The following is a 57,671-nucleotide window of genomic DNA, read 5'->3' as shown; positions in this document are numbered from 1 at the left end:
TAGCTTGTGATCAAATACACTTATTTATTGGGCTTGTCTTGACTCAATATCATGGCAAGTTATGTTTGTGACGAATTCGTTAATTAAGGATAGACCATGGATGCCGATCAACTCATTAACGCCATCACCCCCGAAGCTTACAAGCGATTAATGCACGCTGTTGAAACGGGTAAGTGGCCTGAAGGTACACCACTTTCACAAACACAGCGAGATTCATGCATGCAAGCTGTGATGTTGTATCAATCTAAGCATAATGTAGAAGCGGACCATATGACAGTTGCCGCTGGTGGAGAAATCAGTTTTAAGTCAAAAAATGAGCTTAAAAAGCGCTTTCAAAACGGACAAGACGATATTGTTCGAGTCAATCCAAACCACGAATGAGTCTATTTGACTTGTACAGAATACAAAAATCCCCAATTCATTGAGTTGGGGATTTTGTTAATGATGGGAAAATATATTGTGGGTGTTTAAAGCTATAAGCTCATTTCACCACGTAATACTTCCTGCATTTTCTGCTTCACTTCTTCATAAGAAAGATTCTGGCTCAGTAAATAGTGAAGCTTGGCTAAAGCGGCTTCGGGTGTCATGTCGTAGCCGCTGATCACGCCTGCTTCTGCAAGTGCACAGCCAGTTGCGTAACCGCCCATGTTGACTTTACCTGCTAAGCATTGAGTTAAGTTCATGACGATCACGCCACGTTCTGAGGCTTCTTTTAAATGCGCTAATAGTTGCGCATTTTGAGGTGCATTTCCCACACCAAAAGTCAGCAAAATCATCGCGTTGACTGGCTGTAATAAGGTATTGCGGATCACTTCGTGAGAGATGCCAGGGTACATGGTAATCACACCGATCGGTTGTGGTGTAATGTTATGAACTCGGAAGGCTCCTTGCGGCTGTTCGCCAACTTTAACGTTACTGCTGATTTGAATATTGATCCCAGCTTCTAACAGCGGAGGAAGGTTCGGCGAGGTAAACGCATTAAAACCATCGGCGTGTGATTTGACACTGCGGTTACCCCGCATCAACTGATTATTGAAGAATAACGTCACTTCATTGATGGGGTAATTAGCGGCGATGTGCAACGCATTAAGTAAATTCGCTTGTCCGTCAGAGCGCAATTCAGCCAACGGAATTTGTGAGCCTGTCACAATGACGGGTTTGCCCAAGTTTTCCAACATGAAAGAGAGTGCCGACGCCGTGTAAGCCATGGTATCCGTACCATGTAAAATCACAAAACCATCGTATTTATCATAATTATCTCGAATATCGTTGGCGATTTGTTGCCAATCTTCAGGTGTCATGTCCGAGGAGTCAATCAGAGGGTCATATTCATGAATGGTGAACTCAGGCATTTCAGGGCGCTGAAATTCAGGCATACTTGCGAGTTGTTTTTCCATGAAGCCCGCAATAGGGACATAACCATGGTCGGATTTTAGCATGCCGATAGTACCGCCAGTGTAGGCGATGTAGATATGTTTTCTTGCCATAGCTAGAAATCACTCGTGTAGGGGAACAGAGCGGGGGATTATAGCGTATTCACTTAATATAAAAAGGGGCGCTCAACACAAAGCGCCCCAATGGTTTTTAGTCATTACAGATTGATATTGCTACTGAACTTGGCAGTTTAGGCAGAACGCATATTGCCCTTTCGGATCATTAAAATGGTTGAGTAAGCTGGCATCTTGCACCCATTGTTTTGCTACAGGTTGCAGCGACGCTGGCACTAGTGTTGATACATCAAAACCGAAGCGAACTTGCACTTGATTCATGATGTCTTGCAAGAATTGCTCAGCGGGTGAAAGGGGTTCTTCTACCCAATAAATATTGTAGGTCTCTAATTTTGCCAGTTGTGCTGCGAGCTTAATGGCATCATCAAAGTCACCCATTTGGTCGACTAAACCATGATCCATGGCATCCTGTCCTGTCCATACGCGGCCTTGCGCGACCTGATCGACTTGTTCCAGTGAAAGGCCACGGTTCTCTCCCACCAAACTAATGAAACGCTGGTAACCATGGTTAATGCCCAGTTGCAGTGCGTCGGCCACGCCTTTTGTTAGCCCTGTGGTGACACCGACACCAGAAAAAGGTGAGGTTCCTACGCCATCGGTATAAACCCCTAATTTATTGAGTCCTTTTTCGAATGTGGTGATAACACTAAAAATACCAATTGAACCGGTTAACGTGGTTGGCTGCGCGACAATTTTATCCGCACTCATTGAAATCCAATAACCGCCAGACGCTGCAAGGCTCGACATTGAGACGACAACCGGTTTGCCTGCGTCTTTTAACGCTTGAATTTCATTACGAATAACTTCGGAGGCAAAGGCGCTGCCTCCTGGGCTGTCCACACGCAATACGACGGCTTTGACTTTATCATCGTTACGCGCTTGGCGAAGTAATGCGGCGGTGGTATCACCACCGACTGTGCCTCGTGGGTGATCTCCATCCATGATGGTACCACTAGCCACGATTACGGCTACATCGTCCATTTCAGCGTTAAATGGTGGCTTAATGGTGGCTTGATATTCGTAGTAACCTACAGCGTTGTAGCTATCTTCTCCATTGCTGCCAAATGTTTCGGCGAGCGATAGGCGCATTTGTTGGCGAGTGGCCAATTCATCTACTAACCCTAATTTTAATGATAAAGCAGCGAGATCACCCTCGGTCGCTTTTAATTGGGTCAGAAATTCATCCATTGATGGGTTTAACGTTTTCCCGTCAATCTTACGGTTGGTCGCTACGTCATCGACGTACGCTCCCCACAACTGCGTTAACCAGCGAGAGGCGGACTCTTTTGCCGCGTCGGACATATCGTCACGAATAAATGGCTCAATGGCTGATTTATAAGTACCGACACGAAAAACGTGCGTGTTGACATCCAGCTTTTCCAGCAACGTTTTGTAGTACATTGAATAGGCACTGTAGCCTTTCAGCATCACTGCGCCATCCGGTGCCAAATAGACTTTATCGGCGTAGCTTGCCAAATAATATTGGCTTTGATTATAGAAATCTCCCACCGCGTAGATGGGTTTGCCCGTGGCTTTAAATTCGTTCAACGCTTTAGCAATGTAACGTAGCTTAGTGAGGTTGGTTTCAGGCATTTCTCCGAGAGCGAGCACAATGCCTGTGATTTTCGCATCGTCTTTCGCATGGCGAATGGTCTCTACTACATCAAATAATACATTTTCTTTGGGTAAGTCTTTGCCAAAAAATGAACCAGTCATTGAATCCATCGGATTGATGTAAGAACTCTGTTCAACAATCGGTCCCGATAAGTTCATTACTAATGCGGACTCTTTTTCTATGGTAGGCAGGGGAGAATCGGCATGCACATACAAGAAATAAATCAGTGCAATACTGAGCAAAAAGAACAGGTTGGTTAAGGCTAAACGAATAAAGGTAATGATTTTCCAAAAACCTTTAAATATCAAACCGATAAATCGAAATAGTGATTTCATTGTTTCTCCACTGCGGCTATTCGCAAGCGTGTTTAAATGAATCAAGGGATTAACCTTGAGATATTAATGGCTTACATCCTACGTGATCTAGTATACCCAAACAACCGCAAGATTGATCGGTGTTACAAAAATGTAAACACTTGTTTGATTTTTTTTGTGGGCAATAATATTCTGGTCAGACCATAACGCATAATTATAAAAGTGAAGTCGCCATGTACCCACATCTGTTAGAGCCTTTGGATTTAGGATTTACTCAGTTACGCAACCGTGTATTGATGGGATCAATGCACACGGGATTAGAAGAGCACAAGGAAGGGCTCCATAAGCTGGCCGCTTTTTATGAAGAGCGTGCAAAAGGTGGGGTTGGGCTGATTGTGACGGGCGGGTTTTCGCCTAATTTGCGCGGTCGACTGCACCCTTTCAGTGCTGAATTTAGCAAGGCAAAACATGCGCGCGCACACCAAGTTGTGACTGAGGCAGTGCATCGCCAAGGTGGAAAGATCGCCTTGCAATTGCTGCACGCCGGCCGATACGCAATGCACCCTTTTGCCCAAAGTGCTTCGGCGATTAAAGCACCTATTGCGCGTTTTGCGCCGAGTGAAATGAGTGCCCGTCAGATAAAAAAAACCATTGATGCCTTTGCCAGTAGTGCTGAATTAGCTCACCTTGCAGGATACGATGGTGTGGAAGTGATGGGCTCGGAAGGGTATTTGATCAACCAATTTATCTGTAAACGTACCAACATGCGTTACGACGATTGGGGCGGTAGTTACGCAAATCGTATCCGTTTACCCATTGAGATAGTGAAAGCGATTCGCGCAGTGGTTGGTAAAGAGTTCATCATCATTTTCCGTCTTTCAATGCTGGATTTAGTCGAAGAGGGCAGCACTTTTGAAGAGGTTTTAATGCTCGCTAAGGCACTTGAACAAGCTGGCGTGACCATTATCAATACAGGCATCGGTTGGCATGAAGCGCGCGTTCCAACGATAGCGACTCAAGTACCACGTGCTGCTTTTACTTGGGTAACGGAAAAAATCCGCCCACATCTTTCTGTGCCCGTCGTGACCTGTAATCGCATCAACACTCCAGAAGAAGCAGAAAAAATATTAGCAACGGGTCAAGCGGATATGGTGTCGATGGCGCGTCCGTTTCTTGCCGATCCAGAATTTGTTGCCAAAGCCGAGCAAGGAAAAGCCGCGCTGATCAATACGTGTATCGGCTGTAACCAAGCCTGTTTAGATAACGTATTTAAAGGTAAACGGGCCAGTTGCCTCGTCAACCCGCGGGCCTGCTATGAAACGGAAATGGTTATTCGCCCTGCGGCTCAGCCGAAAAAAATGGCGGTGATTGGCGCAGGTCCGGCGGGGCTTGCTTGCGCGACTACCTTGGCTGAGCGTGGGCATCATGTTGATCTGTTTGAAAAAAATGATCGCATTGGTGGCCAGTTCCGTTTGGCGATGCAAATTCCCGGCAAAGAAGAGTTTCGAGAAACCATTCGCTACTTTGCAAATCGTATTGATCAAACCGGTGTGCATCTGCATTTAGATACTGACGTCAATTTTGAGATGCTCGAACCGTACGATGAAGTAGTGATGGCGTCGGGTGTCGAGCCGAGAAAAGTAAAAATTGATGGTATTGATAACCTAGAAAAGGTGGTGGATTACCAAACGCTGATCCGTGAAAAAACACCCGTTGGCGAAAAAGTCGCGATTGTTGGTGCTGGCGGAATTGGTGTCGACGTCGCCACTATGTTGACTGAGCCGACAGAGCATACGCTTGATGATTGGCTGCATGATTGGGGCATCGATAAAGAGATTGCTTATCCCGGAGGTTTGTACCCATTTCCCGATTGTATGAGTGAGAAAACGGTATGGCTATTGCAGCGTCGCAAAGGACGAGTAGGTAAAGGCCCCGGTAAGACCACAGGTTGGATCCATAAACGCACCTTAGAAAAGCGTGGAGTGAATCTACTGGGTGGTGTCGGTTATGAAAAAATTGCCGCTGACGGTTTACATATCACGCTTGACGGTAATCCTTTGCTGTTAGACGCCGACAAAATTGTGATTTGTGCCGGGCAAGAATCGGTACGTCCTTTTGAAGATAAATGGGCATCATTGGGTGAGAAGATGCATGTGATTGGTGGTGCCGATTATGCTGGTGAGCTTGATGCTGTGCGTGCGATTCGTCAGGGGGTAGAGCTGGCGATCAAGTTATAATCTGTGGTCCAAGCTAGGTGGTGGTGTTATCACTTGCAGTGATCAGCCAGCAATCGTAAAACAACAAAAGGCGCAAATCGCGCCTTTTGTCTTTGCTACGTTCGTGAAGAACAGTCTTGGCTTTGCTATAAAATGACCGTTTTGTTGCCATAAACAAAAACGTGATCGTTGATAACTTTGTTCAAGGCTTTACTCAGCACATTTTTCTCAACATCCCGTCCAGCTTGCGCCATGTTTTGCGCGCTGAATGTGTGATCAACCGGGATTACATCTTGCTTAATAATCGGGCCTTCATCTAAATCATTAGTGACAAAGTGCGCCGTCGCACCAATGATTTTCACACCGCGCTCGTACGCTTGCTGGTAAGGTTTTGCACCAATGAATGCCGGTAAAAAGCTGTGATGAATATTAATAATTTTGTGATGGTACTTATCGACAAAACCAGGAGTGAGTACCCGCATGTATTTGGCGAGGACCAAATAGTCGGCGTGATATTGGTCCAGCACTTCTAACAATTTCTGCTCGTGTTCCTCGCGGTTTAGCCCTTCATGAGAAACATGGTGATACGGGATATCAAACTTTTCGGTCAGATTTTGCAGCGTATCGTAATTGCCAATCACTGCAGCAATATCGACATCCAAGCTGCCATCATAATTCTTAATCAAAATATCGCCCAAGCAATGTGCTTCTTTAGTCACCAAAATAACGATGCGTTTGCGCGAAGAATCAATCAGTTTACGCTTTGCGTGTGCAGGCAAGGCTTGGTCAAGGTCGGCTAGAAGGGTGGTGTCGTTAAAGTAGCCTTCCAATTCAGTACGCATAAAAAAGTGACCACTAATGTTATCAACATACTCATTGTTATGAATAATATTGAGTTGATGTTTATAACAAATGTTCGTGATTTTAGAGATAAGTCCGGGCGCATCACTACAATGAGTGAGCAGTGTTTTTCTTTCCATTATTAATTACTTCCGTGCATGATTTTTTTCGTTCTAAAAACTAATTCGTGAGCGTGTGAACGGTGAGGCGCCCCGCAATATAAGGGCTATAATTAATCTATTATTAAGTTGGTTTCAATATATAAACGGGTTCACCGTTAGGCTTTTACTAATTTTCTTCCTCACAGAGTGTCTTAAGGCGGTATTTATGGATAGAGAACTCCTCGCACGAAAGCTGTATATGGAAAGAGTGAGTGCATTGATGGGAGACCATCAAATTGACGAAATCATTTTGGAAGACATGTGGGAGAACCGAGCGTCACCTGCCGAGGCGGCAAAAGCAATGACCCAAACGGAGAATGGGTACGAAGGACCAGCTTGGTTATCTCGTTACCTCAATCGCAAATAGAACACACCTAACTGGCGCGGGTTGCACTTGGATTCGCGCCAGCTCATCAAACCTGACATAATGCCCCGCAACGAACACTTACCTCCACTTTTTGATGATTGCAAAAACCTTCTCTTCACAAGGCGCATTAGGCAAGGCCATTGCCGGTTTTCAAGCTCGACAAGCGCAAATTGACATGGCTGAAGCGGTCGCTAAGGCGATTGCCCAACAATCGCAATTAGTGGTTGAAGCAGGGACTGGTACAGGCAAAACCTTTGCGTATCTGGTGCCTGCGCTGCTCAGTGGTAAAAAAGTCATTATCAGTACGGGTTCTAAAAACCTACAAGAGCAGCTTTTTCATCGTGATTTACCCTTGATGATTGATGCGCTCGGTTTCTATGGCAATGTTGCGCTATTAAAAGGCCGAGCAAACTATCTGTGCCTTGATAGGCTAAGCCGCCAAATGGTGGAAAGCCACACCAACCAATCTGATCCACAGCTGCTGACTCAATTAGTGAAAGTGCGTCGTTGGTCATCGGAAACCAAAAGTGGTGATTTAGGCGAATGTGAAGAGTTGCCTGAAGACAGTGCAGTCATTCCAACCATCACCTCAACCAACGACAATTGCCTTGGCAAAGAGTGCCCAAGTTACGTCGACTGTTTTGTCTCTAAAGCGCGCAAAAAGGCGATGGATGCCGACGTTGTCGTGGTCAACCATCACCTTTTTCTAGCCGATCTGGCGATCAAAGAAACCGGGTTTGGTGAGTTGATCCCCGAAGCCGAGGTCTTTATCTTCGACGAAGCGCATCAGTTACCGGATATCGCCAGCCAATATTTTGGTCAATCGGTCTCCAGTCGCCAAGTCCAAGAGCTGGCGAAAGATATTGAAATCGGCTATCGCACTGAAGCAAAAGATATGCGCCAATTGCAGAAAGTGGGCGATAAACTGGTGCAATCAGCGATGGATTTACGCATTGTGTTGGGTGAACCCAGTTTTCGAGGCAACTGGCGTGAGGCGTTAGCTTCACCATCGATTTCGCGAGAATTAGCGCGTTTGCGAGACAGCTTAGATTTTGCTATCGATGTGTTAAAACTCGCGTTAGGTCGCAGCCAGTTATTGGATACCGCATTTGAGCGCGCCAACTTAATCAAAGGACGAATTGATCGAGTGTGTGATGTCTCTATTACTGGTTATTCCTATTGGTATGACACCACGCCGCGTCATTTTAGTTTACACATCACCCCACTTTCGGTGGCCGATAAATTTCACGAACAGGTGCAACAAAAGCAGGGCGCATGGATTTTCACCTCCGCTACTTTGGCCGTAAACGACGATTTTAGCCATTTCACTCAGCGCTTAGGATTAAAGCCCCAAGCTCAGTTTTCATTACCAAGCCCGTTTGACTATCAGCAGCAGGCGCGGCTGTGTGTGCCACGCTATTTACCTGAACCCAATAGTCCAGGCCTTGCCGATAAATTGGTGCGTATTTTGTCGCCAGTGATTGAGCAAAACCAAGGCCGCTGCTTCTTTTTGTGTACTTCCCACAGCATGATGCGCGAGTTAGGTGAACGTTTTCGAGAAGTGTTAACCGTGCCAGTGCTGATGCAAGGGGAGACGAGTAAACAAAAAACGTTGGCCGAATTTATGGAATTAGGTAATGCCTTATTGGTCGCGACAGGGGCATTTTGGGAAGGGATAGATGTTAGAGGTGACGCATTAAGCTGTGTTATTATCGACAAACTTCCATTTACCGCACCGGATGATCCGTTGTTGAAAGCGCGAATTGAAGATTGCCGAATGCGCGGTGGAGATCCATTTGCGCAAGTACAACTACCCGATGCCGTCATCACCTTGAAACAAGGGGTCGGGCGTTTGATCCGCGATAAACATGACAAAGGTGTACTGATCATTTGTGATAACCGTTTAGTCACCCGTGACTACGGTGGGCTATTTCTTGCCAGTTTACCGCCCATTCCACGTACGCGGGATTTGGACAAAGTAAAAGATTTCTTAAGTCAAATTTCAGTCACGACACCCGTAACTATTAACAACAATTAGAGACAGTAATGAGCGCAAAGATCCTTGCCTTAGACACAGCAACAGAGAACTGTTCTGTTGCTTTAATGATGAACGGCAAACTGTACGTTCGCAGTGAAGTTGCCCCTCGCGATCACACCAAGAAAATTCTACCCATGGTGGATTCCGTCCTCAAAGAAGCGGGCATCACCTTGCAGGAACTAGACGCGCTAGCCTTTGGCCGTGGTCCGGGCAGTTTTACCGGAGTACGGATTGGCATTGGAATTGCACAAGGTTTAGCATTCGGTGCTGATTTACCTATGATAGGTATTTCGACCCTGGCAGCGATGGCGCAAGGCAGCTATCGTTTACAGGGTTACCAGCAGGTGGCGTGTGCAATTGACGCCAGAATGAGTGAGATTTACTGGGGTCGTTATACACGTCAAGAAGATGGCTCTTGGCAAGAGATAGATGCAGAGTGCGTCATTGCTCCTAATACTCTTGCTGAGCAAATCAAAGCTGACAGCATCACTTGGGGCTGCGCTGGAACGGGTTGGGCGGCTTATAAAGAAGAGTTAGATACGTTGCCTATCTCGTGTCAAATGGGGGAAGTATTGTACCCAGATGCACAGGATATGGTGTTTCTTGCTCAGTATGAGTTTGCTAAAGGAAACACGCTAACAGTCGAAGAGTCGAGCCCTGTTTACCTGCGTGATAACGTGGCTTGGAAGAAGTTACCGGGCCGAGAATAATCAGTGAAAGGCAAGGCGTTGCATTCGTCTTGCTCTAATTGAATAGGAACAGTATGGTTTCAATTAACGGTTTACCTCCTGCGATAGTGCCCGGTAGCAATAGGGCTAATCGCGCAAATAAGAACAATGGGGTAAAGAAAAGCGATGCCAAAACCGGAGTAGGCCAACCTACTAAGGTGGCGAATGCTGTTTCTCATTCAATTCGTCATGTCGATCCATCAGAGATTCATCGGGCTAATCTGGAATACGATCTTCCTGAAGGCCGATCAAGAAAGGCGATGGAAGAGTACATGGACGTGATGAACCAAGCAAAAAAAGAGGAACTTGCTCAACTGCTTGGAGTCGATATCTACATCTAATCCAACAAGGTCATTATGATGCGATCTTTTTCCACTTCTAAAACGCTACTATTGTTATCGTCCACATTGCTGCTTGGTGCATGCTCAAGCTTACCGGATGATCTTCGTGCCAGTAGTGAGGCCGTGATCACCGATTACGCCACTTGGGTCAATACGCCAACCAATGAGCAAGATGAAGTCCGGCTGGGCGGCGTCATCGCCAGTGTGACTAATTTGGCGGATAAAACACGGATTGAAATAGTCAATTTGCCGATTAGCTCATCAGGCCGACCTGATATCGACCGCGAACCGCAAGGGCGTTTTGTTGGCTATGTTGACGGGTTTGTTGACCCAGTGGCTTATGCGAAAGATCGTTTGGTGACGCTAGTGGGAACCAGCCTTGCTCCAGAAAAAGCCAAAGTGGGTGAGTTTGAATACACTTTCCCAACCATGGCCGTAAAAGGACTACATTTGTGGCGAGTTGAAGAAAGAGTGGTAGTGAATGATCTCGGTACTTATATGTACCCTTGCCACAGCTTATATTGTCGTCAAATGTACATTGGTGCTCGTGAAGGGCGCGTGGTACAAGAAGTGAAATAGCGATGCAACAAAAACAGTACTCTCTTGCGCAAGGAATGATTGCGACTCAAGAGTTGGGAAACGCACAAACGGCCGACTTATCGGTCGTTTTTTTGCATGGTTGGTTAGATAATTCATCCAGTTTTCTTACCGTTATCAAAGCATTAAGTCACCTTAATCCACAGTTACACCTTTGCGCAATCGATTTACCGGGACATGGCTTTTCAAGCCATAAAGCCGACGGTCATTTTTACCCATTTCATGACTATATTGATGATATTTACTCATTTTTGCTCAACTTATCGCCAAACAGGTTAGTGATCGTAGGGCATTCCCTTGGTGCTTTAATCGCAAGTTGCTATAGTGCCGCCTTTCCTGAGCAAGTCGCAGGATTAGTTCAAATTGAAGGGGTTGTTCCATTGGCTGAATCGCCACTCAAAAGCGTTGCCAGGCTGCGTAATGGGGTGCTCAGCCGCCAGCGGATCCGGCGTAAGCCTCGTCGTAGGTTACCGAACTTAGAATACGCTGTTGCTCGCCGAGCCGAAGTCAACCAGTTAGAAGCAGCCTTGATCCAACCCATCGTTATTCGAGGGGTTGAGCGGCGCAATGACGAGTGGTATTGGCGTCATGACCCACAGTTAAACAGCGATTCCTTGTATCGCATGTCGTATGAGCATGCTCAGCACATAATGGCGCACATCCAATGCCCACAACGTGTGATTCTCGGTACACACGGTTTTTCTGAGTTACGAGCCGCTCGTGGCTATTTCGCCGATGATCGGCAAGAGATGTTCACTATTTCTGGTGGTCATCATTGCCATCTTGAGCAACCTTCGCAAGTCGCCGAACTAATTTTTGGCTTAGTTAACAAAATTTAAACAAGTGTTTGAGTGTTTCGTGCTCAAGCGCTTTGGCTGTGCTGTAATAGCGCACATAAAAATATCGCCGTAGAGCAGCCGCCAATAACGAGGAGTATTACCGTGGAGAAACCTTGGCTTTCACGCTATCCAACTGACGTACCTGAATTCATCAACCCTGATCAGTACCTCTCTTTGGTCGAAATGTTTGAGCAATCGGTTCATAAATATGCCGATCAACCAGCCTTTATGAATATGGGTTCGGTCATGACTTTTCGTAAACTGGAAGAGCGCAGCCGAGCATTTGCCGCCTATTTGCAAAATGAGCTAAAGCTGAAAAAAGGTGATCGTGTCGCCTTAATGATGCCTAACCTATTGCAGTATCCGGTCGCGTTATTTGGCGTATTACGAGCCGGGTTGATTGCGGTGAATGTTAACCCGTTGTACACCCCGCGAGAGCTTGAACATCAACTGAATGACGCCGATGCAAAGGCGATCGTCATCGTCTCGAATTTTGCCAATACCTTAGAGCAAATTGTTGAAAATACCTCGGTAAAACATGTGGTATTGACCAGCCTTGGACAGATGTTACCTAGAGCAAAAGGGACGTTGGTTGATTTCGTTGTGAAATATGTGAAAGGGATGGTGCCAAAATATGACTTACCAGGTGCCATTTCCATGCGTAAGGCGTTGCACAAAGGTCGCCGTTTACAGTATGTGAAGCCTTTTATGTCTGGCGACGACATTGCATTTTTGCAATATACCGGTGGTACAACCGGTGTGGCAAAAGGGGCAATTCTGACCCACCGCAACATGATTGCGAATGTGCTCCAAGCAAAAGGGGCATATGGCCCAGTATTGGCCGAAGGCCGCGAACTGGTTGTGACGGCATTACCGCTTTATCACGTATTTGCACTGACCGTAAACTGTTTACTGTTCGTCGAAATGGGTGGGCGTAACCTATTGATTACTAATCCACGCGATATTCCAGGCTTTGTCAAAGAGTTGCAAAAGTACCCATTTACTGCCATTACGGGGGTGAATACGCTGTTTAATGCGTTGGTCAACAACGAAGATTTCCATGAACTTGATTTCAAAAATCTTAAGCTTTCTGTTGGTGGTGGCATGGCGGTACAGCGCGCGGTGGCCGATCAGTGGAAAAAAGTGACGGGTATCCACCTGCTTGAAGGTTACGGTTTGACTGAATGTGCACCACTGGTGACAGGTAATCCTTATGATTTAAGTGATTATTCGGGAGCAATTGGTTTACCCGTACCTTCAACCGAAGTGCGTATCGTTGATGATGAAGGCAAAGTGTTGGCTTATGATCAAGTCGGTGAGTTGCAAGTGCGTGGCCCACAAGTGATGCAAGGTTATTGGCAAAGACCGGAAGCGACGAAAGAAGTGGTTGATGCCGATGGTTGGCTCTCTACAGGCGATATCGTCAAGTTTGATGAGCAAGGAATGGTCTATATTGTCGATCGCAAAAAAGACATGATTTTAGTCTCTGGATTCAACGTCTATCCTAATGAGATTGAAGATGTGGTTGCACTGCATGGCAAAGTATTAGAAGTGGCCGCTATCGGCCAGCCTCATGAAGTGTCTGGTGAAATCGTCAAGATTTATGTGGTTAAGCGTGATCCGAGCTTAACCAAAGATGAAATTATTGCCCATTGCCGTAAACATTTGACTGGCTATAAAGTGCCTAAGTTGATTGAGTTTAGGGAAGATTTACCAAAGAGTAATGTGGGTAAAATTTTACGCCGCGTACTTCGTGAAGAAAATGATGCGGCAATTGAACAAACAAAACGTGCCTAAGCATCAAGTCAGTATGAAAAAATAGTGCTAGAATGCCGACTCAAACCGTCGGCATTTTTATGTCCCCTCTAGTAGGGTTGCCCAAAGTGAGCCATTAGTGAACTACCAAATAATTACCCAGCCTAACGACCTACAACATGTATGCCTTGCCGCGCGAGATGCCGATGTGGTGATGCTCGATACCGAGTTTGTCCGAGTGCGTACCTTTTACCCACAGCTCGGATTGATCCAGCTTTATGATGGTGAAAACCTCTCTTTAATCGACCCACTTGCCTTTGATGACATGGCCCCTTTTGTCGAGCTACTGCAAGACACCTCCGTGCTCAAAGTGCTGCATGCGTGTGGTGAAGATCTCGAAGTGTTTCATAATGCATTTGGCTGTACACCGTTTCCAATGGTCGATACACAAGTAATGGCAGCCTTTCTCGGCCATGGACTGTCTACCGGATTTGCCGCATTGGTTAATGAATTCTTAGGGATTGAAATTGATAAAAGTGAATCGCGTACTGATTGGTTAGCAAGGCCTTTATCGCAAAAGCAGTTGGATTACGCTGCCGCCGATGTGTTTTATTTGCTGCCGATTTACGAGAAATTACTTGATAAAGTGACGCAGGCGGGCTGGTGGCAAGCGGCGCAGCAAGAATCTGAACTATTGAGCGTCAAACGCATTAAACAGACTAATCCCGATTTGGCCTATTTAGATATCAAAGGGGCATGGCAACTAACACCGCAAGAATTAGCGATTCTCAAACCCTTAGCTACTTGGCGCTACGAAGAGGCGGTACGCCGTGATTTGGCACTCAATTTTGTGGTCAAAGAGACAGATTTGCTGACTATCGCTCGTTTGGGATTGACGAGTGCAAGCCGTATGATTGATGAAGGGGCCGATCCGAGATCGATTCAACGTCACAGTGCTAAAATCATTGCATTGGTGAAAGCGGGTCAGCAGACTCCGGCTGATCAATACCCACCTAAAATCGACCCTTTGATGGACTATCCCGGCTATAAACAGTTGTTTAAACGGTTGAAAGATGAAGTCAAATCAGTGTCTCAAACCACGGGTTTAGCGACTGAATTTTTAGCCTCTAAAAAACAGCTCAACCAGCTATTGAGTTGGGTGTGGAAGAAAGAGAGAGATCCCGCGCAATTGCCGGATGTGATGCAGAACTGGCGCTTACCTATTCTCGGTGAACGGCTCAACAAATTGGTTTAGTAAAGAGAAAGAGCCTGCAATTTTGCAGGCTCTTTTATCATAAGAATTACTTTTCTTCGTCTGGCAGTTTCACGTTCAATTCCAGCACAGAGATATCATCATCTTTGTGCTCAAAAGAGACTTCAACCATCGAAGGGTCAACCGCGACGTATTTGGCGATCACCTTGAGAATGTCTTCTTTCAATTGAGGCAAATAGGTCGGTGCGGGGTCATTTTCACTACGACGTTCGGCGACGATAATTTGCAAACGCTCTTTGGCAAGGCTTGCTGAGGTCGTTTTCTTTTGTGGTCGGAAAAACTCAAGTAGAGACATAATATTAACCCCCGAAAAGTCGTTTAAAGATGCCCTTTTTCTGCTCCGTTAGAAAACGAAACTCGACTTCTTGCCCTAATAAGCGCTCGACAGCGTCAGCATAAGCTTGACCTGCGTCTGATTGATCGTCAAAAATAACCGGAACACCTTTGTTGGAGGCATTAAGCACCGCTTGGCTTTCTGGGATCACGCCAAGTAAAGAGATATGTAAAATCTCTTCAACATCTTCCACGCTCAACATTTCACCTTGTGTCACGCGAGTAGGGTTATAACGAGTCAATAAAAGGTGCTGTTTAACAGGCTCTAACCCTTGCTCTGAGCGCATCGATTTGGAATCCAAAATCCCTAAAATGCGGTCCGAGTCGCGCACGGAAGAGACTTCAGGGTTCGTCGTTACAATCGCTTCATCAGCAAAGTACAAAGCCATCAACGCGCCTTGTTCAATACCTGCTGGTGAGTCGCAAATGACGAAATCAAAGCCCATCGTATCGAGTTCATCCAAAACGCGCTTTACGCCCTCTTTGGTGAGCGCATCTTTATCACGGGTTTGTGAGGCAGGCAGAATAAACAAGTTTTCGGTGCGTTTATCTTTGATCATCGCTTGGTTAAGTGTCGCCTCACCGTTGATGACGTTGACAAAGTCGTACACCACGCGGCGCTCACAACCCATGATTAAGTCAAGGTTACGCAGACCGATATCAAAATCGATGACCGCTGTCTTTTTACCTTTTAAAGCCAAGCCAGAAGCAATTGCTGCGCTTGAGGTTGTTTTACCAACGCCGCCTTTTCCTGACGTTACAACAATAATGCGTGCCATTATGTTTTCCTTGTTAATTTTAAATCGTGAGCGTTTCAAAATGCAGTGAATCATCAACCATGCTGAGCATCACTTTCTTCTGCCAAAACTCACTTTCAATTTGATCGCTAAGCCAATAATTTCCAGCAATGGAGACCAGCTCTGCTTGTAAATCGTGACAAATAATTTTTGCTTCCGTTTGGCCGCTGGCACCGGCAATGGCCCTTCCGCGCAGTGAACCATGAATGTGAATTGAACCATCGGCGATCACTTCGGCCCCCGCGCTGACGTGATTGAGGATCACTAAATCGCTATCTTTGGCATACACTTGCTGGCCAGAGCGAATGGGCGTGCGAATCACCTTGGTTGGCGCTATTTGAGCGGGTGCTTGAGAAGGCGACTTGCTTGCCGCCATCACGGCAAAGCCGGCTTCTGAGGCTAAGTTTTGGCTGCGTTTATCACGGCAACCTGTCACACCGACCGGGATCATTCCTGCTTCAGTGATGCCTTGTTTAAGTATCGCAAAATCAATATCGCCAATCACTTTAGCAATATTGATCACCACAGGTGCAGAGGCAAAAAAAGCAGGAGCTTGGGCGACTTTTTCCTTGAGAAACTCAACGGTATTGGCAACTTCACTGTCGCAAAGGTGTAACACTGACAAAGTAAAACTGCTACCTTTTAGGTCAGGAGTATTCGACATCTTATATTGACCTCAATAACTAATGGCTTCACTAGAAAGGGCGTTGCCTGAAACTAGGGTTGTCATGTTATATTCCCTGACTTAGCTCAGCAAGTTATCTTGCGGTCAAATGTTTGTTTTAATCTCAAATTTGGTAAAAGTTTAACGTTTCTAACTTAATTGGCTCGAAAAGCCAGTTTATTACAATAAAAGGTTTGTCATGCTTTGCTCTATCTACAAAAGCTCTAAAAAAGAAGGTACCTATCTCTATATCTCCAAAAAGGATGACTTTTCACAGGTTCCTGACACATTAATGGCGATGTTCGGTAAACCTACTTTAGTCATGGTAGTGAAACTGGAAGGGCGTACACTTGCCCAAGTGAACATTGAAAAAGTAAAAGAGTCTCTAGAAAATGAGGGCTTTTTCCTACAGTTACCGCCACCGCCACAAAATTTATTAGAACAATATAAGCAGCAAAAGGCTCAGCAAAAAGATAGCTAAGTTTTCAGCTCAAGGAGGACGATTTGAGAAAGTTATTGTCAGTCGTATTGGGATTAAGCCTCTCCACGCCATTGATGGCGAATGAGGTTAGTTTTGAACACTATGTGGAAGGCTTGAAGCAGCAAGCACGAAATGAAGGCATTTCAGAGCAAATTTTAATCGATGCGTTTAAAAATGTGGAGTACAAGCCACGTGCTGTGACGGCCGATCGCAATCAACCAGAAAAGAAACTAACGCTGGATGAATATATCCCACGCGCGGTTCCAGAATGGAAAGTGAACCAAGCAAAGGCGCTGTATGAAAAGCACTATGCAGAGCTTAGCCGCATTGGCGAACAATATGGCGTGCAACCGCGCTTTATCGTGGCTTTGTGGGGCGTAGAAAGTAATTTTGGTGCGTTGACCGGTGGTTTTAGTGTTATTGATGCGCTGACGACTATGGCTTATGACGGTCGTCGGGAAGAATTTTTCCGCAAGGAGACAATGGCCGCGTTGCAAATTCTGCAGCAAGGTCATATCCAAGCTGATGAGATGAAAGGGTCTTGGGCTGGCGCGATGGGACAATGCCAGTTTATGCCGAGTTCGTTTTTGGCGTTCGCTTCCGATGGTAATGGCGATGGCAAAAAAGACATTTGGCGCTCAAAGGAAGATGTATTCGCGTCGACGGCCAATTATCTCAGCCAATCGGGATGGGATGATAAATACACTTGGGGCCGTCAAGTTAAAGTTCCGCATGGGTTTGACCGCACTTTAGAAGGGCGACAGCCCGAAAAAGGGAAATCACTGAGAGAGTGGAACAAGCTCGGTATTACCCGTTACGAAGGTAAACCACTGCCTAATTTAGACAACGTTCAAGCTTGGCTTATCATGCCAGATGATGAAAATGGCCGCGTTTACTTGGTATACAACAACTATAATGTGTTGATGAAGTGGAACCGTTCATATTATTTCGCCCTCGCGGTGAGCCATTTGGCGGATAGAATTACCTATTGATTTGAACCTTAATTGAACGCAAAGGGCTCATCATGAGCCCTTTGCTATTTCTGGAGAGTGTGTGCTAGTTGAACGTGCAGGGCAAATGGTGATATTTGCTGCGTTAATCAAACATCAAGGCTTTACCGCTGCGGCCAAAAGCTTAGGCGTATCAGTATCGCATGTTAGTAAGCAGTTGGCCTTACTGGAAGCCTCGCTCGGGGTGAAGCTCGTTCAGCGAACCACTCGCAGCTTCACCACAACCGAGGCTGGAGAGGCTTTTTATCGCCATTGTATTGCGGTCGTTGGGTTGATGGATGCTGCGCAGTCTGAAATGGAAAGCCAGCGTGATGAGGTGTCTGGGCTGATTAAGCTTGGTCTTTCACAGTCGTTTGGTTCTTTGCACATTTTGCCAGCACTGGAGGCGCTTCGTCAGCGTTATCCAAAACTGCAAGTGGAAGTGCATTTGTTCGATTATCGAGTCGATATGCTCGAAGAAGGGCTTGATTTGTGGGTGACCAACAACGAACATTTGCCTGAAGGGTACGTGGCGCAACGTCTCGCCGATTGCCAATTTGTGCTGGCGGCGTCACCGGAATACTTATTAAACCATTCACCCCCTCAGACACCCGGTGATCTGTTAGGTCACAACTGTCTTATCTACCGCAGTTGGGAGCGAGATTACACCAGCTGGTCGTTTGCCAATCCAGAGCAAAAGGTCAACATCAATGTGTCGGGTAACTATTCGGTGGATTTAGCCGAAGCCGTCCGTGACGCCGCCGTGGCAGGGTGGGGTGTTGCTTACTTGGCGACTTATTTAATTCGAGATGAATTTCGAACCGGTAAACTGATCCAGTTGTTGCCAGATTGGCACGCAAATCAAAACATGCCTTTTTATGCGGTTTACCCGAGCCGACAACATATGCCGAAGAAAACCTCAGCCGTGATTGAATTTATCAAGGCTTTAATCGGTACACCTTGCTACTGGGATACTCAGTTAGAGCCTTACATCCGTTTGACAAAAGTGTAATGAGTACGAATTATTATTTCTAAACTCAGAAACATCTTTTCTATATGGAAAATATAAGCCTAGGCAATCGTTTAGCTTGTTACAAATCAACAGCTTGAAACAAGAGGCTTAAGGCTGCTATTTTTAAGCACACCTCTGTAACATTTGCGACTTGCGCATTCGTTTTCGCACGATAGAATGCGCGCCTTTCCTATCCCCGTTATCTGGATTGACAGCAAATGAACTCATTACTTGGCGTCGTCGCCATCTTATTTACGGCTTGGCTACTTTCTACCAATAGAAAAAACATCCAACTTAGAACTGTGTCGCTCGCTTTTTTATTGCAAGTAGGCTTTGCACTATTGGTTCTGTATGTCCCTATGGGGAAAGAAGTACTCAACAGTGTCACGGGTGCGGTATCGAATTTGATCAATTATGGGCAAGAGGGAATTGGCTTTCTCTTTGGCGGTTTAGCCAATGGTAGCGTTGGTTTTGTGTTTGCGATTAATGTGCTTGGCATCATCATTTTCTTCTCCGCTTTGATCTCCGGTTTGTACCACATTGGTTTGATGCCTAAAGTGATTAATTTGATTGGCGGTGGTTTGCAAAAATTATTGGGTACGGGGCGTGCAGAGTCACTGTCAGCCACGGCGAACATTTTTGTCGGCATGATTGAAGCGCCGTTAGTCGTTAAGCCCTATTTAAAGCACATGAGTGATTCGCAATTTTTTGCGGTGATGACGTGTGGCTTAGCCTCGGTTGCGGGCGGAACGTTAGTTGGCTATGCCTCACTGGGCGTTAACCTTAACTATCTTATTGCGGCGGCATTTATGTCAGCTCCAGCCGGTTTGTTGATGGCGAAAATTTTGGTGCCGGAAACCGAAGCGCAAAGTCAGCAGGTGGCCAACGAAGAGGTTGAGATACCAAAAGCAACCAATGTGGTTGAAGCCGTGGCTGATGGGGCAATGTCTGGGCTTCGTATCGCGGTTGCGGTTGGGGCAACGTTACTGGCCTTTATCAGTGTGATTGCGCTACTCAACGGCCTATTGGGCTGGGTGGGCGGTCTGTTTGGCTTAACCCTTAGTTTTGAATTGATTTTAGGCTACCTATTTGCTCCAGTTGCGTGGCTGGTGGGCATTCCATGGAGCGAAGCGATGACGGCAGGCTCACTGATTGGTAATAAAATTGTCGTGAACGAGTTTGTCGCTTTTATCCAATTGATGGACGTAAAAGATTCGCTCAGTGAACATTCTCAAGCGATTGTAACTTTTGCTCTGTGCGGCTTTGCCAATATTTCGACCATGGCAGTATTGATCGGTGGTTTGGGCAGTTTGGTGCCAGAGCGTCGCAGCTTCATCTCTCAATATGGTTTTCGAGCGATCAGCGCTGGCGTGCTGGCTAACTTGATGAGTGCTGCACTTGCTGGGGTTATTTTGTCGCTATAAACGTAGCGTTTCTATTGGTTACGAAAACCCACCATACATTTTGTATCTTCGATGCCGGCTAACAGAGCCGGCATTTTTATCCATCCATCTCACCAAAATAATATTGACCATATCAATTTCTCAACGACGTGTGATTAGGTGAGTTCGTGAAGTCCGCCGAAAAAGATTTGCAAGCGGTGTTGATGTTTAAATCATGCCGTGATTTTGAGCTGAGATAATTAAAATTATCAGTTATTTAGAGTGCAATTCTCGTCCTCTAGCTTATTAGTTATATACCCTGCCTACTTGATGTTGCTTTGTCTCGCGTATTGCAGGCCACCACGTCAAGTTACTTGGGAACGGGTTAATTATTCATAAGCAAAGGAGAGAACAATGAGTTCTTATCTACTCAGAGCCGCCATCATTACAACGTTAGGGATAAGCTACCAAGCTCAAGCCTATAACTGTGATGGCTTGGGCTCTTGGGATACGGCCGCCATTTATACGTCCGGCGATAAAGTGACGCAATCTAACGCAGCCTATCAAGCTAACTATTGGACGCAGGGAAATGATCCTGCAAGCAATAACGGCCCCTGGGCATTTTGGCTATCACTCGGGCAGTGTGACAGCGGTGGTGGCAATGTTCCACCCACGCTAAATCTCGTTTCTCCTGCCAATAATGCACAAATCCCACAAGGCAGCTTAATCACGCTGCAAGCCACGGCGTCTGATAGCGATGGTAGCGTGGCACAGGTTGAATTTTTGATTGATGGCGTGTCGATCGCCGTCATCACACAAGCGCCTTTCCAAACCGATTGGACTGCCGCTTTAGGCGCAACCCAAGTGACTGCAATTGCCACTGATAATCAGGGTGCGACTACGTCAACCGCGTCAACCATCTCGGTTACGCCTGTTGGTGGTTTAGTGCCTCCGTCCATCTCCTTAACCAGCCCAACAGGTGCTGAGCAGCTAGCGGCTGGTGACTCATTGACGCTAAGCGCTAATGCCACCGATTCGGATGGAACCGTCACGCAAGTTGATTTTTATGTGGATGGACAACTCATCGCTTCAGATACTGCAGAACCTTATGCCCACGATTGGACTGCTGTCTCAGGCTCTCACACCTTTAAAGCCAAAGCGACGGATAATGATAACCAAACGACTCATAGCCAAGAGGTCGCCTTAGTTGTATCTGGAGGCTCAAGTGGTGGTTGTGCAGGTTTAGCAACCTATGTGGCGGGTAGCAGTTACGCAGTGGGCGAACTGGTGCAAAACAATAATCAAAAGTTCCGTTGTGATATCGCAGGTTGGTGCTCTTCCAGCTCAGCGTGGGCCTATGAGCCGGGCAAAGGAAGTTATTGGCAAGAAGCGTGGACAGGAATGGGCGCGTGCGCCACGCCACCTACCGTTTCATTGACGAGCCCTGCTGACAATGAAGTGATTCTGGCTGGTTCTACCATCCTGCTCAGCGCACAAGCTAATGATGCCGATGGCAGTGTAGTACAAGTGGAATTTCTTGTTGATGGCACGAGCCTTGGCGTAGTAAACCAAGCGCCTTATTCGGTTGAGTGGGTTGCGAGCAAGGTCGGAAGTACCACACTCAAAGCCATCGCAACCGATAATGACAATAATAGCGCTGAAAGTCAGATTAACGTTTCAGTAAGCGATCAAGCGTTAGTGGTGTCGTTAACATCGCCAACGTCAGGGCAAACCGTCGGTTTAGGTAAACCAGTCAATATTGCTGCCAATGCGACGTCACTCACTGGTGCTGTTTCTAAAGTCGATTTCTTAGTGAATGGAGCGGTGGTCGCAACTGATACCAGTGCGCCTTATGCCTACACTTGGACACCTACGGCTATCGGCGAATACACAGTGGCTGCGCAAGCTTATGATGCAGGCAGTAGTGTATTGTCAGACGCAGCTGCCGTGAAGGTGGTTGAACAGACACAGAAAAAGCACAAATTGATCGGTTACTGGCATAATTTTGTCAATGCTGCTGGCTGCCCAATGCGTCTCGCTGATATGTCTGATGCGTGGGATGTGATCGATATTGCATTTGCCGATAATGACCGCAACAGTAATGGAACCGTGCATTTCAATCTTTTCGCAGGCGATGCGCATAGTAGCTGTCCCGCCTTAGATGCTACCCAGTTCAAGCAAGATATGGCGGCCTTGCAAGCCAAAGGCAAAGTTTTTGTTTTGTCACTTGGTGGCGCTGAAGGCAACATTACGCTCAATACTGACAGTGATGAAGCGCACTTTGTTGATAGTTTGACGGCGTTGATCAAAGAGTGGGGTTTTGATGGCTTGGATGTTGATTTAGAAAGTGGTTCTAACTTAATGCATGGCTCGCAAATTCAAGCGCGCTTGGGCCGGGCATTAAAGCAAATTGAAGCCAACATCGGCGGTGATATGTACCTGACCATGGCTCCAGAACACCCTTATGTTCAAGGAGGAATGGTGGCTTATAGCGGCATTTGGGGAGCGTATATTCCTATCATCAATGAGGTTCGTGACACGCTCGATCTACTTCATGTTCAGCTTTATAACAACGGTGGGTTACCAAACCCTTATCTACCGGGTGCAGCTCCTGAAGGTTCGGTGGATATGATGGTCGCTCAATCAAAAATGCTGTTAGAAGGGTTTGATTTGGCCGATGGTTCACGCTTTGAACCACTGCGTGACGATCAAGTTGCAATCGGTTTACCTTCTGGCCCGAGCTCTGCCAACTCTGGGCAAGCGCCCACGCAAAACATTCTTGATGCGTTGGACTGCTTAACCAAGGAAACCTCTTGCGCGACGGTGAAACCGAGTTTCAACTACCCTAACTACGGTGGTGTGATGACATGGTCTATTAACTGGGACGAACACGATGGCTACAATTTCTCTACGCCAATAGGTAACAAACTGACGCAAATGAATAATGCCCAATAAAGGCTAAGTTGGTTTATAATGCAAGAACCCCAGCGCAGTGCTGGGGTTCTTTTTGGCTCGCTCATCATAGCTATCAATAACCACTAGCAATAATCAATAACAAGATCAGTTATTGGGGTGAAATTGCTCGCATGCCAACAGGGTGTTTTCAATCAAACTGGCAACCGTCATTGGCCCGACACCACCCGGAACAGGGGTGATCAAGCTTGCTTTGGTGCGCGCTACATCGTACTCGACATCGCCAATCAGTTTGCCTGACTCCAAGCGGTTGATGCCCACATCAATCACCACGGCACCTTCTTTAATCCATGCACCGGGAATAAAATTGGGTTTACCAACGGCCACCACCAACAAATCAGCTTGGCGAACATGGTGCTCTAAATCTTTAGTGAAGCGATGGCATGTGGTTGTGGTGCAACCAGCCAGTAGCAGCTCTAACGTCATTGGTCGGCCGACAATATTGGATGCGCCCACGATCACCGCATGCTTACCACGCAGTTGAACGTTATAGCGCTCAAGCAAAGTGATGATCCCTTTGGGCGTGCAAGAGCGCAGTTTAGGAATGCGTTGGGCTAAACGGCCCACATTGTAAGGGTGAAAACCATCGACATCTTTTTCAGGAACAATGCGTTCAAGCACATGGGTTGTGTCAATCCCGGCAGGTAAGGGCAGTTGCACTAAAATGCCGTCAATTTCAGGGTCGGCATTGAGCTTATCGATTAACGCCAGTAGTTCCTCTTCACCTGCAGTGGCCGGAAGATCATAGGATTTAGAAACAAAACCCACCTCTTCACAAGCACGACGTTTGCTGCCGACATACACTTGTGACGCAGGATCTTCTCCCACCAGCACCACCGCTAGCCCCGGAGCTCGAAGACCCACTTGAGTGCGAGCTTTTACCCGCGCCGCTACTTCAGAGCGAACCGTCTGGGAGATGAGTGTCCCATCAATATTTTGAGCAGTCATGGCTTTCCTTACACATTGGTCGCAAATATTTTTGGGCGCATTGTCGCAGATATTTAAAGTAACATCTATAAGCAAACGTTTGCTTTGTTCTGTTTTTCGTCACATGGTTAGCGAATGGCAGTTTTTTAGGCATTTGAAACAGAATGTTAGAGAAAGCGATTGATTTACGGAGTTCAACTCGTATAATCCTGTCCCTGTAGCGCGCCCTTAGCTCAGCTGGATAGAGCACGTCCCTTCTAAGGATGTGGTCGTAGGTTCGAATCCTACAGGGCGCGCCATTTATTCAAGAAAGCCCCGATAACTCAAAAAGTTGTCGGGGCTTTTGTTTTTTATGTTCATCCGTTCGGTTTTTTACTCCGATGGTACTTTTGTGCAGAGTGTTGATAATTTCATCGCTTTCATCTTATTACATCTTGCTCCTACTGGCCTCGCAAAACGCACCTTCTTAGCTATCCCACGAATATTTTGTGCCACACTCTATGTGAAATTTAATTCATATGGAGGGTGCGTAATGAATCTAACCAAATCTTCTTTAGTGACATGGTTTATCTGTTTTAGCCCAATGGTGGTAAGCCATCAGTTGTATCCTGATGTCGATACTCCACGACTTAACGAAGCGCAGCTTGCAGAGAGTCAACTGCCATTTTCTCTGATTAGCGATGATGAGTTTGTTTTTCGACCTCATCAACGTCCTTTCAATATTGAAGATTTTATTGGCACCCATCAGCCACATTGGCTTGAGCTTGTCGAGTCAGTTAGCCATTGGGCTGGGGCAACGGGGGTTGATCCTCGAGTGTTATTGACCACTTTAGCGTTATTAGAACAAGAGAGTGCTTCGGAGCAAAGCTTGGACGATAGACAGCGGCAGATCAAAGATATTGCGAATCAACTGTCTCAGCGTTTCTATCACTATCAAGAAAGTTCATCGGCTCTTCAATACAATGCTGCGACGTTAGCGGTCATGCAGCAATTGAATCGGGTGGATGATTGGGCATTATGGAAATCGCAATATGAGCTTTGGTTTGGTGCTTTCAGCGAACCACAAAACACACCAGCTCCTATGCGTATGGGAAACCTCATTGCTTTGCCTAGTGAGGGGTTTATGCAGTGGCCATGGCGCAAAGGGTATCAGTGGATACCTAACGGTACGCATGCGCACAGTGGTTCAGGCTTTCCGCTTTCTTCAATCGACGTTTCTTACGATTGGCCAGCTTGGGGCGCGCCAACTTACAGTGTAACGGCCGCGCATGATGGCTACGTGTCGGTGATGTCTCGGTGCCAACTGCGCGTGACGCATCCAAACGGTTGGGCGACGAACTATTACCATATGGACGGAATCCAAGTCGCGAATAATCAGTGGGTGACGAAAGACAGTAAGTTGGGTGTTTATGCTAACCAGCGTTCCATTGCTTTGTGTGAAGGTGGATCGTCCACCGGTCCTCACTTGCACTTCTCATTGCTTTATCAAGGGCGTTTTCAATCTTTACAAGGTGTGAGTTTTGGGCCATATAAGGTTCAGACTGGGCGATATAGTTACGATAATCATTGCCAATATACATGGCTGTATGACCAACGTAAGCAGCAGAAAGTCTGCTTATGGCAACCTATTTATAATTAAGGTTCACGCTGAAATGTTGTGATGGAAAATATTGGTGCAAGGTTCTCTTACACCAACATTCATTTTGTGCTCAACCGATTTGTTGTGTCGTGAGCCGATCACTGACTTATCGTTCTTTAACGACGAAACGAACGGTTACGTGCGGAACGCTCTTTATGGGCAGAAGCCGCTTTAGCCTGTGAGTTTAAAATGGAATCAACCGTCAGCTCCATTGGCTCTTTAGGTTTGAGGCCATGTGGGAAAGTGCGCGCGCGCGGTGGCAGATCATATTCTTCAGCTGAAGCGCGTGGCATACGTTTAAAGCGATATAGGTAGAAGTTTTCTACTTTCTCTCTCGCCCAATCGGTTTTATTGAGATATTTCACGCTGCTGGCAACCGATGGGTTGGTATGGAAGCAGTTAAAACGCATTGCCGTATCGAGAATATCCCAACCGTAAAAATCCACTAGTTCTTGCAGTAATGTTTCTAACTTAAGACCGTGTAATGGGTTATTTCTTTGTAATTCAATTCTTTCTTCTTCAGTCATCATAACGAGTTCCTAAGTAGTTCACTAACCGAGGCCAGCAGGGGTGTATGGTTTTCGTTGGTTTTTTATTCAAACAACGTGGCATCACGAATGATCATCTCTTAACACGCTAGTTGAAGGGGCCGCATTCTAACAGAATTCAGTGACCCTCCCTAAGATTATCGTGCGGAAGATCAGCGTTGTTTGATTGGTCAGATTTTTCTGCGTTCAATAAAAAGGACATAGCGCTTAAAGAGCTTGGATTGCCGTCTTTACACAGATTTACTTGTTACTTCATCTACTTTACGTTGTGCTTGTTACTCTTATATAACCTTTCTATTTAAGTGGTTATTGTGATGAGCAGAGTAAGCAAAACGGTATTGATTGTGATGGTGGTTGCCTCGGTATTATGGATGCAAGCCGAGCCAACGCTTTTGGTGTCTGAAAACTTCTTCAAGTGGCGATCGGCTTTTATCCAGTGGTCAGGCATTTTGGCCATTGTGGCGATGTCATTGGCTATGGTACTGGCGCTTCGTTTGCCCCTTGTTGAACAGTGGACACAAGGAATCGATAAAGGTTATCGGATACACAAATGGCTGGGCATTTCGGCTACGTTGCTTGGTTTATTTCACTGGCTTTGTTACCAGATACCGAAATGGATGATCGCACTTGAGCTCCTGACTAAACCTAATCGGCTCAATGGCTCTGGCCCACAGGGGAACTTGTCGGGTTTTGCGCTTTGGGTAAAAGAGATGCGCCCGATTGGGTTAGCCATTGGCGAGTGGGGGTTCTACTCATTATTGCTGCTGGTGGGGGTATCACTGTGGCTAACCATTAAATACAAACCGTTTCGTTTATCGCACCGTTTGATGACGGTGGTGTACCTTTTGTTGGCTGGGCATTCGGTATTATTGTTGAAAAAGGCGTATTGGGGCTGGCCGATTTATTGGTTAGTGTTGATGTTTATTGCGCTTGGCTCGGCGGCAGCAATCTACAGTTTGCTTGGATTTGTGGGCCGAAATGCACGTTATTCAGCGAAGATTAGCGCATGCCACTACTGCGCAGCGAGCCAAACGTTAGATTTAAGAATTAAGATGGAGAAACCTTGGCCCGGGCATAAAGCAGGGCAGTTTGCCTATTTGAGTTTTGTTGGCGAAGAGCCGCATCCGTTTACTATTGCTTCGTACAATGAGGCTAATGAGCTGCGATTTTTGATCAAAGAGCTCGGCGATTTTACCACAGGCCTTTATAAGAGAATTACCGTGGGTGAGCCGATTGAGGTCGAAGGTCCATATGGACGATTTGAGTTTTATAGTGATAGGCCACAAGTCTGGATTGGTGGCGGTGTCGGCATCGCTCCATTTATGGCTGGGTTAGATTATTTACACACGGTAAAAGCGCATCCGGCTACTTATCTGTTTTTCTGCTGCCACCATGCAGAGCAAGCCCTGTGTGATGAGCTTAAGCAGAAAGCATTGCGTGCAGGTGTCTCCCTCACAGTGATTGATTCAAGCATTGCGCCGCATTTGTCTGCCGAGACTATTGCTCGCCAGTGTGGTGATTTAAGTCGTTTTGAGTTTTTCTTTTGTGGCCCTGTTGCGTTTTCACGGACTTTAAAACAGGTGTTGAAGCCTTACCATGTAGACGTTGAAACTCAGTTCCATGAAGAGTTGTTTATGATGCGTTGAGTATTTGTTGTGAAATGACCAAGCCCCATGTTTTCTAAGAATTACAGCACGAATGACAGCATGAACAACAGATAGTGACCTTGCGAAAAAGAATAGATAAATCAAGTCACTTACTTGAATAAAATTCATATTGCACTTCAATGTTATTCACTATGATCTTGCTCACAGTATGCTTCAATGGCACTGACCAATAAAGCATTATGGATACGATATTATGAGCAAATTAACCCTTCTTGATGGTGGCATGGGGCGTGAATTAAAAAGAATTGGCGCTCCTTTTTCTCAGCCACTTTGGAGCGCGCAAGCGCTGATTGAATCTCCACAACATGTTCGTTTAGCTCACCAAGGATTTATTGATAGCGGTGCCGACATTATCACGGTGAATAGCTATGCGTGTGTCCCTTTTCACTTGGGCGAGTCACTATATCAAACCGATGGTGCAAGGTTAGCGAACTTAGCCGCGCAGATTGCTGCGGAAGTAGCACAACAGTCAGAACGTCCGATTTTAGTGGCGGGTTCTATGCCACCGGCTATGGGAAGCTATCGGCCTGATCTCTTTCAAGCCGAAGTCGCACGAGCGATTTCACTCACTTTGTATCAAGCACAAGATCCTTATGTGGACGTCTGGTTAGCGGAGACGATTGCCAGTTTAGAAGAGTTGAGCATGATCCAATCGGTGTTTGCCTCATCAACCAAGCCTTGCTATTACGCACTGACTCTGAAAGATGACTCTAATATCGCACAATTGCGTTCTGGGCAGTCAGTGTCTGAAGCCGCAGAACAAATCTATTCTGCGGGTGGGGCGGGTATTTTCTTTAACTGCTCAATACCCGAGGTGATGGCTGATGCCATTCAACAGGCGAAAACGGTGTTGGAAGGCCGAGCGCAAAAGATTGAAATCGGCGTTTATGCAAACAGTTTTACGCCGATTAAATCGGATCACGCCGCTAACCAAACCGTACAAGCCATGCGTGAGTTTAGTGCAGAAGATTATCTCGCATTTGCCAAGCAGTGGTATGCCCTCGGTGCAACCGTGATCGGTGGATGTTGTGGCATCACCCCTCGCCATATTCAAGCACTTTATGAATGGAGGCGCAGTTTTGAAAAATCTTAATTATGGATTGGCTTTTCCTGCGATTGCGTTAGTGCTTGTTTTGTTAACGGTATCTGCGCTTTATCCAGCCACCTCTCAAGCGATGGCGGCGCAAGCTATGGGCTGGGTGAGCCACTGGTTTGGCTGGTTAGTACAGATGGCAAGTTTGGCGTTAGTGGTTTTTTTACTGTGGCTAGCGTGTTCGAAATACGGCCGCATTCGTTTAGGTGAAGAAAAAACTGAATACAGTAATTTTTCTTACGGCGGGATGATTTTTACCGCTGGCGTCGGGGCGTCACTCATTTACTGGGCGATAGGTGAGCCGATGTATTACTTACAATCACCGCCGTTATTTGCTGAGCCTAATAGTTATCCTGCTGCGGCATGGGCCGTTACCTACTCTATTTTTCATTGGGGCATTACAGGCTGGGCGATTTACTGCTTTCCAGCGATTCCGTTTGCTTATGCATTTTATGTACAAAAAAAACGCACGTTAAAAGTTTCCAGTTTGTGTTCTTCGGTAGTGGGTGACCATCCTTTGGTGGCAAAAAGTATCGATCTATTGTCGATTTTTGGTACGTTGGCCGCGTTTGCTAGCTCGCTAGCCTTAACTGTGACTTTGGTCAGCGCCGGTGTGGCAGAGCTGTTACAAATTGAGAATAGCCTTGGCTTACAAGGCACAATTATTGTGCTTTTTGTGGCTGCGTTAGTGGTTGTGATGGGGGTTGGTTTTAATCAGGGTATCAACATGATTTCTAACTGGACAGTCAGCATGGCGGTGTTGTTTGCCCTGTTTGTATTATTGGCGACTCAACCTTCTTTCATTCTTAATAGTTTCACTGACTCGCTGGGCGTGATGTTGGATAATTTCTTTAGAATGTCATTGTGGACAGACCCTGTTCAGCAAAGTGGTTTTGCACAAGGCTGGACTCAGTACTATTGGTTTTGGTATTACGCGTACTTGATTATGATGGGCCTATTCATCACGCGAATTTCTCGTGGACGAACGATTCGTGAAGTGGTTTTGTACACCATCTCGATGGGCGCTTTGGGCTGCGCATTTTTTATCTCCATTTTTGGTGGCTATGCGGTGTGGGCTCAAATGCTGGGCGGTTTACCCGTTCAGGGCTGGATGGCAGAAGGTGGCTTAACCTACGCAGTGGTTTCATTGATAAAAACCTTGCCTGGGGGAAATGGGGTGCTTGGGCTATTTCTGCTCATTCAGTTTTTATTGATGCTGACCACTATGTCCAGTGCGAGTGTTGCGACGGCGATGCTCACCACCAATGAATTGGCTTTGAATGGTGATCCTGATAATCGAGTAAAATTGCTTTGGGCCTGTGCGATTGGGCTGATCAGTTTAAGTGTATTTTTGGCTGGGGGAGGGATTGAAACCATTAAGTCGCTTTGTGTGGTCGCAGGCCTTCCTATGATGTTCATTTACGCCATCATGCTCAAAACCTTTTTACATACTTTAGGCATTTTGCCCAATCAGCATGAGCGGGAATCTGATCAAGAGCCCGTGTTAATGAAAGTCACTTAAAGCAAGCCTTAACCTTATAGCCTTTAGCAAAACAAGCCAGCACGATGAAGATGCTGGCTTGGTGTATTGAAAGAAGACCAATGACTCTCTTTGAGGTTTAAATATTATTGAGAACCATGAAATGGGTCGAAAGTGGAGTGAAGTCGATCATCACATAGCTCTCTTGTTCGTTGACGAAGAGCGTCAGCGTTTGTTGATTTAGCGGGTCGAATAGAGTGTGCTCACCACTGGTTAACTGCCAATAAGTGGTCAATGCTTTAGGTAAATGCAGTTTTACGGTTTTGCCACTTGTGGCACTGAAGTTCGCTGCGATGATCAACTTTTGTGACGGGTTAGAGCGAGCAAAGGCAAATAAGCAATCTTGTTGGTCGGAGAAGTGTTCAACATTGGCGGCGTACAGATCATGATATTCACCGGTCAGTGCGGGGCTCTGTTTGACTAAATTCAGTAATGTTGAGTAGAAATGGCGCAGCTGTTTCTCGCTCTCGTTTAATTGGCCACCATCAAATGCACCGTTATTCATCCATTTTTGGTGTTGTGGAACACCGATATAGTCAAAAATAGAGGTGCGCGAAGGCTGGCCAAAGCCGGCATGTTCCGCTCCCGGTTCGCCCACTTCTTGCCCAAAATAAAGCAAGGTCGGTGAGCTGGATAAACAGGCTGAAATCAACATGGCTGGGCGTGCTTTATGTGCTTCCCCTGCAAATTCAGGCGAGGCAATTCTCTGCTCGTCATGGTTTTCCAAGAAATGCAGCATGTGATGCTCAATGTCGCGCAGTTGATATTCAATACGACCAATCTCTTTGGTAGAGCCGTGTCCTTGCATGATGGCTTTGAGACTATCGTAAAGGTCGACTTTGTCGTACAGATAGTCCATTTTCCCGAGCTGGATATAATCGCGGTATAAATCTGGCTGATACACCTCTGCCATTAAAAAAGCATCGGGGGTGTGTAGCTTAATTGCCGAGTTGAGATAGCTCCAAAATTCAATCGGTACCATTTCGGCCATATCATAACGAAAGCCATCCACGCCTTTATCGAGCCAATAAAGAGCGATATCCCTAAATTTACGCCATGAATCCGGGACACTTTTGTCTTGCCAGAAAACGGCGTGTTCAAGGTGAGATAGGAAACGGTATTGCTGCGGAAGTTCGGTAAAATCTTTGCTTCCATCAGATTTGATGCCGTAGTTTATTTTGACGGTTTCATACCAATCATCGATGTTCGGCTTGGCTAAACGAGATCCATTGCCTGTCCATTTGGCGGGGTGTTCGTAAAACGGGGTGGCTAAATCTGGGTGGCATTCGCCGCCCAACGGTAGCAATGAGGTGGGCATATCTGGCAGTTTAAAGGGGGTGTCGGGTAGGTAATAGAAGTTATTGTCCCTTGCGTATTGCACACTGGTATCATCATTTGCACCAAAATCATTGACCCCGAGAGGGTTATTGAGCCCTTGATATTGGCGCGCCACGTGGTTAGGGACAATGTCAATGATGACTTTCATGCCCGCTTGGTGTGTACGCTTAATCAAGGCTTCAAATTCGTGATTACGCTGAGCTGGGTCGTCGGCTAAATCAGGGTTTATCGAATAGTAGTCTTTAATGGCGTAAGGCGAGCCCGCTCTACCTTTGACAACACTTGGGTGATCATTCTCTATTCCCCATGCACGGTAATCACCCACCAGTGCGTGATGTAAAACACCGGTATACCAAATATGAGTGATCCCCAGTTGATGAATTGCATTGAGTGCATCGTCAGTGAAGTCACTTAATTTACCGACGCCATTTTGTTCTTTCGTTGCCCAAGGTGTGTAGCAACAGTTTGTATTACCGAATAAGCGCGTGAAAACTTGATAGATAGTGTATTTGTTGTAAGCCATAACGTGTCAACCTAAGCGATGGTGGGATGCGAGAAATAGGAGATGAGTTGCAGGCTAATAGAAGTTGATGAAGACAGAATCATCCTTGAGTAGTGATTTTGGGGCGTAGAGAGAAAGAAGGCGTAAAAGTGTGATGCGGGAATGATTTAGTCAACAAAACCCCACCGGGCGGTGGGATTTGTAAAGAAGCATTATGCTTATGAGCGTTTTTCTTGTTTAGGGCGAGGGCTACGACGCGGTGCACTTGAGTGCTCGTTATCACGCTTTTTCAAGTGGTAATTTAAAATGGAAATAGGCACGTCTTTTTTCGGTGTGAAACCTTCAATTTCTTTACGCACCAGCAAATGTCCTAAGCGGCTTTCAATCATGCACAAGTTTTTAAAATCATCGCGTGATACGAGAGAAATTGCTTCGCCGGTTGCACCAGCACGACCGGTTCGTCCAATACGGTGAATGTAGTTCTCCGCAGGATAAGGCAAGTCGTAATTCACCACTCTTTCTAAGTTATCAATATCAATACCGCGCGCAGCAACGCCCGTTGCAATCAAAAATTGCAGTTTACCTGCTTTGAAATCGGCTAATAATTTTTCACGAACTTCTTGGCTACGGCCACTGTGAAACGCCTCTGCCGCAATGCCACGCTTTTCCAGTTGGCTAGCCAGCTTTGCCGCACCGTGTTTGGTTTCGATGAAAATCATCGCCTGTTGCCATTGGTTTTCAGTAATCAAATGGCTCAGTAGTGCAGATTTTTGATCTTTATCGACAGTGATAATCCATTGCTCAATTTGATTTGGCGTGCGGTTGTAACCAGCGACATCAATTTCAATCGGATCATTAATGGCTGATTTAGCCAACTCACGCACTGGGCGAGAAAGGGTCGCCGAAAACAGCAAGTTCTGACGATTTAGTGGCAGGCGGTCAACAATTTTGTTGATGTCTTCAATGAAACCCATGTCGAGCATGCGGTCAGCTTCATCCATCACCAACACTTCAAGCTCATCAAAATGAACGGCGCGTTGGCCATACATATCAAGCAAGCGCCCCGGCGTGGCGATCAAAATATCCACCCCTTCAATCAAGCGTTGTTTTTGCTTTTGTGAATCGACACCGCCATACATTGCAAGCGAGGTTAAGGGCAAATATTTTGCGTATTGCGTGATGTTCTCTTCTACTTGCAGAGCCAATTCGCGCGTGGGCGCTAAAATTAATGCGCGAACACGTTTGGCGCGCTGAGTTGTTCCTTGACTAAGCATCTGCAAAATGGGTAGTACAAAGCTAGCGGTTTTACCCGTGCCGGTTTGCGCTGCCGCAATGACATTTTTACCCGTCAAAATGGCAGGGATTGCCTGTTCTTGAATTGGTGTTGGGGCAGAATAGCCGAGTTCGTGAACGGCTTTTAAGATTGGATCGCTCAATCCTAGGTTGGAAAATGGCATGCGGGCTCTCAGAGTTAAAAAGTCAAAACAGTTAGCAAGCGATGGCTTTGCTCAGCGTAAGGCGCTACGCCCTAATACTTTGAGTGCAACTCATCGCAAATTTGGCGCATTCTAGCATGAACTCTTCAAATGCGGTGAGATACCTCAGTGTCAGCGATTGTCTCTTTATTCAGAATAGCGCCTCGTTGCCGAGTCGCTAATATGAGATACCAATAAGATTGTTATCAATGAGTGCGTGGAGTTTGATTGGCATCACGGAGCTTTTAGAACAAATGGGATCTATTTTCGATATATTAACCCTACTTATTTGTCAGGAAATAGATTCATGAAATCTAAGCAGCTACCGATCCAATACATTGTGGTCAGCGCGTTAAAATTAGTCCAAAAAAATTGGCTGACTCTCATGCTGCAATCTTCACCTTTTTTGGTGGTGAATCTCTATTTCACGATTGGTGTTGTTGACTTTGATGATCCACAACAGTTGTTTACATTAACGAATGTGATTGTTTATGTGCTTTATACGGTAACGGCGGCGATGGCGACAGTGCGCTTGCATCGTTTGGTTCTGCTGGGTGAAAAATCTTGCCGTTTGAGCACGATTTTTTATTTAAGTTCGCGTGAATTGCGCTTTATTGGATGGTGGGCTGCTTTAGGCACTATGCTGTTTGCCATTCTAATCATACCTATGTTTATCATTGGCTCGCTGGCAAATATAGTGACTATGCCAATGTGGTTAATCCAGCTTTGTACCTATGCCGCAATGCTGCCTATTGGCTGGTTTATCTCCCGCTGGTCATTAGTTTTGCCAGCAACAGCACTAGATCATCAACCTAGAGGTTTGAGTGTCGCGTGGCAAATGTCAAAGCCCCACGCCAAAGCACTATTTGTGCTGATAGGTGTGATCCCCATGCTTATCAACGCACTACTACAGCCCTTGTTTAATCTGCATTTTCTGCCATTGACATTACTATTGTCACTCGTCTGGTTAGTGGTTTGTGCGGTTGAGATTTGTGTGTTGTCGCTCAGCTTTCAGTGGATTGTGCAGCGAGAAGCGATTACCCAGAACCAAGAGTTACGCATTCCTGAATTTACCGCTTAAACAAGCCCTGTATTCACACAGGGCTTGATGAGGATTGAACGGTATTACTATTCACAAGGTGGTGATAGGTGGATTAACGCTAAGCCGCCTAATGAGGTTTCACGATATTTCCGATTCATATCTTTCCCCGTCTGGTACATGGTCTCAATCACTTTATCTAGAGAAATTAAGCATTTGCTGGTCCGTTTTAGGGCCATGCGTGAAGCGTTAATCGCTTTCACGGCTCCCATTGCATTGCGTTCGATGCAAGGGACTTGAACTAAGCCACCCATTGGGTCGCATGTCATACCCAATGAATGCTCCATGGCAATTTCAGCCGCCATGCAAATTTGTTCGTTGCTGCCACCTCTTAGAGCGGTCAACCCTGCCGCTGCCATTGAGGAAGAGACTCCAATCTCCCCTTGACAGCCTACTTCGGCCCCCGAAATAGAAGCATTGGTTTTGTACAAAATACCAATAGCGCCAGCCACGGCGAGAAAATCTTTCAACTGCTTAGTGTCAAGCTCTCGGATAAAGCGGTGGTAATACATTAATACGGCGGGTATCACTCCTGCCGCGCCATTGGTTGGCGAGGTAACCACTTGCCCTCCCGCTGCATTTTCTTCACTGACCGCGAAAGCAAACAGGTTAATCCAGTCCATGATCTCCATTGGGTCACTTTCAATCGCCGCGTTAGCTTCCAGCTTTTTGAGCAGGGCTGGTGCGCGGCGCGTGACATGCAACCCACCTTCGAGAATGCCTTCCGTTTCAAAGCCGCGCTGCATGCAGAGCGACATCACTTTCCAAATTTGATCGGCTTTGTGGTTAATCGTTTCAAGATCATAAAACGCTATTTCATTGCGCAAAACGAGACTGCCTAAACTTAAGCCATGTTTTTCGGCTTTAAAGAGTAATTCATCAGCAGAAGTAAAAGGAAATTCGACCTCCACGGGTGCATTTGCACTACCGTGTTCCAACTCTTTGGCGGTAGCAACAAAACCGCCTCCCACCGAGTAGTAAGTTTCAAAGGCTAACGTTTCTCCTTGCGCTCCAAAAGCGGTAATCGTCATACCATTTTCATGTAAGGGAAGATTAGTATTTTGGAAGAGGAGGTCAGTTTTTAGCTGGAATGGAATGAGCTTTTTCCCCGCTAAATTAAGCTCTCCGTGTTCAATAGCATGCGCTAGCGCTTGATTGGCGCTGGTGATTTTGATGGTGTCAGGCTTATTGCCCAGCAGACCTAATATCACGGCGCGATCAGTGTGGTGGCCACGTCCTGTAAGTGATAATGAACCGTAAAGGTCAATCTGCACTCTTGCCACTTGCGTTAAATCAGCAATGATTTGGCTAAATTGATAGCCTGCAATCATTGGCCCATTGGTGTGTGAGCTAGAAGGGCCCACACCAATTTTAAAAATATCAAAAATGGATAACATCGACTTCACCTTGAATGTGACCTGTAATAGGTGACAACTTTGCCTAATAATACCCTAGTCTAGAGCTCAAGTATTTGCTAACGTGCAAAAGTCTAACCAAAAACCATATTATGAGGACTTCGCATGTCGATTTGGGATCAAGTAACACTGCACACTCGCTATGGTGAATTACCCTCGGTTTTTTATTCTCAAGTGAACCCAGCGCCTTTAGACAATGTGCGTTGGGTTGCTTGGAATGCCTCACTGGCTGGCGATTTGTCTTTACCAACACAATCTAATGATGAGCTACTGCACAGCCTGTCTGGCCAAGTTATTCCCGCGCAATTTAAGCCATTAGCGATGAAATACGCGGGCCATCAATTTGGTATTTATAACCCTGATTTAGGTGATGGCCGTGGGTTACTGTTGGCCGAAATCGAGAGTAAAACGGGTGAAGTGTATGATCTGCATTTGAAAGGTGCAGGGCTTACGCCTTATTCGCGTATGGGCGATGGCCGCGCCGTACTGCGATCTACTATTCGCGAATACTTGTGTAGTGAGGCGATGGCGGGTCTTGGGATTGCAACCACAAGAGCATTAGCGATGATGAGCAGTGACACGCCTGTTTATCGAGAAAAACAAGAGCGAGGTGCGCTGCTGGTACGTGTAGCGCAGAGCCATATTCGCTTTGGTCATTTTGAACATTTTTTCTATACCAACCAATTAGCAGAGCAAAAGCAACTGGCTGATAAAGTGATTGAGTGGCATTACCCTGATTGCCTTACACAAGAAAAACCTTATGCGGCCATGTTTAGTCACATTGTTGAGCGTACTGCTAAGATGATTGCCGATTGGCAAGCGGTTGGATTTGCCCATGGTGTGATGAATACCGACAACATGTCTATCCTCGGTCAAACCTTTGACTACGGTCCTTTTGCTTTTCTCGACGATTATGAACCGACTTATATTGGCAATCACTCCGATTATCAGGGCCGCTACGCGTTTGATCAGCAGCCGCGTGTGGCGTTGTGGAACCTGTCCGCTTTAGCACATGCATTGTCACCGTTAGTGGAAAGAAGCGATCTGGAAGCGGCTCTCGCTCAGTTTGAAGCGCAGCTCGGCCGTTATTTTAGCCAGCAAATGCGTCGTAAACTGGGGTTGCTGACCTCTCTACCCGGTGATTCGGTGTTGTTTGAGCAAATGTTTGAGTTATTAACCAAAAATCACACCGACTACACTCGTTTTTTCCGGCAATTATCCAATTTGGATCACGAAGGGGAGCAACCTGTATTGGATCTCTTCATTGACCGCGGCACGGCACAAGTTTGGCTTGAACAGTATCTGGCTCGTTGTGAGCGAGAAATCGAAAGTTCGGGGAACGCGATTTCGATTGAGCAGCGCTGCGCAGAGATGAGAAAAGTGAATCCGAAATATATTTTGCGTAATTATTTGGCTCAACAAGCGATCGATAAGGCAGAACAAGGTGATTACCAACAAGTGCACCAATTAGCACAATTGTTAGCCAACCCTTATGCCGAGCAGCCGGAAAAGAGTCATTTTGCCCAGCTTCCTCCTGAATGGGGGAAAAAAATGGAAATCAGTTGTTCCTCATAAGTAACGCATTTTGTGATCTCTATCTAGACAGAATTCAAACTTTACATAAATATCAATAATCAAAAAAATGACCTATAGCTACACTAGGCCGATCAGTTGAAAATATGGATAGTGGACATGCAGGCAAGAACGCGCATTCTAGTCGTGGATGATGACGAAGAGATTCGGCAATTATTAGATGAGTACTTGACGAAGTCTGGTTTTGATATCGTCACCACCGCGGATGGCATCGAGCTATTAGCCTATTTGGAACGCAACAGTTATCCCGATCTTATTTTGTTGGATGTGATGATGCCCGGAGACGATGGTTTTACTTTATGCCAAAAAATCCGTCGTCATTCGAACGTTCCTATCATTATGTTGACCGCGGTTTCTGATGAAACTGACCAAATCATTGGTTTAGAAATTGGCGCGGATGATTATGTGGCGAAACCTTTTAACCCGCGTCAGTTAATGGCGCGCATCAAGGCTTTGCTGCGCCGGGTACAAGTCAATGATGAAAAAACAACCGATGCGCTGCCCAAACAGATTACGTTTGGTGATTGGCAACTCGATACCTTGTCACACCGAATTACACATCTAGAGCGTGCCGATGAGCATGACTTGTCGGGCAGTGATTTTGCACTACTGATGCTGTTTTTAACCCGGCCTAAGGAAGTGCTTGATCGCGATACCATCTCATTTGCTACTCGTGGACGTGAAGCGCTCCCTTTTGAGCGAGGTATCGACGTGCAACTTAGCCGTTTACGTCAGCGATTGGGTGATAGTGCAAAATACCCTCACTACATTAAAACCATGCGTGGCAACGGCTATATTCTGGCCGTTCCGGTCAGTTACGGCCATTAAAAATGACGCTAAGACGTCTCTTTTCACGCTTAAAACCCAACTCTCTTGTCTCACGAACACTGCTGCTGACTTTGTTGGCGGTGGTGATAGCGCAGGGCATTGCAACGGCGATTTGGTACAGCCAATCTAAACAAAAAGAGTTGGAAGGGATCAGTTCCGTTTCTTCTAGCATGGCAGGTATGTTTGCTTCCACCGTGACCTTTTTTCAATCACTGCCCGTCAAATATCGGCATATCGTGCTGGATCAAATTCGCAATATGGGGGGAACCCGTTTTTTTGTCTCATTCAATAAAGAGCCATTGACTGTGGAGCCGATTATCGATACGCCGCTCAAGCGAGCTTCAGTCGATGCAGTGAGGGAAGTGTTGCAACAAAAGCTCAATAACGTTGAGAGTATTCAAGTTGAATTTACCAAACCAGAACATTTGCGGTTACTAAAAAACGATATTTTTCTCAGCGACTTACCCAAGTCCTGGGCCTACCATACACTCACACTTGAACCGCTAAACCCGCCAGTGCTGGTGGTGCAAATCGAACTCTCAAGCCATGAATGGGTTTACGTGGCGGCGCTACTTCCCGCTCCATACGTGAAATTGGATGACACTCTACTAAGAAAAGAGCAGATCTTATTTCTCTTTTTTTCCACCACCATTTTGTTAGCGTTGACCTACTTGCTTATGCGCCGCCAAGTTCGGCCACTGAGAAATTTAGCCAAAGCGGCGAATGAGATGAGTATGGATATTGCCCAGCGTCCCTTGCGTGAAGAGGGGGCGACAGAATTGATTACGGCGACCCGCGCATTCAATCGTATGCAGCAACGAATTCGACGTTACGTGGCCGATAGAGAGCATCTGTTTTCGGCCATCTCTCATGATTTAAAAACACCCATCACCCGCTTACGCCTAAGGGCTGAATTGCTCGAAAGAGATGTTAAGCGCGAAAAATTTAACCGCGATCTCGATGAGCTAGAGATGATGGTTAAAGGGGCATTGCAGTGCGTGCGAGATACCGATTTACACGAAAATAACAGCAGTATTGATCTCAATGAGATGATTCAGACGATTGCTGAAGGGTACAACTTAACTCGCCAAGTGGTCCATTTTACGCCTACACAGCTTGAACCGATAATCGCTAAGCCTCTAGCTATTCAACGAGTATTGACAAACTTGATTGGCAATGGCGTGAAGTATGGTCAGCAAGTGTGGGTCAAGTTGGAAGAAAATCCAGAGTGGGTGGTTATCACCATTCAAGACCAAGGCCCGGGGATCCCTATAGATAAATTAGAAGCGGTCTTTGAGCCCTATTTTCGCCTTGCCGATGATGACCAAGGCCACGGTCTTGGCCTTGGAATATGCCGAAGTATTTTACATAGACACGGCGGAGATCTCATTTTACGCAATCCAGCTCATGGTGGTCTGGAAGCACAAGTCTTTATCCCACCTACGTTAGCGGTGTAGTGTAACGCTTTCGTTACGTTAAAATTACGGTTTGTTTCAACGAAAAAAATTTTCTTTGATTAGACTAGTAGGTAAACGATCAGCACTTTAATGGTTAATAAAAGTTTGCGAATCAGGTTTGCCGAATCAAAACCAAGGAAGATGATGATGAAATTTCATAACACTCTGCTTGCTTTATCTTTCCTCTCTGTCTCTTTCATCCCTTCGACTCACGCTGGTGAAGTGGAAGTACTCCATTGGTGGACTTCCGGTGGTGAAGCCAAGTCGATAGCTGTGCTCACCGAAATGTTGGAGCAGCAAGGCCATAGTTGGAAAGATTTCGCTGTCGCAGGTGGTGGTGGTGAAAGTGCCATGACGGTATTGAAAACGCGCGCGGTGTCGGGTAACCCACCGTCGGCGGCTCAAATTAAAGGACACGATATTCAAGAATGGGCGGGACTTGGTTTTCTCACGAATCTTAATGACGTAGCCAAACAGGGTAGTTGGGATGAAGTTGTACCACCGATGATCACCAATGTCATGAAGTGGAATGGCCAATATGTGGCCGTGCCAGTTAACGTGCATCGCGTCAACTGGTTGTGGGTTAACCCTGTGGTATTGGCTAAAGTGGGTGCTAAAGTGCCAACCACGTTAGACGAGTTTTTTGTTGCGGGCGATAAGATCAAAGCCGCGGGTTATGTGCCACTGGCGCACGGTGGTCAAGCTTGGCAAGACGCGACGGTTTTTGAAACGGTGGCGTTGAGCGTTCTTGGCTCACAAGATTACGTGAAAGCATTTGTTGAGCTTGATATGGCTGTGCTCGCGGGCGACAAAATGGTTGACGTGTTCAGCCAGTTTAAAAAAGTTCATGACTACATTGATGTTAACTCTCCGGGCCGTGATTGGAACGTTGCGACTTCAATGGTGATAAATGGTGAAGCGGCGATGCAGATCATGGGCGACTGGGCAAAAGGTGAGTTTACCGCAGCGGGCAAAGTTGCAGGTAAAGATTACCTGTGCGTGGCCGCGCCAGGTACGGCCGATCAATTTATCCATAATGTCGATAGTTTTGTCTTTTTTGAGCTAACTGATGCAGACAATAAGCAGGCGCAAAAAGCGTTAGCCGCCACGATATTAGATCCTCAATTCCAAGAGGTATTTAACCTCAACAAAGGCTCGATCCCGGTACGCACAGATATGAATATGTCAAAATTTGACCAGTGCGCGTTGGACTCAATGGCGGCCTTTAAAGCGACGGCTAAGTCCAACAACCTTGTGCCCAGTATTGCCCATGGTATGTCGACAACCAGCTATGCCCAAGGCGCGATTTTTGATGTCGTAACGAACTTCTTCAATGATCCGAAAGCGGATCCAAAACAAGCAGCACAAAAACTAGCGAAAGCGGTGAAAGCTGCGATGTAGCCCTAACCCCCAGAGTGGGTAGGTTTTTTAGCCTGCCTGCTCACCCTCTTCTTGTAGCACATCACTTTATGTGTGCTACTAACATAATCTGTTGGTTCTAACCAATTAGCGCGCTCTCCGATAAAGAGCTCGGGGGGAGTGCCCAAACTAGGCTTGCTGTTTGGGCGGAGGGTGCGCTTCCTTCCGGAGCTCATAATTCTACTTGTTTTCCTTTGGGTGATGTTTAAAAAGAGCGCAATTGTGGGGGGCAAAACAGGAGCAAGATCTCTTTTTACGCTTTTGGAGTAAAAAAAGCCTCGATTCCCTTGAAAAAGCCTTTATTGTCCCCATTTCAAAACTGTGCTTTTTCACGTTGGTTGAATTTTTAGCACTTAGAAAGCAATTTAGGGCATGGAATCATCTCTCTGCGGTGATTGGCTCGACAGCACGGATTCAGGTCGGTAGAATGTCGCGTCTAAATTTTCTGTCCTGAGACTAATCAGAGACACCTTTAAGACAGATTCGAGTCACTAAAGATGTCGCTTATTAGTCCAATGTTGGGTGTTTTCACCAATATTGATGCTGGTTTTAAAAGAAGTGTTCGGATAGAGCACAACACAAGGATGCAGCCAAGCACAAGGCATCGCCTAAGTTGCGGCTCATATTGCTCAGAAATACTGGGCCAGTTTTGAGGTTTATAAATAATGCAAGTTACTGTTGAAACGCTAGAAGGCCTAGAGCGCCGTCTGAATATTACTGTTCCTGCTGCTAACATCGAAGATGCAGTTACAAAAGAGCTACGCAATATCGCTAAGAATCGTCGTTTCGATGGTTTCCGCAAAGGCAAAGTGCCTTTGAAAATGGTTGCGCAAATGTACGGTAAAGCGGTACGTCAAGACGTCATGGGCGAAGTGATGCAACGCCACTTCATTGAAGCTATCGTAAAAGAGAAAATCAACCCAGCAGGCGCACCAACATTCGCACCAGTTTCTATCGAAGAAGGCCAAGACCTTGTTTTCAATGCAACTTTTGAAGTATATCCAGAAGTTGAGTTAAAAGGTCTAGAAAACATCACTGTTGAAAAACCAGCGGTTGAAGTGAAGGAAGAAGATGTTGCTGAGATGCTAGAAACATTACGCAAGCAACAAGCAACGTGGAAAGAAGTAGACGCAGCTGCGGAAGCGGGTTCGCGCGCGACGATCGATTTCGTTGGTTCTATTGATGGCGTTGAGTTTGAAGGCGGTAAAGCTGAAAACTTCCCTCTAGAAATGGGTGCAGGTCGCATGATCCCTGGTTTTGAAGACGGTATCGTTGGCAAAACCAAAGGTATGGAATTTGAAATCGACGTTAACTTCCCTGAAGATTACCACGCGGAAAATCTAAAAGGTAAAGCGGCGAAATTCGCAATTAAAATCAACAAAGTTGAAGTGCGTGAATTACCAGAGTTAAACGACGAGTTCGTTGCCAAATTTGGTGTCGCTGAAGGTGGCGTTGAAGCGCTGAAAGCTGAAGTTCGCAAGAATATGGAACGTGAACTTAAGCAAGCAGTAAAAAACCGCATTAAAGAGCAAGCGATTGAAGGTCTAGTAAAAGAGAACGATATCAATGTTCCTTCTGCACTGATCGATCAAGAGATCGACGTACTGCGTCAACAAGCTGCGCAACGCTTTGGCGGTAACCCAGAAGCGGCCGCTCAACTACCACGTGAATTGTTCGAAGAACAAGCAAAACGTCGCGTAGTGGTTGGTCTACTTCTTGGTGAAGTGATCAAGTCTGAAGAGCTAAAAGCTGACGAAGATAAAGTGAAAGCATTGATCGAAGAGATGGCAACAGCGTACGAAGATCCAGCTGAAGTAATGGCATACTATGCTCAAAATCAGCAAATGATGAACAACATGCGTAACCTTGCTCTAGAAGAGCAAGCAATCGACGCGATCATTGCTAAAGCACAGGTTTCTGAAAAGGCTGTTAGCTTCAATGAGCTAATGAACCAGCAACCTGCTTAATAAGCAATATGTAGCGTAGGTGGTTGACTACAGGTTAACTATTCTGCTAACAATGGTCCGTGTGATACCCATCATTCGGGCCATTTATTTTAGGGACATAACAATATGAGCTACCAAGAAAAAAACGCAATGTCGCCAATTTTTGACGCGCTAGTACCCATGGTGGTTGAGCAGACTTCCCGCGGTGAGCGCTCATACGATATTTATTCTCGCCTACTCAAAGAACGAGTCATTTTCTTAACGGGTCAAGTTGAAGATCACATGGCTAACCTTGTTGTAGCGCAGCTGTTGTTTTTAGAATCGGAAAACCCTGATAAAGATATTTTCCTCTACATCAACTCGCCAGGAGGTAGTGTGACTGCTGGTATGTCAATTTATGACACCATGCAGTTCATCAAGCCGAATGTTAGCACTGTTTGTATGGGCCAAGCTTGTTCAATGGGAGCATTCCTATTAGCTGGTGGTGCTCCGGGTAAACGTTATGTGTTGCCTAACTCACGCGTGATGATTCATCAGCCGTTAGGTGGTTTCCAAGGCCAAGCTTCGGATATCCAGATCCATGCTCAAGAGATCCTTACCATCAAGCAAAAACTCAACAAATTGCTTGCTGAGCATACAGGCCAACCGCTTGAAGTTATCGAGCGTGATACCGACCGTGATAACTTTATGTCTGCTGACCAAGCTGTGGAATACGGTTTAGTCGATGCAGTCTTGCGTCACCGCGGCGAATAACAGTTCTCAGAATTGTTTAACGCATTTTGGCGTAATTTGAGTTACACTCAGACGATTAAAAGTAAAGGCTAAGAGGTTAGCGAATGACAGACAAAAGCAAAGAGAGCGGTAGTAGTAAACTGTTGTATTGCTCTTTCTGTGGCAAAAGCCAGCACGAAGTTCGCAAGCTGATCGCCGGTCCTTCTGTTTACATCTGTGATGAATGCGTTGATTTATGTAACGACATCATTCGTGAAGAGATTAAGGATGTTCTGCCAAAAAAGGAATCTGAGGCGTTACCTACGCCGCATAAGATCCGTGAACATCTTGATGACTATGTGATTGGCCAGGAACATGCAAAAAAAGTGCTCGCAGTGGCCGTATATAATCACTACAAGCGTTTACGAAACGGTGATAAAACGAGCGATGGGGTTGAGTTAGGTAAGAGTAATATTCTTCTTATTGGCCCAACAGGTAGTGGTAAAACACTGCTTGCAGAAACATTAGCTCGTTTCCTAGACGTACCTTTCACAATGGCAGACGCCACCACATTAACTGAAGCAGGCTATGTCGGCGAAGATGTTGAAAACATCATCCAAAAGCTGCTGCAAAAATGTGATTATGACGTTGCAAAAGCGGAACGTGGTATCGTCTACATCGATGAAATTGATAAGATTTCTCGTAAAGCAGAAAATCCTTCAATTACCCGAGATGTCTCAGGTGAAGGGGTTCAGCAAGCGCTGTTGAAATTAGTGGAAGGCACTATCGCTTCAGTTCCGCCCCAAGGCGGCCGTAAGCATCCACAACAAGAGTTTTTACAGGTAGACACATCCAAAATCCTCTTTATCTGTGGTGGTGCATTTGCGGGCCTAGATAAAGTGATTGAACAACGTGTTGCGACAGGCTCAGGTATTGGCTTTGGTGCAGAAGTTCGCTCTAAAGATGAAACCAAAACTATCGGTGAGTTGTTCAATCAAGTAGAGCCTGAAGATTTGGTAAAATATGGGTTGATCCCTGAATTTATCGGTCGTCTTCCCGTAACGGCTACCTTGACAGAGCTGGATGAAGAAGCACTGATTCAAATCTTGTGTGAGCCGAAAAACGCGCTGACGAAACAGTACGCAGCCCTGTTTGAGTTAGAGGACGTTGACCTAGAGTTTCGTGAAGACGCATTGCGCGCCATTGCAAAAAAAGCAATGAACCGCAAAACGGGCGCACGTGGTTTACGCTCTATATTGGAAGGCGTACTACTCGAAACCATGTATGAACTGCCGTCGGTAAACGATGTTAGCAAAGTGGTTATCGATGAATCAGTCATTAACGGTGAATCACAACCGCTACTAATTTATAGCGGAAATGAGAGCCAAGCGGCTGGTGCAGAGTAAATCTCAATCAGAAATATTTAAAGGAGGTAGCAAATACCTCCTTTTTTTTATTCTGTTATTGAATCCAGTCAGTTAGCCCCCATATACTCGGTAATCAGTTGAAGCGGAAGAGAGAATAATATGAACTTGGAACGTTCCGAGCGTATCGAGATCCCCGTACTACCTCTACGTGACGTGGTGGTTTATCCTCACATGGTCATTCCTTTGTTTGTTGGCAGAGAAAAATCAATCCAATGCCTCGAAGCGGCAATGGATAACAACAAGCAAGTGTTACTTGTGGCACAAAAGCAAGCGGAAACCGACGAGCCGAAAATTGAAGATCTTTTTGAAGTCGGCACGGTCGCAACGATTTTACAACTTCTGAAATTACCTGACGGTACCGTGAAAGTGCTGGTTGAAGGCCAACAGCGAGCGAAAATTGATCGCTTCATCGAGCGTGAATTTTTCTCCGCAGAAGCGCAGTATCTTGTCACTCCTGAGTTGGATGATAAAGAGCAGGAAGTCGTCGTTCGCAGCGCAATCAACCAATTTGATGGTTTTATCAAACTCAACAAGAAAATCCCACCTGAAGTATTAACGTCGTTAAATGGGATTGATGAAGCAGCGCGTTTGGCGGATACCATCGCCGCTCACATGCCATTGAAATTGATTGAAAAACAAAAAGTTCTCGAAATTGTTGATGTCAGTGAACGTTTGGAATTTTTAATGGGACAAATGGAAGCGGAGATCGATCTATTACAGGTTGAAAAACGCATTCGTGGTCGCGTTAAAAAGCAGATGGAAAAATCTCAGCGTGAGTATTACCTCAACGAGCAGATGAAAGCGATTCAGAAAGAATTAGGTGAGATGGATGACGCACCTGATGAATTTGAAATGCTGAAGAAGAAGATTGATGATTCCAAAATGCCGCAGGAAGCGCGCCAAAAAACGGAACAAGAGCTGCAGAAATTAAAGATGATGTCTCCAATGTCTGCAGAAGCAACCGTTGTGCGTAGCTATATTGATTGGATGGTCAATGTTCCTTGGGCAAAACGTTCAAAAGTTAAGAAAGATTTGGCAAAAGCTGAAGAGATTTTAAATGCCGATCACTACGGTTTAGATCGTGTCAAAGAGCGTATTTTAGAATATCTCGCGGTACAAAGTCGTATCAACAAGCTGAAAGGGCCAATTTTGTGTCTTGTTGGTCCCCCGGGCGTTGGTAAAACGTCTCTTGGCCGCTCGATTGCGGCGGCAACAGGTCGACAATATACCCGTATGGCGTTAGGTGGAGTGCGTGATGAAGCAGAAATTCGTGGTCACCGCCGTACTTACATCGGTTCTCTTCCGGGTAAGTTGATTCAAAAAATGGCGAAAGTTGGCGTGAAAAACCCACTGTTCCTGCTTGATGAAATCGACAAAATGTCTTCAGATATGCGTGGTGACCCATCTTCCGCATTGTTGGAGGTGCTTGACCCTGAACAAAATAGCACCTTTAACGATCACTATTTAGAAGTGGACTATGACTTGTCTGATGTCATGTTTGTTGCGACATCAAACTCAATGAACATCCCAGGTCCGCTGCTTGACCGTATGGAAGTTATCCGCCTTTCCGGATATACAGAAGACGAAAAGCTGAATATTGCTAAACGCCATCTAGTGACTAAGCAAGTTGAGCGGAATGGTTTGAAGCCTCATGAAATTGTTATCGAAGATTCAGCCATCATTGGTATTATCCGTTATTACACACGTGAGGCGGGCGTACGAAGCTTAGAGCGAGAGATTTCAAAAATTTGCCGTAAAGCGGTGAAGAAAATCTTGTTGAATAAAGACATAAAAACCGTGGTAGCCAACCAAGAGAATTTAAAAGAGTTTCTAGGTGTGCAACGTTGTGATTTTGGCAAAGCCGACGACAGTAACCAAATTGGCCAAGTCACAGGTTTAGCATGGACAGAAGTAGGCGGTGATTTGCTGACTATTGAAACCGAATCAATGCCTGGCAAAGGCAAGTTGACGCAAACTGGTTCTCTGGGCGAGGTGATGCAAGAATCCATTCAAGCTGCGATGACGGTGGTTCGCGCACGCGCCGAGAAATTAGGGATTAACGCTGATTTCTATGAAAAGCGTGACATTCACGTTCACGTGCCAGAAGGCGCAACACCAAAAGATGGCCCAAGCGCGGGTATTGCTATGTGTACGGCGCTTGTCTCTAGCTTGACGGGTAATCCTGTGAAAGCGGAAGTCGCGATGACGGGTGAGATAACGTTGCGTGGTGAAGTATTACCTATCGGTGGTTTGAAAGAAAAACTGCTCGCAGCACATCGTGGTGGTATCACCACCGTATTGATCCCAAAAGAGAATGAGCGTGATTTGGAAGAGATCCCTGCAAATGTGATTTCTGATCTAAAAGTCATTCCCGTTCAATGGATTGATGAAGTTTTGAAGATCGCACTTGAACGAGACCCTTCTGGGGTTGAATTTGAAGCTAAAAAATAGTGATGTGCAGCAAAAATAAGTAAAAGATCACGCTGATAGGCTTAAAAAGGCTTGTCAGCGTTTTTTTTGGGCGCTAACGTAAGCCCCTATAGCTTGCAGCCCAGATGTAATAAGGCTTCAAGCTAGTTTGGGAACTTAATGGAACGAAAAGTCACCGTTAAAAAATAATAATGGGTGACGCAAAGGGGAATCACAGTGAATAAAACACAATTAGTAGAAAAAATCGCAGAAAACGCTGACATCTCTAAAGCATCGGCAGGCCGTGCTCTTGATGCATTCATCGAAGCCGTTAGTGGCACTCTTCAATCTGGCGATCAAGTAGCGCTTGTTGGCTTTGGTACATTTAGCGTTCGCACTCGTGCAGCGCGCACGGGTCGTAACCCTAAAACGGGTGAAGAGATCCAAATCGCAGAAGCAAAAGTACCTGCTTTCAAAGCAGGCAAAGCGCTTAAAGACGCTTGCAACTAATCAAAATCGTTATTTTTTGCGGCTTAAGCGCAAAATTAATTCGAACCTTTTGAAATTATGCGCATCCTACTGATGCGCATTTCTTTTTCTGATATTATCGCGCTATTCAATTTTTAGGCTGAAGTGTGAAGCTTCTTATCCGGAGAGCAGTTAGATTATGATGGATCGATTACGCGAAGGCGTGAACAGCATCGCGGTGAAAATTATTCTAGGAATGATTATCTTATCATTCGTATTCGCAGGTGTCGGTAGCTACTTGGTCAGCGGTGGCAGTAATGCTGCGGCCAAAGTTGGCAATAGTGAGATTGGCCGTGGTGAATTTGAACAAGCGTACCAGAACGAGCGCAATCGCATGCAATCCCAATTAGGGGATTATTTTGCTAACTTGCTCGCTGATCCTCAGTATGTCGAGTCATTTCGTAAGTCAGTGCTTGATCGTATGGTTAACGATTTATTGTTGGAGCAGCATGCACAATCACTAGGTTTACGAGTGAGCGATGATCAGGTTCGTAAAATGATTTTAGACATGCCTCAATTCCAGACTGGCGGTAAGTTTGACCAAGAAATCTATCAAGCGGCTCTTCGCCGTGCAGGTTTCTCTGCTGAAAGCTTTGCAGAATATCTACGTCGCGATCTTATCCGTAACCAGTTACTTAGTGCTATCCAAGGTAGTGAATTTACGTTGCAGGGTGAGGTTAATCAGCAAAGTGAACTGATCTCTCAAACCCGTGATATCCGTGCGCTCACATTGTCACTCAGCGACTTTGCTAAAAATGTTGAGTTGAGTGATGAAGAAATTACTCAATATTATCAACAAAATGCAGAGCGCTATACCCGTCCAGAGCAGGTTAAAGTGGCTTATATCGAGCTTTCTGCCCAACAATTGAAAGACCAAATTGTAGTGTCTGATGAACAGGCCGAGCAGTACTACCAAGAGCATTTAGACAAATACTCCACTCAAGCACAGCGTAAAGTAAGCCATATTTTGGTTCAAGGTGATGATAAAACTAAAGCGCAGGCGATTCTCGATGAACTGAATGCTGGCGCTGATTTCGCGACTTTAGCGAAAGAAAAATCAGAAGACGTAGGAAGCGCAGAAGAGGGTGGTTCGCTAGGTTGGATTGAACATGATGTGATGGACCCAGCTTTTGAACAAGCAGCCTTTGCTATCGAACAGATAGGGGATATCACAGGGTTGGTCAAATCTGAATTTGGCTATCACATTATCCGCCTTGATGATGTTAAAGCCCCTATCGCACAGCCCTACGCACAGGTTGCCTCTGAAATCAAAGCTGAAATGGTAGACCAAAAGGCCGCTGATCAGTTTTATGAGTTGCAGACTAAGCTAGAAAAAGTGGCATTTGAATCACCTGACTCTCTGGATGAAGCAGCAAACGCTATCTCAGCTAAGATTCAGAAAACCGATTTTATTTCTCAGCAAGATGCGCCGGAAATTCTTAAAAATCCAGCTGTTCTTCAAGCTATTCTAAGCCCAGAGGTAAAAGAAGATAGGCTCAATTCTGAGGTATTAGAAGTTGCCCCAGAACACGTTATCGTTGTTCGTGTTGATGATGCTCGGGAACAAATGGTTCTTCCTTTGGCTGAAGTGAAAGAGCAAGTGGTTGCTCAGCTTTCTAAAGTCAAAGGCGAACAACAAGCGATTGAGTTAGCCACAAAATTGATTGATACCCTAAAGAAAGGTGACCAATCCTTATTGGAACAGCGTGTGTTAAAATTTGCTGAGTTGGAAATGATTGATCGTAGCTCTCCATTGGCGAGTACGGTGTTTTCTCTCCCTAAACCCGCTACAGATAGTGTGGTTTACGGTCAAGCGAAAGCAATGAACGGTGATATTGTTCTTGTTGAACTACATAAGGTTGAGGCTAAAGTCACACCTCAGTACAACGATCAAATTACGGCTCAGTTAGAGCGCATCGGTAGCCAACGTGATTTGGCTGCGATACTTACAACTTTGCGTAAAAATACAGACATTGAATATTATGTTGTGAGCCAATAAAGGCTAGTAATGTAATTGATATGAAACTCAAAATGGGCTGCTTATGCAGCCCATTTCAATTTCTACCTTTTTGATTCCCTCTCATTTCCAAGCTCAATTAATATTGGTACCCATTAATAAACAAGGAAATGTTCATATGAAATTGAAAACAAAACTCGGGTTGTTACTTCTAAGTATCGTATTGCCTCTTTCACCGACATTAGCAGAAGAAAAGGTGGTAGAAACGCACCAAGGCATTGAAATTACGGTTAATATAAATCAGGCTTCCGCTGAGGAAATTGCTACTTTGTTGAAAGGTATTGGACTTAAAAAAGCACAAGCGATTGTTGAATATCGTCAACAAAATGGCGATTTTAAAACCAAAGAAGATCTGAGCTTGGTGAAAGGTATTGGTGCCGCTACTGTCAGGCAAAACGCTGAGCGTATCATTTTATAAAAGTCTCTATCAAAAGCGTCGCCCTCAAAGCGACGCTTGTATCACTGTGAAATTTCAGTCATATCACCATTCCTTCCTAGCGCCTGTAACGGATAAGCACTATAATTTGTCGCCGACAAAAGCGAGCAAGCAAGCCGCATAAAAACTAAGTGGAGTAAATCATGTCCTCTCACACTCCGGTAATTACCGTAGATGGACCAAGTGGTGCAGGTAAAGGCACTCTTTGTATGTTGTTGGCTAAGAAATTAGGCTTTCATTTGCTCGATTCTGGAGCTATTTACCGCGTTCTTGCATTGGCGGCGATTCACCACGGTGTGGATACGGAGTCGGAAGAAGCGCTTGTTCCTCTGGCGACACATTTAGATGTCCAATTTATCGCAGAAGGCGACTTGGTTAGAGTGATTCTTGAAGGTGAGGACGTATCGAAAGAATTGCGCAAAGAAGAGACAGGAATGGCGGCATCAAAAGTAGCGGCATTGCCTAGAGTTCGTGAGGCATTATTACGTCGCCAACGAGCCTTTGCGAAAGGGCAGGGACTGGTTGCTGATGGACGTGATATGGGCACAGTTGTGTTTCCTCAAGCAGAAGTGAAAATATTCCTCGATGCCAGTGCGCAAGAGCGAGCCCAACGTCGCTTTAAGCAGTTGCAACTCAAAGGGCTAGATGTTAAATTTGACGCCCTTTTAAGCGAGATCCAAGAGCGTGACGACCGAGATCGTAACCGCCCAGTGGCCCCATTACGCCCTGCAGAGGATGCGCTATTGCTTGACTCAACCTCAATGTCTATCGACGAAGTTGTAGAAGAAGCATTACAATACGTAGAATCTAAGCTGGCAGAATAGTTCTGCTAGGTAAGAGCGTCGGTCGCAAGGATGATGACTGGCGAATTTAATAACCCCATGCGGTAGGATACCCATGGAAGTTTAATTATTGAAGATTAAATAAATGACTGAATCTTTTGCTCAACTCTTTGAAGAGTTTTTAAACGAAACACAATTTCAACAAGGTACAATCGTTAAAGGTACTGTAGTCGCTATCGAGAATGGTTTCGTTCTTGTTGACGCTGGTCTTAAGTCTGAGTCTGCTATCCCTGCTGAACAGTTCAAGAACGCTGCTGGCGAACTTGAAGTTGAAGTTGGTTCTGAAGTAGACGTTGCTCTAGACGCTGTTGAAGATGGTTTCGGTGAAACTCAACTTTCTCGTGAGAAAGCTAAGCGTCATGAAGCTTGGATCGTTCTTGAGAAAGCTTACGAAGAAGCTGAAACTGTTATTGGTATTATCAATGGTAAAGTTAAAGGTGGCTTCACTGTTGAACTAAACGGTATCCGTGCTTTCCTTCCAGGCTCTCTTGTTGACGTGCGTCCTATCCGTGACACTACTCACCTAGAAAACAAAGAGCTAGAGTTCAAAGTTATCAAACTAGACCAGAAACGTAACAACGTTGTTGTTTCTCGTCGTGCTGTTATCGAATCAGAAAGCAGCGTTGAACGTGACGAACTTCTTGAAACTCTACAAGAAGGCACTGAAGTTAAAGGTATCGTTAAGAACCTTACTGACTACGGCGCATTCGTTGACCTTGGTGGTGTTGATGGTCTTCTACATATCACAGATATGGCTTGGAAACGCGTTAAACACCCATCAGAAATCGTTAACGTTGGTGACGAAATCCTAGTTAAAGTTCTTAAGTTTGATCGTGATCGTACTCGCGTATCACTAGGTCTTAAGCAACTTGGCGAAGATCCATGGGTAGCTATCGCTAAGCGTTACCCAGAAGGTCATAAACTATCTGGCCGTGTAACAAATCTAACTGACTACGGCTGCTTCGTTGAAATCGAAGAAGGCGTTGAAGGTCTAGTACACGTTTCTGAAATGGATTGGACTAACAAGAACATCCACCCATCTAAAGTTGTTAATGTTGGTGACGAAGTTGAGGTTATGGTTCTTGATATCGACGAAGAGCGTCGTCGTATCTCTCTAGGTCTTAAACAGTGTAAAGCTAACCCATGGCAGTCATTCGCTGAAGCGCAAGCTAAAGGCGACAAAGTTACTGGTAAGATCAAGTCTATCACTGACTTCGGTATCTTCATCGGTCTAGACGGCGGCATCGACGGTCTAGTTCACCTATCTGACATCTCTTGGAACGTTCCTGGAGAAGAAGCGGTACGTGATTACAAGAAAGGCGATGAAATCTCTGCAGTTGTTCTAGCAGTAGATGCAGAGCGTGAGCGTATTTCTCTTGGCGTTAAGCAAATGGAAAACGACCCGTTCAACGCATATGTTGCTGATAACAAAAAAGGTACTCTAGTTAACGGTACTGTTACTGCAGTTGACGCGAAAGGTGCTACAATTGAACTTGTAGACGGCGTTGAAGGTTACATCCGTGCTTCTGAAGCATCTCGTGACCGTATTGAAGATGCGTCTCTAGTCCTAAGCGTTGGTGACAGCGTTGAAGCGAAATTTACTGGTGTAGACCGTAAAAACCGCGTAATCAACCTATCTATCAAAGCTAAAGATGAAGCTGATGAGCAAGAAGCAATGGCTACTCTGAACAAAGCTGATGAAGGTGCGTTTGGTAATGCTATGGCTGATGCATTCAAGGCTGCTAAAGGCGAATAATCTAACTCGCTAAAAGGGGCCGTAAGGCTCCTTTTTTTTCAGTTAGTGCCTACTTTGATAAGTAATGAGGGAAACTATGACTAAGTCTGAATTGATAGAAAGACTCTGTGCTGAGAAAACGCACCTATCTGCTAAAGAAATTGAAGACGCTGTGAAAGATATTCTTGAACATATGGCATCAACTTTAGAAAGCGGAGAGCGAATCGAAATTCGCGGATTTGGTAGTTTCTCTTTGCACTATCGTGAGCCTAGAGTAGGTCGTAATCCTAAAACCGGTGATAAAGTGGTGTTGGATGGCAAATTCGTCCCTCATTTCAAGCCAGGTAAAGAGTTGCGTGAGCGAGTTAATGAGAATATCTAAAGCGATTTAGAGAGTATTCTAAAAAACGGCATACAGTTTAAGTATGCCGTTCTTTTAAGAAAGGAATCCATAATAGACGTGGTTTGTAAGGCCATTTTCCTGCATAATCAGACCAGATCAATACTGGATAGGTAGTGGCATATGAAAATTATAAAAATCGTTCTAATTCTTGCACTTTTTTTGATTGCTTTAGCATTAGGGGCTCAAAATCAAGCAGTTGTGACGTTTAACTATTTGATCGCTCAAGGCGAATTTCACCTGTCTACTTTACTTGGCACTGTCTTTGTCTCTGGTTTTTTACTTGCTTGTTTGCTTGGCAGTAGCTTCTACTTCAAGTCTCAGTTGCAAGTTAGAAAGTTGAATAAGCAACTGAAAAAGCAAACAGCAGAGAACAGCTCTGTAACAAGTAAAGCGTAGTGAAATAAAGGCTGACTTGATGTTAGAAATTCTCTTCTTGCTATTACCGATTGCCGCCGCCTACGGCTGGTATATGGGAAATCGCAGTGCTCAGCAAGATAAGCAGAAACACTCTCACCAAATTTCTCGTCAGTATGTGACGGGTCTTAACTTACTGCTTTCTGATCAATCAGATAAGGCCGTTGACCATTTTATCGAGCTACTCCAAGTAGACAATGAAACGATTGATACCCACTTAGCGCTGGGCAACTTATTCCGTTCAAGAGGAGAGGTTGATCGTGCTATCCGCATCCATCAAAATCTCATATCTCGTTCAAGTCTTACTATTGACCAAAAAAATCTCGCCTTACAACAATTAGCAAAAGATTATATGGTGGCAGGCTTTCTCGACCGCGCTGAAAAAATATTTGAACAACTGATTGAAGAGCCCGAACACAAAGAAGCGGCGTTGCAACAATTGGTTTCTATTTACCAACAAACTCGAGAGTGGCATAAAGCTATCGATTATGCCTATGCGTTGGTAAAATTAGGTAGAAAAAGGATGCACAGTGTTATAGCCCATTTTTGGTGTGAACTTGCAATGCAAGAGAAGGCTGAAGGACGCGATAGCAAAGCGATTCAATATCTTAAAAAAGCGCTGTCTGAAGATCCGAAGTGTGTACGCGCAACGATCTCTTTAGGTAAGCTGTATCTTGAAAATGATGACTACCATCATACAATCCAGTATATGCAGATGGTCTTGGAGCAGGACATTGATTTTATCGGCGAGGTATTGCCGACGCTTGCTGAGTGCTATCACCATATTGGGAAAGAGGGTGAACTTGTTGAGTTTTTACGCGAGTGCATTATCAATGAAGCTGGAGTGTCAGCTGAACTGATGCTCGCACAGTTGGTGGCACAACATGATGGTGCTGGAGCTGCACAGGAACTTTTGACACGGCAATTGGTTAAAAATCCGACCATGAAGGGTTTCTACCGTTTAATTGACTACCATCTCATCGAAGCAGAGGAAGGTCGAGCGAAAGAGAGCTTGTCGACCTTGCAAAAATTGGTAGGTGAGCAACTAAAAGTAAAACCTCACTACCGATGCAGAAAGTGTGGTTTCTCAACCCATTCTCTCTACTGGCACTGCCCATCATGTAAGAATTGGGGTTCAATTAAACCTATCCGTGGTTTGGATGGTGAATAGAGTTCATGTACTGGAGTTACTGATCGACTCGAAAACTGCAGCTTATGAAAGCTGCATTTTTTTAGCTTAATTATTTTAGGAGTGAAAATGAAAGACCAGAGAGTAATTGTCGCGTTGGATTATGAGCAACAAGCGGAAGCGTTAGCTTTTGTTGATAAAATTGACCCCAGCAGCTGTCGATTAAAAGTGGGTAAGGAGATGTTTACCCTGTTTGGTCCCGATTTTGTGCGTGAGCTACACAAAAGAGGTTTTTCGGTATTCTTAGACCTAAAGTTTCATGATATTCCCAACACGTGCTCTAAAGCCGTACGTGCGGCGGCTGAGCTTGGCGTATGGATGGTGAATGTTCATGCCAGTGGTGGGGAGAGAATGATGTCGGCGTCTCGCCAGATTCTTGAACCTTATGGTTACGATAGACCACTACTTATTGCTGTCACAGTACTAACCAGTATGGAACAATCTGATCTTCGTGGTATTGGCATCGATGTTGCGCCTAAAGAGCATGTAATGCGTCTGGCTAGCCTAACTCAAAATGCAGGGTTAGATGGAGTGGTATGCTCAGCTCAAGAAGCGCACATGCTTAAGAGCCATCTTGGTCAAGAGTTTAAATTAGTTACGCCAGGGATCCGCCCTATTGGTTCTGAAGTAGGAGATCAAAGACGTATTATGACTCCGAGTGAGGCCATAAAAGCTGGTTCAGATTATCTAGTCATCGGTCGCCCAATTACTCAGGCAACAAGACCGGATGAAGTCCTAAAAGCGATAAATGATACGTTAATTTAAATTAATGTTTTCTTTACGTTGTTGTATGAAAAAGGTCGCTTATGCGACCTTAAAAATATTTCCTAAGCAAAAAAATGGGCTACCATTTTTTCTTTTCACCAAACAGTGCTTCCATATCACTATTTCTCTCGTTATCTTCAATTTGTTGAAGATCTGTTGCACTTTTTGTTTGGCGTCGTTTTTCTAAGTCATCATACATTGACTGAAGTTTTTCACGAGCTTGATTGGAATAAGCATCATTTTTTGAACTCAGAACATCGATCCCTTTACGCAATAGCTGAATCGCAGTTCCGGGTTGCCCACGAACGATCGAATCATTTGCTCGCTTAACAACATTTTCAATGTTGATTCGAATTTGTATTGTTTCTAGACGCGCATTTTCAGCGACGTAAGATTGTGTTTCAAAACGTCCTTTATTGTGCTCACTACGAATCGTGTCTCTTAAACGTTTCACTAGTTTAAGCATAATCAAAGCTTGTTTATCGCTGGTGGGTACTTTAAACGTTGTACTGTCACCACCTGGGTGGTTTTCTTGTAAATGCTTAATTTGCCCTTTCATATGCTCAATGCGTTGTGCCAACTGCTTATTTTTCGGGTCAAGCTCATACATACTAAGCAGGGCATCAAGGATACGGGTATTTAAACACACTAAGAGTTCTTTACTAAACGGCATGTGGTGTGCGTTGCCGATAAGGTCTTCTGTCGCATCAATAATGGCGATATATCGAGTCGACTCCTGCTTTTTAGCTGACTCGACCTTTACTTTGTATTGAAGCATGATGTTATAGCCAAGGACTAACACCAGCAAAACTGCTACAAGAGCAATGATTAAACCTATATTCATATAATCCGTATCTTTATTAGAATTCAGTGGCTCGCAATTAAGAATACACGATCCTTAGTTATCACTACACCTTCAAATTGACTATTTTTATTATTCCTGTTTTAACCCCTAAAAACTGCCTTTTATTGCTTAGATTGGGCGATAGTTGGCAAAAATTTAGTCAGCTACGCAAAATACTTACTTTTTTCTTCGCTCTTGAATCATCAAGCTTTGAATTGAGAGTGTTAAGCGTTATAACTAAT

General features: G+C 45.4%; 49 protein-coding genes and 1 tRNA gene. 38 read left to right on the top strand and 12 right to left on the bottom strand.

Annotated features, from left to right (window positions below; genetic code table 11):
- The first annotated feature begins 96 nt into the window (after nucleotides 1-96).
- Nucleotides 97-381: a YeaC family protein gene (locus AACU59_RS02265; RefSeq protein ID WP_013857226.1), complete on the top strand. Its 285-nt coding sequence runs from the start codon at nucleotides 97-99 to the stop codon at nucleotides 379-381.
- 92 nt (nucleotides 382-473) lie between these two features.
- Here AACU59_RS02265 and ansA read toward each other — a convergent pair whose 3' ends face one another.
- Both ansA and sppA read right to left on the bottom strand, forming a co-directional pair.
- Complete coding sequence (ansA, locus tag AACU59_RS02260; RefSeq protein ID WP_017044568.1) at nucleotides 474-1,487, bottom strand: asparaginase; 1,014 nt, start codon at nucleotides 1,485-1,487, stop codon at nucleotides 474-476.
- A 120-nt stretch (nucleotides 1,488-1,607) separates the two neighbouring features.
- Nucleotides 1,608-3,458 carry a signal peptide peptidase SppA gene (gene sppA / locus AACU59_RS02255; protein WP_161437816.1) on the bottom strand — a complete coding sequence of 617 codons (1,851 nt, stop codon included), beginning with the start codon at nucleotides 3,456-3,458 and terminating at the stop codon, nucleotides 1,608-1,610.
- A gap of 212 nt (nucleotides 3,459-3,670) precedes the next feature.
- Here sppA and AACU59_RS02250 point away from each other — a divergent pair, with 212 nt between their 5' ends.
- Nucleotides 3,671-5,674, top strand: coding sequence for an NADPH-dependent 2,4-dienoyl-CoA reductase (locus AACU59_RS02250; protein ID WP_094145814.1), 2,004 nt, complete (start codon nucleotides 3,671-3,673; stop codon nucleotides 5,672-5,674).
- A gap of 125 nt (nucleotides 5,675-5,799) precedes the next feature.
- On the opposite strand, the gene purU is transcribed toward AACU59_RS02250, so the two are convergent.
- The gene (gene purU / locus AACU59_RS02245; RefSeq protein WP_010317194.1) at nucleotides 5,800-6,633 is read right to left on the bottom strand and encodes a formyltetrahydrofolate deformylase; all 834 of its coding nucleotides are present in this window, start codon (nucleotides 6,631-6,633) and stop codon (nucleotides 5,800-5,802) included.
- Between the two features lie 187 nt (nucleotides 6,634-6,820).
- Here purU and AACU59_RS02240 point away from each other — a divergent pair, with 187 nt between their 5' ends.
- The 8 genes from AACU59_RS02240 to rnd all read left to right on the top strand — a co-directional run bounded on the left by AACU59_RS02240 (nucleotide 6,821) and on the right by rnd (nucleotide 14,574).
- A complete protein-coding gene (locus tag AACU59_RS02240; protein ID WP_013857222.1) occupies nucleotides 6,821-7,021 on the top strand; it encodes a hypothetical protein in 201 nt (66 codons plus the stop codon).
- 94 nt (nucleotides 7,022-7,115) lie between these two features.
- The gene (locus AACU59_RS02235; protein WP_038148369.1) at nucleotides 7,116-9,059 is read left to right on the top strand and encodes an ATP-dependent DNA helicase; all 1,944 of its coding nucleotides are present in this window, start codon (nucleotides 7,116-7,118) and stop codon (nucleotides 9,057-9,059) included.
- 8 nt (nucleotides 9,060-9,067) lie between these two features.
- Entirely contained in the window at nucleotides 9,068-9,769 is a 702-nt protein-coding gene (tsaB, locus tag AACU59_RS02230) for a tRNA (adenosine(37)-N6)-threonylcarbamoyltransferase complex dimerization subunit type 1 TsaB (RefSeq protein WP_017047797.1), read from the top strand.
- Between the two features lie 53 nt (nucleotides 9,770-9,822).
- On the top strand, nucleotides 9,823-10,128 hold the full coding sequence (locus AACU59_RS02225; RefSeq protein WP_161437815.1) for a chromosome partitioning protein ParA: 306 nt from the start codon (nucleotides 9,823-9,825) through the stop codon (nucleotides 10,126-10,128).
- A gap of 15 nt (nucleotides 10,129-10,143) precedes the next feature.
- Nucleotides 10,144-10,707, top strand: a complete 564-nt coding sequence (locus AACU59_RS02220; protein WP_029626776.1) for a Slp family lipoprotein — start codon at nucleotides 10,144-10,146, stop codon at nucleotides 10,705-10,707.
- A gap of 2 nt (nucleotides 10,708-10,709) precedes the next feature.
- On the top strand, nucleotides 10,710-11,564 hold the full coding sequence (locus tag AACU59_RS02215) for an alpha/beta fold hydrolase (RefSeq protein ID WP_094144909.1): 855 nt from the start codon (nucleotides 10,710-10,712) through the stop codon (nucleotides 11,562-11,564).
- Nucleotides 11,565-11,666: 102 nt separating this feature from the next.
- The gene (fadD, locus tag AACU59_RS02210; protein WP_094144908.1) at nucleotides 11,667-13,361 is read left to right on the top strand and encodes a long-chain-fatty-acid--CoA ligase FadD; all 1,695 of its coding nucleotides are present in this window, start codon (nucleotides 11,667-11,669) and stop codon (nucleotides 13,359-13,361) included.
- A 97-nt stretch (nucleotides 13,362-13,458) separates the two neighbouring features.
- The gene (gene rnd, locus AACU59_RS02205; RefSeq protein WP_094144907.1) at nucleotides 13,459-14,574 is read left to right on the top strand and encodes a ribonuclease D; all 1,116 of its coding nucleotides are present in this window, start codon (nucleotides 13,459-13,461) and stop codon (nucleotides 14,572-14,574) included.
- Between the two features lie 46 nt (nucleotides 14,575-14,620).
- Here rnd and minE read toward each other — a convergent pair whose 3' ends face one another.
- Genes minE through minC form a run of 3 tightly spaced genes read right to left on the bottom strand, consistent with a single transcriptional unit; the run spans nucleotide 14,621 to nucleotide 16,386 of the window.
- Nucleotides 14,621-14,887, bottom strand: a complete 267-nt coding sequence (minE, locus tag AACU59_RS02200) for a cell division topological specificity factor MinE (protein WP_010317176.1) — start codon at nucleotides 14,885-14,887, stop codon at nucleotides 14,621-14,623.
- Nucleotides 14,888-14,891: 4 nt separating this feature from the next.
- Nucleotides 14,892-15,704, bottom strand: coding sequence for a septum site-determining protein MinD (gene minD, locus AACU59_RS02195; protein WP_013857214.1), 813 nt, complete (start codon nucleotides 15,702-15,704; stop codon nucleotides 14,892-14,894).
- A gap of 19 nt (nucleotides 15,705-15,723) precedes the next feature.
- Nucleotides 15,724-16,386 carry a septum site-determining protein MinC gene (minC, locus tag AACU59_RS02190; RefSeq protein WP_013857213.1) on the bottom strand — a complete coding sequence of 221 codons (663 nt, stop codon included), beginning with the start codon at nucleotides 16,384-16,386 and terminating at the stop codon, nucleotides 15,724-15,726.
- Nucleotides 16,387-16,585: 199 nt separating this feature from the next.
- On the opposite strand from minC, the gene AACU59_RS02185 reads away from it, so the two are divergent.
- The 5 genes from AACU59_RS02185 to AACU59_RS02165 all read left to right on the top strand — a co-directional run bounded on the left by AACU59_RS02185 (nucleotide 16,586) and on the right by AACU59_RS02165 (nucleotide 23,205).
- Nucleotides 16,586-16,867: a YcgL domain-containing protein gene (locus AACU59_RS02185; RefSeq protein ID WP_094144906.1), complete on the top strand. Its 282-nt coding sequence runs from the start codon at nucleotides 16,586-16,588 to the stop codon at nucleotides 16,865-16,867.
- A 23-nt stretch (nucleotides 16,868-16,890) separates the two neighbouring features.
- Nucleotides 16,891-17,859 (top strand): lytic murein transglycosylase, encoded by a 969-nt coding sequence (locus tag AACU59_RS02180; RefSeq protein WP_013857211.1) that lies wholly within the window; start codon nucleotides 16,891-16,893, stop codon nucleotides 17,857-17,859.
- 61 nt (nucleotides 17,860-17,920) lie between these two features.
- Nucleotides 17,921-18,868 carry a LysR family transcriptional regulator gene (locus tag AACU59_RS02175; protein ID WP_094144905.1) on the top strand — a complete coding sequence of 316 codons (948 nt, stop codon included), beginning with the start codon at nucleotides 17,921-17,923 and terminating at the stop codon, nucleotides 18,866-18,868.
- Between the two features lie 218 nt (nucleotides 18,869-19,086).
- On the top strand, nucleotides 19,087-20,292 hold the full coding sequence (locus tag AACU59_RS02170; protein ID WP_013857209.1) for a NupC/NupG family nucleoside CNT transporter: 1,206 nt from the start codon (nucleotides 19,087-19,089) through the stop codon (nucleotides 20,290-20,292).
- 372 nt (nucleotides 20,293-20,664) lie between these two features.
- Nucleotides 20,665-23,205, top strand: coding sequence for an Ig-like domain-containing protein (locus tag AACU59_RS02165; RefSeq protein ID WP_094144904.1), 2,541 nt, complete (start codon nucleotides 20,665-20,667; stop codon nucleotides 23,203-23,205).
- Between the two features lie 105 nt (nucleotides 23,206-23,310).
- Here AACU59_RS02165 and folD read toward each other — a convergent pair whose 3' ends face one another.
- Nucleotides 23,311-24,171 (bottom strand): bifunctional methylenetetrahydrofolate dehydrogenase/methenyltetrahydrofolate cyclohydrolase FolD, encoded by an 861-nt coding sequence (gene folD, locus AACU59_RS02160; protein WP_010317168.1) that lies wholly within the window; start codon nucleotides 24,169-24,171, stop codon nucleotides 23,311-23,313.
- Between the two features lie 201 nt (nucleotides 24,172-24,372).
- On the opposite strand from folD, the gene AACU59_RS02155 reads away from it, so the two are divergent.
- Nucleotides 24,373-24,449 (top strand) — tRNA-Arg (locus AACU59_RS02155).
- A 233-nt stretch (nucleotides 24,450-24,682) separates the two neighbouring features.
- Nucleotides 24,683-25,789, top strand: coding sequence for a M23 family metallopeptidase (locus tag AACU59_RS02150; RefSeq protein WP_094144903.1), 1,107 nt, complete (start codon nucleotides 24,683-24,685; stop codon nucleotides 25,787-25,789).
- Between the two features lie 116 nt (nucleotides 25,790-25,905).
- Here the strand turns inward: AACU59_RS02150 and AACU59_RS02145 are convergent, their stop codons facing one another.
- Nucleotides 25,906-26,319, bottom strand: coding sequence for a VF530 family protein (locus AACU59_RS02145; RefSeq protein ID WP_013857204.1), 414 nt, complete (start codon nucleotides 26,317-26,319; stop codon nucleotides 25,906-25,908).
- A gap of 332 nt (nucleotides 26,320-26,651) precedes the next feature.
- On the opposite strand from AACU59_RS02145, the gene AACU59_RS02140 reads away from it, so the two are divergent.
- The 3 genes from AACU59_RS02140 to AACU59_RS02130 all read left to right on the top strand — a co-directional run bounded on the left by AACU59_RS02140 (nucleotide 26,652) and on the right by AACU59_RS02130 (nucleotide 30,619).
- On the top strand, nucleotides 26,652-27,983 hold the full coding sequence (locus tag AACU59_RS02140) for a ferredoxin reductase family protein (RefSeq protein ID WP_176428521.1): 1,332 nt from the start codon (nucleotides 26,652-26,654) through the stop codon (nucleotides 27,981-27,983).
- Nucleotides 27,984-28,197: 214 nt separating this feature from the next.
- Nucleotides 28,198-29,097, top strand: a complete 900-nt coding sequence (locus tag AACU59_RS02135; protein ID WP_094144901.1) for a homocysteine S-methyltransferase family protein — start codon at nucleotides 28,198-28,200, stop codon at nucleotides 29,095-29,097.
- Entirely contained in the window at nucleotides 29,084-30,619 is a 1,536-nt protein-coding gene (locus AACU59_RS02130) for a BCCT family transporter (protein ID WP_094144900.1), read from the top strand. Before AACU59_RS02135 ends, AACU59_RS02130 begins: the two co-directional genes overlap by 14 nt.
- A gap of 97 nt (nucleotides 30,620-30,716) precedes the next feature.
- Here AACU59_RS02130 and AACU59_RS02125 read toward each other — a convergent pair whose 3' ends face one another.
- The gene (locus AACU59_RS02125) at nucleotides 30,717-32,498 is read right to left on the bottom strand and encodes an alpha-amylase family protein (RefSeq protein WP_094144899.1); all 1,782 of its coding nucleotides are present in this window, start codon (nucleotides 32,496-32,498) and stop codon (nucleotides 30,717-30,719) included.
- Nucleotides 32,499-32,695: 197 nt separating this feature from the next.
- Nucleotides 32,696-33,934, bottom strand: coding sequence for a DEAD/DEAH box helicase (locus tag AACU59_RS02120; RefSeq protein WP_010318100.1), 1,239 nt, complete (start codon nucleotides 33,932-33,934; stop codon nucleotides 32,696-32,698).
- 325 nt (nucleotides 33,935-34,259) lie between these two features.
- On the opposite strand from AACU59_RS02120, the gene AACU59_RS02115 reads away from it, so the two are divergent.
- Nucleotides 34,260-35,033 (top strand): hypothetical protein, encoded by a 774-nt coding sequence (locus tag AACU59_RS02115; protein WP_094144898.1) that lies wholly within the window; start codon nucleotides 34,260-34,262, stop codon nucleotides 35,031-35,033.
- Between the two features lie 47 nt (nucleotides 35,034-35,080).
- On the opposite strand, the gene AACU59_RS02110 is transcribed toward AACU59_RS02115, so the two are convergent.
- The gene (locus tag AACU59_RS02110) at nucleotides 35,081-36,448 is read right to left on the bottom strand and encodes an L-serine ammonia-lyase (RefSeq protein ID WP_094144897.1); all 1,368 of its coding nucleotides are present in this window, start codon (nucleotides 36,446-36,448) and stop codon (nucleotides 35,081-35,083) included.
- Between the two features lie 123 nt (nucleotides 36,449-36,571).
- Between AACU59_RS02110 and AACU59_RS02105 the strand changes: the two genes are divergently transcribed.
- The 17 genes from AACU59_RS02105 (at nucleotide 36,572) to pyrF (ending at nucleotide 56,585) form a co-directional block, all read left to right on the top strand.
- Nucleotides 36,572-38,041 carry a protein adenylyltransferase SelO gene (locus tag AACU59_RS02105; protein ID WP_094144896.1) on the top strand — a complete coding sequence of 490 codons (1,470 nt, stop codon included), beginning with the start codon at nucleotides 36,572-36,574 and terminating at the stop codon, nucleotides 38,039-38,041.
- A 117-nt stretch (nucleotides 38,042-38,158) separates the two neighbouring features.
- Nucleotides 38,159-38,887, top strand: coding sequence for a response regulator (locus tag AACU59_RS02100; RefSeq protein WP_026028047.1), 729 nt, complete (start codon nucleotides 38,159-38,161; stop codon nucleotides 38,885-38,887).
- A 2-nt stretch (nucleotides 38,888-38,889) separates the two neighbouring features.
- The gene (locus tag AACU59_RS02095) at nucleotides 38,890-40,344 is read left to right on the top strand and encodes an ATP-binding protein (protein WP_094144895.1); all 1,455 of its coding nucleotides are present in this window, start codon (nucleotides 38,890-38,892) and stop codon (nucleotides 40,342-40,344) included.
- 147 nt (nucleotides 40,345-40,491) lie between these two features.
- The gene (locus AACU59_RS02090) at nucleotides 40,492-41,745 is read left to right on the top strand and encodes an ABC transporter substrate-binding protein (RefSeq protein WP_094144894.1); all 1,254 of its coding nucleotides are present in this window, start codon (nucleotides 40,492-40,494) and stop codon (nucleotides 41,743-41,745) included.
- Between the two features lie 683 nt (nucleotides 41,746-42,428).
- Complete coding sequence (gene tig, locus AACU59_RS02085) at nucleotides 42,429-43,730, top strand: trigger factor (protein WP_094144893.1); 1,302 nt, start codon at nucleotides 42,429-42,431, stop codon at nucleotides 43,728-43,730.
- 105 nt (nucleotides 43,731-43,835) lie between these two features.
- Nucleotides 43,836-44,462, top strand: coding sequence for an ATP-dependent Clp endopeptidase proteolytic subunit ClpP (gene clpP / locus AACU59_RS02080; RefSeq protein WP_010317461.1), 627 nt, complete (start codon nucleotides 43,836-43,838; stop codon nucleotides 44,460-44,462).
- Nucleotides 44,463-44,545: 83 nt separating this feature from the next.
- On the top strand, nucleotides 44,546-45,826 hold the full coding sequence (gene clpX / locus AACU59_RS02075) for an ATP-dependent protease ATP-binding subunit ClpX (protein ID WP_010317459.1): 1,281 nt from the start codon (nucleotides 44,546-44,548) through the stop codon (nucleotides 45,824-45,826).
- Between the two features lie 120 nt (nucleotides 45,827-45,946).
- Complete coding sequence (lon, locus tag AACU59_RS02070; protein ID WP_094144892.1) at nucleotides 45,947-48,298, top strand: endopeptidase La; 2,352 nt, start codon at nucleotides 45,947-45,949, stop codon at nucleotides 48,296-48,298.
- Between the two features lie 195 nt (nucleotides 48,299-48,493).
- Nucleotides 48,494-48,766, top strand: a complete 273-nt coding sequence (locus AACU59_RS02065; protein ID WP_026027116.1) for an HU family DNA-binding protein — start codon at nucleotides 48,494-48,496, stop codon at nucleotides 48,764-48,766.
- Between the two features lie 157 nt (nucleotides 48,767-48,923).
- Complete coding sequence (ppiD, locus tag AACU59_RS02060; protein ID WP_094144891.1) at nucleotides 48,924-50,783, top strand: peptidylprolyl isomerase; 1,860 nt, start codon at nucleotides 48,924-48,926, stop codon at nucleotides 50,781-50,783.
- Nucleotides 50,784-50,919: 136 nt separating this feature from the next.
- Entirely contained in the window at nucleotides 50,920-51,219 is a 300-nt protein-coding gene (locus AACU59_RS02055) for a ComEA family DNA-binding protein (RefSeq protein WP_017044597.1), read from the top strand.
- A gap of 161 nt (nucleotides 51,220-51,380) precedes the next feature.
- Entirely contained in the window at nucleotides 51,381-52,061 is a 681-nt protein-coding gene (cmk, locus tag AACU59_RS02050; protein WP_013857180.1) for a (d)CMP kinase, read from the top strand.
- Between the two features lie 103 nt (nucleotides 52,062-52,164).
- Nucleotides 52,165-53,835 carry a 30S ribosomal protein S1 gene (gene rpsA / locus AACU59_RS02045; RefSeq protein WP_013857179.1) on the top strand — a complete coding sequence of 557 codons (1,671 nt, stop codon included), beginning with the start codon at nucleotides 52,165-52,167 and terminating at the stop codon, nucleotides 53,833-53,835.
- A gap of 76 nt (nucleotides 53,836-53,911) precedes the next feature.
- A complete protein-coding gene (ihfB, locus tag AACU59_RS02040; protein ID WP_010317449.1) occupies nucleotides 53,912-54,196 on the top strand; it encodes an integration host factor subunit beta in 285 nt (94 codons plus the stop codon).
- Between the two features lie 141 nt (nucleotides 54,197-54,337).
- Complete coding sequence (locus AACU59_RS02035) at nucleotides 54,338-54,613, top strand: LapA family protein (RefSeq protein WP_017044598.1); 276 nt, start codon at nucleotides 54,338-54,340, stop codon at nucleotides 54,611-54,613.
- A gap of 19 nt (nucleotides 54,614-54,632) precedes the next feature.
- Nucleotides 54,633-55,802 (top strand): lipopolysaccharide assembly protein LapB, encoded by a 1,170-nt coding sequence (lapB, locus tag AACU59_RS02030; protein ID WP_094144890.1) that lies wholly within the window; start codon nucleotides 54,633-54,635, stop codon nucleotides 55,800-55,802.
- Between the two features lie 87 nt (nucleotides 55,803-55,889).
- A complete protein-coding gene (gene pyrF, locus AACU59_RS02025) occupies nucleotides 55,890-56,585 on the top strand; it encodes an orotidine-5'-phosphate decarboxylase (protein ID WP_094144889.1) in 696 nt (231 codons plus the stop codon).
- Nucleotides 56,586-56,664: 79 nt separating this feature from the next.
- On the opposite strand, the gene AACU59_RS02020 is transcribed toward pyrF, so the two are convergent.
- Complete coding sequence (locus AACU59_RS02020) at nucleotides 56,665-57,429, bottom strand: hypothetical protein (RefSeq protein WP_013857174.1); 765 nt, start codon at nucleotides 57,427-57,429, stop codon at nucleotides 56,665-56,667.
- Nucleotides 57,430-57,671: the final 242 nt, after the last annotated feature.

This window comes from Vibrio sp. V23_P3S9T160, from assembly GCF_963886625.1.
In the GTDB taxonomy this organism is placed as follows: domain Bacteria; phylum Pseudomonadota; class Gammaproteobacteria; order Enterobacterales; family Vibrionaceae; genus Vibrio; species Vibrio anguillarum.
This window is presented reverse-complemented; position numbering and strand designations above follow the sequence as displayed.

What these genes read in the sequence shown, in the direction of transcription:
- AACU59_RS02115 (WP_094144898.1), top strand. Translation starts at nt 34,260, where the DNA reads ATGAAATCTAAGCAGCTACCGATCCAATACATTGTGGTCAGCGCGTTA.
- ihfB (WP_010317449.1), top strand. Translation starts at nt 53,912, where the DNA reads ATGACTAAGTCTGAATTGATAGAAAGACTCTGTGCTGAGAAAACGCAC.
- minD (WP_013857214.1), bottom strand. Translation starts at nt 15,704, where the DNA reads ATGGCACGCATTATTGTTGTAACGTCAGGAAAAGGCGGCGTTGGTAAA.
- AACU59_RS02095 (WP_094144895.1), top strand. Translation starts at nt 38,890, where the DNA reads ATGACGCTAAGACGTCTCTTTTCACGCTTAAAACCCAACTCTCTTGTC.
- minE (WP_010317176.1), bottom strand. Translation starts at nt 14,887, where the DNA reads ATGTCTCTACTTGAGTTTTTCCGACCACAAAAGAAAACGACCTCAGCA.
- clpX (WP_010317459.1), top strand. Translation starts at nt 44,546, where the DNA reads ATGACAGACAAAAGCAAAGAGAGCGGTAGTAGTAAACTGTTGTATTGC.
- purU (WP_010317194.1), bottom strand. Translation starts at nt 6,633, where the DNA reads ATGGAAAGAAAAACACTGCTCACTCATTGTAGTGATGCGCCCGGACTT.
- AACU59_RS02165 (WP_094144904.1), top strand. Translation starts at nt 20,665, where the DNA reads ATGAGTTCTTATCTACTCAGAGCCGCCATCATTACAACGTTAGGGATA.
- AACU59_RS02235 (WP_038148369.1), top strand. Translation starts at nt 7,116, where the DNA reads ATGATTGCAAAAACCTTCTCTTCACAAGGCGCATTAGGCAAGGCCATT.
- pyrF (WP_094144889.1), top strand. Translation starts at nt 55,890, where the DNA reads ATGAAAGACCAGAGAGTAATTGTCGCGTTGGATTATGAGCAACAAGCG.
- AACU59_RS02135 (WP_094144901.1), top strand. Translation starts at nt 28,198, where the DNA reads ATGAGCAAATTAACCCTTCTTGATGGTGGCATGGGGCGTGAATTAAAA.
- minC (WP_013857213.1), bottom strand. Translation starts at nt 16,386, where the DNA reads ATGTCGAATACTCCTGACCTAAAAGGTAGCAGTTTTACTTTGTCAGTG.
- rpsA (WP_013857179.1), top strand. Translation starts at nt 52,165, where the DNA reads ATGACTGAATCTTTTGCTCAACTCTTTGAAGAGTTTTTAAACGAAACA.
- AACU59_RS02265 (WP_013857226.1), top strand. Translation starts at nt 97, where the DNA reads ATGGATGCCGATCAACTCATTAACGCCATCACCCCCGAAGCTTACAAG.
- AACU59_RS02220 (WP_029626776.1), top strand. Translation starts at nt 10,144, where the DNA reads ATGATGCGATCTTTTTCCACTTCTAAAACGCTACTATTGTTATCGTCC.
- AACU59_RS02250 (WP_094145814.1), top strand. Translation starts at nt 3,671, where the DNA reads ATGTACCCACATCTGTTAGAGCCTTTGGATTTAGGATTTACTCAGTTA.
- AACU59_RS02125 (WP_094144899.1), bottom strand. Translation starts at nt 32,498, where the DNA reads ATGGCTTACAACAAATACACTATCTATCAAGTTTTCACGCGCTTATTC.
- clpP (WP_010317461.1), top strand. Translation starts at nt 43,836, where the DNA reads ATGAGCTACCAAGAAAAAAACGCAATGTCGCCAATTTTTGACGCGCTA.
- lon (WP_094144892.1), top strand. Translation starts at nt 45,947, where the DNA reads ATGAACTTGGAACGTTCCGAGCGTATCGAGATCCCCGTACTACCTCTA.
- AACU59_RS02110 (WP_094144897.1), bottom strand. Translation starts at nt 36,448, where the DNA reads ATGTTATCCATTTTTGATATTTTTAAAATTGGTGTGGGCCCTTCTAGC.
- ansA (WP_017044568.1), bottom strand. Translation starts at nt 1,487, where the DNA reads ATGGCAAGAAAACATATCTACATCGCCTACACTGGCGGTACTATCGGC.
- ppiD (WP_094144891.1), top strand. Translation starts at nt 48,924, where the DNA reads ATGATGGATCGATTACGCGAAGGCGTGAACAGCATCGCGGTGAAAATT.
- AACU59_RS02120 (WP_010318100.1), bottom strand. Translation starts at nt 33,934, where the DNA reads ATGCCATTTTCCAACCTAGGATTGAGCGATCCAATCTTAAAAGCCGTT.
- AACU59_RS02055 (WP_017044597.1), top strand. Translation starts at nt 50,920, where the DNA reads ATGAAATTGAAAACAAAACTCGGGTTGTTACTTCTAAGTATCGTATTG.
- AACU59_RS02100 (WP_026028047.1), top strand. Translation starts at nt 38,159, where the DNA reads ATGCAGGCAAGAACGCGCATTCTAGTCGTGGATGATGACGAAGAGATT.
- AACU59_RS02090 (WP_094144894.1), top strand. Translation starts at nt 40,492, where the DNA reads ATGAAATTTCATAACACTCTGCTTGCTTTATCTTTCCTCTCTGTCTCT.
- AACU59_RS02150 (WP_094144903.1), top strand. Translation starts at nt 24,683, where the DNA reads ATGAATCTAACCAAATCTTCTTTAGTGACATGGTTTATCTGTTTTAGC.
- lapB (WP_094144890.1), top strand. Translation starts at nt 54,633, where the DNA reads ATGTTAGAAATTCTCTTCTTGCTATTACCGATTGCCGCCGCCTACGGC.
- tsaB (WP_017047797.1), top strand. Translation starts at nt 9,068, where the DNA reads ATGAGCGCAAAGATCCTTGCCTTAGACACAGCAACAGAGAACTGTTCT.
- cmk (WP_013857180.1), top strand. Translation starts at nt 51,381, where the DNA reads ATGTCCTCTCACACTCCGGTAATTACCGTAGATGGACCAAGTGGTGCA.
- folD (WP_010317168.1), bottom strand. Translation starts at nt 24,171, where the DNA reads ATGACTGCTCAAAATATTGATGGGACACTCATCTCCCAGACGGTTCGC.
- AACU59_RS02145 (WP_013857204.1), bottom strand. Translation starts at nt 26,319, where the DNA reads ATGATGACTGAAGAAGAAAGAATTGAATTACAAAGAAATAACCCATTA.
- AACU59_RS02105 (WP_094144896.1), top strand. Translation starts at nt 36,572, where the DNA reads ATGTCGATTTGGGATCAAGTAACACTGCACACTCGCTATGGTGAATTA.
- sppA (WP_161437816.1), bottom strand. Translation starts at nt 3,458, where the DNA reads ATGAAATCACTATTTCGATTTATCGGTTTGATATTTAAAGGTTTTTGG.
- AACU59_RS02215 (WP_094144909.1), top strand. Translation starts at nt 10,710, where the DNA reads ATGCAACAAAAACAGTACTCTCTTGCGCAAGGAATGATTGCGACTCAA.
- AACU59_RS02170 (WP_013857209.1), top strand. Translation starts at nt 19,087, where the DNA reads ATGAACTCATTACTTGGCGTCGTCGCCATCTTATTTACGGCTTGGCTA.
- tig (WP_094144893.1), top strand. Translation starts at nt 42,429, where the DNA reads ATGCAAGTTACTGTTGAAACGCTAGAAGGCCTAGAGCGCCGTCTGAAT.
- AACU59_RS02225 (WP_161437815.1), top strand. Translation starts at nt 9,823, where the DNA reads ATGGTTTCAATTAACGGTTTACCTCCTGCGATAGTGCCCGGTAGCAAT.
- AACU59_RS02185 (WP_094144906.1), top strand. Translation starts at nt 16,586, where the DNA reads ATGCTTTGCTCTATCTACAAAAGCTCTAAAAAAGAAGGTACCTATCTC.
- AACU59_RS02140 (WP_176428521.1), top strand. Translation starts at nt 26,652, where the DNA reads ATGAGCAGAGTAAGCAAAACGGTATTGATTGTGATGGTGGTTGCCTCG.
- AACU59_RS02035 (WP_017044598.1), top strand. Translation starts at nt 54,338, where the DNA reads ATGAAAATTATAAAAATCGTTCTAATTCTTGCACTTTTTTTGATTGCT.
- AACU59_RS02020 (WP_013857174.1), bottom strand. Translation starts at nt 57,429, where the DNA reads ATGAATATAGGTTTAATCATTGCTCTTGTAGCAGTTTTGCTGGTGTTA.
- AACU59_RS02240 (WP_013857222.1), top strand. Translation starts at nt 6,821, where the DNA reads ATGGATAGAGAACTCCTCGCACGAAAGCTGTATATGGAAAGAGTGAGT.